Genomic DNA, 52,781 nt, shown 5'->3' with positions numbered 1-52,781 from the left:
CCCTCCTGAAACCATTCGATCGACCCTGCGTTGACGCCATGGCCAGACACGAGGAGACATCCCATGACCGTCAACTGCCGCATATCCATCGACAACCGGCCGGACGCCACGGACGTCGTTTTCCAAGCCGTGCCGCGGATCGGGGAGAGCGTTTCCCTGTCGGTTTACGGAAGCGCACAGGATCTGCGGGTCTCGCGCGTCGTGCATGTGCCGGATGGCACGTTGGAAGGCGCCGCGATCATCGTCGAGGTGACGACCAATATCCTCTAGTCCACATGATTGGCTCGCTGGCGATGGCGCCCCGCGGCCTCACGCGACAGTGATCGGCCGCGATGAAACCTCACGCCGCCGCCGGGCGTTTAGCGGCTGGAGAATTGTCGAGGTTTCAATGCAGACTGCGTGGTTTTCCAGGCCCGTGGTGGTTTCGGTCGGCGTCACAGGCGCCACCCGCAACTTGTCCAACACCCAGCAGGCCATCGAATTGCTGACGACACATTGGCGCGACGCCGGCAGCCTGAAACATCAGTCGGCGCTGCGCGCCTGTCGCCAGGCTGCGAGCGGCGACATGTCTTCCGATGTCGCCAGGGAGGCGTTTGTCGAGGCCGCGCGCGAGGCGCATATCCTGGTCGAATAAGCAGGCTGGCAAGCAGTGTCTAAGTTCCGAAGCCCGTATTGTTGTTGGCCTCGGTACCGGCCTGCGGCACGATGATCGATGCCAGCGGCGCGGATAACCTCCAGCTGAGATGCCCGGGCGACCGCTCCAGAGTGGCGGAGCCGCCCAGCGACTGCGGTGCAACGCGCTGCAGGACGACCGTCCCGAACCCCTTGCGGGTCGTCTCCTCGCGCCTGTCGTCGGCATAGGGCGGCGATGTCTCGTTCCAGAGCAGCTGGAATTCTCGCTCGCCCAAGGCATCGGGGCCTGACGCGCCGGAATCTATCGTCCAGGTGATCTCGATCCGGCCGGCCTCGCTGGCCAGGGCGCCATATTTGGACGAGTTCGTGCCAAGCTCGTGGAACGCCATGCCGAGATTCTGGACCGCGTTCGACTGCAGCGTCAGAACCGGTCCGGAGAGCAGTATCTGCTCCTCGCGGCCGAAGGGCTTGAGATGCTCCTGGATCAGGTCGAACAGGCTCGCTCCCGCCCATTCCGAGATGACGAGCAGATCGTGCGAACGTGACAGCGCCATGATGCGGGCGCGGATCATCTCTTCGAACTCGTGCGGATCGCTCGAGCGCTTGCTGGTCTCCCGGACCATCGACAGGATGACCGCGAACTGGTTCTTGACGCGATGGTTGACCTCCCGCATCAGCAGCCTGATGCGGCGCTCGCTCTCCTTGGCAGTGGAAATATCGCGGGCGATCTTCGAAGCGCCGATGATCTCGCCATGGCTGTTCCTGATTGGCGACACCGTCAGCGACACGGCAATCAGCGTGCCGTCCTTCCGCCTTCGCGTCGTCTCATAGCTTGCCACCCGGTCGCCGCTGCGAACCTTGGCGATGATCTCGGTCTCCTCGCTCTTGAGGTGATCGGGAATGAGCATGAGGATCGACTGGCCGATAGCCTCCTCGGCGCTGTAACCGAACATGCGTTCCGCCGCCTGGTTCCAGCTTTGGATGACGCTGCTCAGATCCTTGCTGATAATGGCGTCGAACGAGGAATCGACGATTGCCGCGAGGCGCGCATCGGCGGTTGCCCCCTGTTTATCACCGCCCAGGACGTCGATCATCACCGCTCGCAATGCAGTTTCCCCCCATCAGATAAGGCGCAAGCGGACCAAGGCAATCGCCGGTGCGAGGATTGCGGCACCGGACCGACGTTCACTCGGCTTGTTCAGGTGATCCCTTGCCGTCTCCGTTGGGTTTGATCACCCCGAACTCCTGCGATTTGGCCCCAAGTTCCGCCGTCAGGAAGCCCTCCGAGGCAAGACCGCGGCGCAACAGTTCCCGCACCGCGGCCGAGCGGCTGGGCATGCGCTTGTCGAAACGCCAGTTTTCCAGCGCCGCGAGTTCATCATGGGTGAGCATGATCTGCAGTCGTTCCGGACGTTCCAGTTCAGCCATGTCCGCCTCCTTGCGCAGGACCAAAATGCGCTGAGTTAGCATCTATCTCATTTGTCTCATAGTTAGGAATAGCTTCATAGCACGTCAAGTGCCGCCAAAGAGTGGAGTCCCTAATCGTCGTGCCTCACATATGATGACAATGATACATAGGTAGAGCGCTTGTATAGCTATGCTAACTGCCTGATTTCAATACGATTTTTGAACATTTATGCTTGCCTCGCGCCGGCAGTCGGCGCATAGTGGGGTCTTGACGGAAACCACATCCCCTTGGGAGGTTTCGATGCGGTATGACTATTCCACCCGGTTGCGCGATGACGTCAGTTCGCTGGTCCGCACCGCAGTTAAGACGGCAGGCATCGTCAACGTCACTCTGGTGGCGGAAAGGATCAGGGTCAGGAACCTGACCGAGAATGTCGCCCTCGAGGACGTCGAATATCTGGTGCTGCAGGCAGCCCTGCTGCTCGGCGCGGCGCTCGAATTCGACACATTGAGCAATTGGCCGGCTTTATCAGAAAGCGGCGTTGCTGATGGCGAAGAGCCCGCGATCAGCACACCCGCGTTTTCGCAACTGGCCTCGATGCAATAACGTCGCCTCGCTGCAGCGCCCGGTGCGATCAGTGCAAGCGCCCCAGTCAAACGCTGGAACGGAGCTTTTTGCTCCCGAACGGTATCACCGGCTGCGCGCGGACAGAGCCGGGGTCACCGCACCCCCATGCCTGGCCAGCGCGTGCTCGATCAGCACGTCGATGACCTGGCTGTAGCCGATGCCGATCGCGGCGAGCGCCTTGGCGTACATCGAGATGTCGGTGAAGCCGGGCAGCGTGTTGACCTCGTTGACCAGCAGCGAACCGTCGGCGCGCAGGAAGAAATCGACGCGCGCCATCGCCTCGCAGCCGAGCGCACGGAAAGCCTGAGCGGCCATTTCCTTCGCCTTGCCGGCGACACCTGCCGGGACATCGGCTGGTACTTTCACCACCGCGCCGTCGGCGTCGAAATATTTGGCCTCGTAGGTGTAGAAGCCATGCTTGCCGGCCGGGATGATTTCCCCGGGCAGCGACACCGTCAGCGAGCCGTCGGCCCGCTGCAGCACCGAGCACTCGATCTCGCGGCCTTCGACGAACTCCTCGATCAGCACCTTGCTGTCATAGCGCAAAGCCGTCTCGACGGCCTGCTCGAAGCCATCCCTGTCCTTCACCTTGCTCACCCCGAAGGACGAGCCCTGGCGCGCAGGCTTGGCGAAGAAAGGCAGCCCGAGCGCCCCGGCGATCTCCTGGAAGGAACCGACATCGCCTCCAAGCACGGTCACGGAACGGGCAACGGCAAGCCCGGCCTCGCGCAACAGCCGCTTGGCGACATCCTTGTCCATGGCAGCCGCCGAAGCGAGGATGCCGCAGCCGACGTAGGCGACATCGGCGACTTCCGCATAGCCCTGCACCGAGCCGTCCTCGCCGAACGGCCCATGCAGCACCGGAAAGACGACATCGACCGGCGACAAGTCAGGCCGCACGCCAGCTTCGGGCACGGCCACCAGCCGGCCCTTGCCGCCGGGCAGCAGGGCAACCTCCACGCCGTCCCCGGACACCGGAGCGCCTGCTCCGTCGACGCCGGCTTCGGACGATGGCTGCAGCAGCCATCTGCCATCCCTGGAAATGGCGATTGGGACCACCTCGTAGCGCGCCCGGTCGATCGCCTTCAGCACATTGGCGGCCGACAGCCGCGACACGTCATGTTCGGCCGAGCGCCCGCCATAGAGGATGGCAACCCTGATCCTATCCTTCATTGAAAATCCCCTGGAAATCAAAAGCTGACGGCAATGCCGCGATTGGCAAAGAAGCGGTCGAAATCGGACGGCGCCAACACTGCATTTGACTGTGTGGCGGTGGTATGGCCGGAAGGATTGTGAAAGCGGAAAAGCTGATCCGACGCGGACGTGACCAGCACAAGATGCCCGCCCTTCGACGGGGGCTCGCGCTCGGGCCAGCGGATCGAACTGCTGACCGAAGCAATGAAAAACCGTGACCGCTGCAGGATCTCTGGAACGTCCGACGTCGCGACATTGGTCATCACCTGCGCCTCCAGGCCAAATTCCGCCTGCACGAAGGTGACGAACGGCGCGTAGATCAGGCCCTTGATCGATCCCGCGCTGACGACATAGCCGCCATATCCAGTGCATCGCCTGGCCAGTTCGATCGTCGGCACGATCTCGCCGCGCACCGCCAGTATCATCTTGAGACACGCCATGCCGCAGATGTTGGCGGCCCAGACCGCGTATTCGTCGAGTGTTGCCGCGCCCGAGCCCTGCCACAGCGGATCGCGCCTGAGCGCTGCCTCCGCGCCATCGGCGAGCACGGCCAGCGTCATGTCGGGCGTTTCCCACTGGCTGAAAAACGGCACGGTTTCAGGCAGTGGACGCATGCGGACTCCCGGGAGTAGCTGGCTCCATCTCGTATACGAGGATACGAGATGGATGAAAAGCTGCTTGGTGCCCGTTTCGAAACTCCAGTAGCCCCGGCGCCGCCTACTCGACCTTCGTCCAGCCGAAAACCAGCCAGGCGTATTTCGATTTTTCGTCGGGCTCGGCCGTGTAGGTCATCTGTATGTCGCCGTCCTTGGCGTAGATATCAAGCCTGGGCGCGGTGTCGAGCTTGAGCCACAGCGAACTCTTGCTGAAGGACCAGGCTCCGCACCAGACGCAAGGCCCTGATGCCGGGTCGCCGGGCTGATGAAAATTGTAGCGGCCGTCCGCCGTGATCTCCAGATAGTCGAACGCGGTGTAAAAATTGGTCACCGTCTGCTGGAATTCATTGGCGGCCGCCTCCTGCTCTGGCGTGGGCGCATCCGTCATGTCGCGCGGCGGCCGGATGGTTGCGCCGCTGAGTTTCCACTTGCCGACAAAGTCCTTTTGGGTCGGAAGATATTCCTCCTGGGCTTGCGCCGAAGAAATATGAGCAACGGATAATGTACCGGCCAGGCCCATGGTCGCGACCGCAAGTAGAAGTGCTGTGGAACAGACGGCCTTGGTCGCGTTTTGCATAAAATTATTCCTCGATAGCGGGGTAAGGGATGTCAGTTTGAGCGTTTTATTGAAAAATCCGCGGCACGCGTTGCATCGATGCTGATTCCCGCCCGCCATCGGCACGGTTAGCATCGAGGCTGGCAATCTGGCAACGCAGGGGATGCCGTCAATGTGCACGACCTCGGGTCAGGGGAAAACGCCACCGGAGTGGAATGTCCCTGGCCGGACGGTCTTCTCTAGAATGTCCTAGAAGGTGATCCTCACCGAGGCAGCGCTGCGCGTGTGCGGTCCGTGATGGACGGCCTCGATGTTGTTGCCGTCAGGGTCGAGCAGGAAGGCGGCGTAATAGCCGGGATGATAGGGCCGCTCGCCCGGCGCGCCATTGTCCGTGCCGCCCGCCGCCAGCCCGGCCGCGTAGAAAGCATCGACCATGGCGTGATCCCTGGCCTGGAAGGCCAGATGATGACGGCCGGTGAGCTTTCCCAGTGCCGCGCGGCTGTCGGCACTGGAGACGAACAGTTCATCTGCCCAGAAATAATCCTCTGCGCTGCCGCCGATCGGCACGCCGAGCACGCCGAAGAGCGCTTCGTAGAAGCGCCGGCTGGCTGGCAGATCCCTGACCACCAGCTGGATGTGGTCGATGAGCCGGCCGCGATGCAGTTCCTGGGTCGCCATGCAAAACTCCTCCTCGCAAGACCTCGAATTTAGGCCCGGCGGGAGCGCCGTCAATGCGCGCAGACCAGGCCTTAGCCCTTGAGCAGGACCGCCAGCCGGGGAATGCCCTCGCTCACCGCGCGGCGGTCGGCCAGCGTGAAGGATAGCCGCAGCGTGTTGCGCCCGGTGCCGTCGGCATGGAACGCGTTGCCGGGCACGAAGGCGACGCGCGCCTCCTTCACCGACCGCGCCAAAAGCTCAGTGGCGTCTGAGCCTTCCGGCAGCGTCGCCCAGACGAACATGCCACCTTCCGGGCGGCTCCAGCTCACGCCCTTTGGCATGTTGGCCTCGAGTGCCGCGAGCAAGCCGTCGCGGCGCTCGCGATAGGCGCCGATCAGCTTTTCCACCTGGGCGTCGAAGACGGCTTCGGCGACGCGGTGCATGACGAGCTGGTTGATCGACGGGCTGTGCAGGTCGGAAGCCTGCTTCATCAGCACCAGTTTCTCCACCACGTGGCGCGGCGCGCACACCCAGCCGACGCGCATGCCCGGCGACAGGATTTTCGAGAACGAGCCGCAATAGAGCGTGCGCGCCTTGTCGATGCCGCCGGAGCGCGCGCAGTCCAAAGCCAGGATCGGCGGCACGCCCTCGCCGTCATAGCGCAGCGCCCGGTAGGCGGCGTCCTCGATGACGGCGATGTCGAGCTCGCCGGCAAGATCGAGCACCGCTTCGCGCTGCTTTTGGTCCAGCGTGTTGCCGGTCGGGTTGGCGAAGTCCGGCACCAGATAGGCGAATTTCACCCGGCCGCCATTCGCTGCGGCGGCGGTGTGATAGGCCGCCGGCGTCATGTTGCCGCCTTCCGGCCGCAGCCGGTCGTAACGCGGTTCGTAGGCGTTGAAGGCCTGCAGGGCGCCGAGATAGGTCGGCCATGTCACCAGCGCGGTATCGCCGGGCGACAAGAACAGCTTGCCAAGATAATCCAGCGCCTGCTGCGAGCCGGAGGTGATGAAGACGTTGCCCTCGTCGCAGGCGACGCCGAGCTTGCCCATCTGCCCGGCGATCCAGCGCCGCAGCGGCAGGTAGCCCTCCGAGACCTGGTACTGCAGCGCCGCCCCCGCCTCCGCACCGCCCAGCACGTCGGCATAGGCGTCGCGGATCGCCTCGGCCGGGAACAGCGACGGATCGGGAATGCCGCCGGCAAACGAGATGATGTCCGGCTGGTCGAGCAGCTTCAGCAGCTCGCGGATTTCGGAGGCTTTCATGCGCGACGAGCGCGAAGCCAAAAGGTTCATAAGGGTCAAGTCACGCCTCCCCGGACGTTTCGAATATAGGTCAACTTGACTGACCTATATCCGCTTTGTCAGGCAATTTGAATAGTGCCTGAATGCCTTCCGCTATGCGCCAGGGAGCGAAGCGACGCGGTTCAATCCCCATCGGCGGGCTTGGCCTTGCCGCATTGCGCCAGCACTTTGCCGATGGCTCCGCTGGAGCCCTTCAGCGGAAAACTAGTCGCGCCATATTTGGTTGAACCGACCGATACCTCGCCCTTGGAGCGCAGCAGGTCCAGCAGCGGATCGGCCTTGGTCAGGTCGACCACGAAATAATTGTACATCTCCTCCAGTTGCAGCGTCTTGGTCACTGTCTTGCCGTCGGCCTTGAAATCGAACGAGCCGCTGACGCCCGGTTCAAGCTGCTGGCCGGAGGCGCCGAGGTCCAAGCTCAGCATCGGATTGTCGAAACAGGTCAGCATCAGCTGCGCGTCGCCCTTTGGCCCGCCGCAGACCGAGGCGGTCAGCACGCTGCCGCCCTCATCTTCCTCCATCTTGGCGCTCCAGCCGCCGCCGCACGACGCGGCAAACGCCGGCTGCGCGGCCTGCAGTGCGGCCAAGGCACCGGCAACAACGAGATATCCAGCTCTCATGACTTTCCCCCGAATTGGCTCCTCTGGAGCATTTGCAGCACCCGCCGGCAGCATATAGGAAAAGCCATCCGGTGGCATTGGCTGTTCAGCACCGGTCCTGGTTTGGAGAGAGCGGTGTTGGGAGCCTGTGTTCGTCTGTGCCTTTTCATGGCCGCCCTGGTGGCCATGCCGCTCACCGCCCATGCGCAGTGGAAGCCGGTCGAGAAGGTCGAGACCTATGCCATCTCGGGCCAGTCCGGACCGGAACTCTATCGTTCGATCGGCGAGAACGGGCCGAATGTCGGCGTTGCCCGGGCCATCGCCCACACCAATTTCAAACTGACCTGGACCCGGGACTATCAGGCGCGGGCCGGTGCCTGCGTGCTGGCATCGGCCAAGCCGAAGCTCATCATCACCTACACCTTGCCCAGCCCCTCCTCGCCGCTGCCGTCAGCCGTCCAGAAGAACTGGGAGGTTTTCCTCGCCGGCGTCAGCGCCCACGAAAAGGTCCATGGCGCGACCATCGTGGACATGGTGCGCAAGATCGAGACAGCGACCGTTGGCCTGACGGTCGCCGATGATCCCAAATGCAGCAAGATCCGCACCGAAATGACCAAGCGCCTCTCGGCACTCTCGCTGGCGCAGCGCCAGGCGAGCCGCGACTTCGACCGGATCGAACTCGGCCAGGGCGGCAATCTGCAGAAGCTGATCCTCGCCCTGGTCACTGGCGGCTGAGCGCTCTCACCTTCAAGCTTCGGACATGAGGCTGTCGAGCAGCTCGAGGCCCTCGGGCCAGTCGCCCAGGCCGCTGTCGGCATTGATGTGACCGAACGGCCCGATGACGACGATGCGGCTGCCCCATTGCTTCGCCCGCGCCCGGGCATATTCCTGCGAGCCATAGGGATCGTCGGTGCTGGCCACCACCAGCGAGGGGAAACGCAGCCGGCCCGCGGGAATTCTGGCGAAAGCCATGCCATGTCCGGGAAAGACTGCCGACGCCGGGTCGGGAACGCCGACCAGCAACGCCGCCTTGACCGGCCTTAGCGAAATTTTCTGCCAATGCGCGACCAGCAGGCAGGACAGGCTGTGCGCGACCAGCACCGGCGGCCCGGGCGCCGCGCCAACCGCAGCCTCCAGCGCCGCCAGCCAGTCGGTGAAATCAGGCAGGTCCCAGCTTGACGGCTGGAAGCGCTGCATCGCGCGATTGGCGCTTTCCCAGCGCGATTGCCAGTGCTCCGGGCCGGAACCGCCACTTCCCGGCAGGATGATGAAATGCGTCATGTCGCCTTGCTCCAATCGATTGTTCGGGCATGATGGCGTCTTGCGGTGGCGTCGGGTATGGGAAACCATCGGGAAAATCGTTCTCCTGCCGATGGATTCAAGGTGACCATGAAGATCAGCGATGAACGCGCACCGCTCGACTCGACCGACATCGCCATTGTCGAGGTCATGCAGGAGAACGGCCGCATCGCCATATCGGAGCTCGGCCGCCGGGTCGGCCTGTCGCAGCCGGCCACCTCCGAGCGGGTCAAGCGGCTGGAAGAGCGCGGCGTCATCGCCGGCTACACCGCGGTGATAAATCCGGCCTCCCTCGGTCTCGGCATGATGGCGATCATCCGCGTGCGCACCACGCATGAGCACATCCGGCCCTGCCTGAAGCAGTTCGCCGAAATGCCCGAGATCACCGAGGTGCACCGGCTGACCGGCGAGGATTGCTTCATCCTGAAAGTGGTCGTGCCCTCGCCCGCCCACCTTGAAACCATCGTCGACGCCGTGGCGCGCCACGGTGCGGTCACCACGGCATTGGTGCTGCGCAGCGAGACGCCGAAGCCGATCGGCCGCGAGCTGATCCGGAGGTCGGCCGGTTAGACCAAGGCTTTTTCGCCGCGCAATGCGCGGGCTTTAAGCCCGCCAGGCTTGCAGATCGGCTAGGATCCGCGCCTTCAGCGCAGGGTCCGCGTAGCTCGCATGCACCGATGTCGCGGCAAGATGCCGGATGGTCTCGTCGTCCCAGGCGAAGGCTACGCGCAGGCGGCATAGGATGCTTCGAGCGTGGTGTCGAGCAGCGACGGGTCGTCGGTGTTGATCGAAACCGGGACACCGGCCTTGCGCAGGGCATCGAGCGGATGCCCGGCAAGCGAAGGATAGACACCGAGCGCCACATTGGAGATCGGACATGTGCCCAGCGGAATCTGCCTTCGCACCAGCAACTCCACCAGTTCAGGGTCTTCGATCGCCCGCACGCCGTGGTCGATGCGGTCGGCGCCAAGCACTTCGATCGCATCACGCACTCCTTCGGGGGCCGCTCGACTCGCCCGCATGAACGGTGCGCCGCAAACCCGCGGCGCCGGCGCGGCGGAACGCCTCGGCGAAACGTGGTCCGGTGCGGCCGGCAGCCGCTTCATTTCCATCGATGGACAATGCAACGACGCGCTTGTGCCTGATCGTGCTCAGCAGTTCCACCAGTTCGATCGCTTCCGCCGCCGACTGGGTGCGGAGCAGGCTGACGCCAAGCCCGACCGGCGGGTGCCCGTCCTGCTCGGCGGCCGCGAAACCCGCGTCGAACGCGTCGATCATCCCGGCGATGTTGCTGTGCCAATGTGGCCAGTGCGTCGGGTTGAAGATGACGTCGGCATAACGCACGCCGCTTCGGCTCATGCGCTGCGCGAATTTGTAGGCAGTGGTTGCGAGTTGCTCGCGTGTCCGGAATGTCCCGCACAGCCAGTCGAGCATCTCGAGGAAGCTCTTCAAATCATGCGCCTCGAAGAGCCTGTCGCGCGGCGCGCGCAGCAGAATGCCGGCTTCCTCGCAATTGCTGATCACATCGTCGGCCTCGAAGCAGCCTTCGATGTGGATGTGCACTTCGGCTTTCGGCAACCCGATGAAGTCGGTCAATGACGCCTCCCATGTTCTCCGGCGCCATCAGACCATGAAATGGCCAGCCTCCATTTCAAGAAATGATTGAAAGAATTGCGCGTCTGGGACCGAGAGATTGGCGGCGCCTCACGGAACCCGGGCCTACCGCGTGCCCGCGCGTGCTGCGAGCTCCGCCCGCCTCTCGTCCGACACCACCGCCAGATCCAGCACCTTCTGCAATTCGGCGGCATGGCGGAAGGAAGGTTCGCTCTGCACGCCGCCCCGTACCGCATCGGCGAAACGCTGGTAGTTGGTCGGCACGGTGCCGGCGTCGAGCTCTTCCCATATGGCGTTCTCGACATTGTTGCCGACGCAGGCCTTCAGCGCCGAGCCGTCGAGATTATGCACCACCTCGATGCCGCCTCTGTCGCCATAGATGCGCAGGCGAAGCTCGTTGAGATGGCCGGTCGCCCAGCGGCTGGCATGCACCACGCCGAAGGCGCCGTTGGAGAAGTCCACCGTCATGGCGAAGCTGTCATTGGCGTCGAGCCCATAGTCGCCGATCCGGTTGCCGGGCGCCTTGTCGAAGGCGCGCAGCCGGCAGAACACATGGTCGATGTCGAGCGCCGCACCATAACTGGCGAAATCGAGGATGTGGATGCCGACATCGCCGAGCACGCCATTCGAGCCGTGGCCGCGCGACAGGCGCCACAGCCATTTCGGATCGGTGCGCCAGTCGCCCCAGAATTTCGACACCAGCCAGCTTTGCAGATAGGACGCCTCGACATGCCGGACGGTGCCGATCTCGCCTGACTGCACCATCTGGCGCGCCTTCTGGAGTGCCGCGACATTGCGGTAGGTGAGGTTCACCATGTTGACGATGCCGGCGGCTTCCGCGGCGTCGGCCATCTCGGTCGCCTTGCCGAAATTTTCGGCCAGCGGCTTCTCGCACAGCACCGGCTTGCCGGCGGCGATCAGCGCCATGGTGGTCGGATGATGGATGCGGTCCGGCGTGACATTGGCGACCGCGTCGAAGGCGCCCCATCGCAGCGCTTCCTCCAGCGAGGTGAACCGGTTTGGGATATTGAACTCGTCGGCGAATTCGCCGACGCGCGCCGGATCGACATCGGCGGCGCCGACGATGTCGACACCCTCGACGACGCTGAAGCGCCTTGCATGTTCCTGCGCCATCCAGCCGGTGCCAAGTATCAAAAGCCGCATTTTTTCCCTCGTCGTCTCAGGGTGTTGCCGGCGAGTGTCGAGATACCCCCTCCTCCCGGCCCTCTCTCGTCCCAGCCAGCGCCTCAGATAGCGCGGAAAATGCCGCCGTCGACACGGATGTTCTGTCCGTAGCCGGCGAGGCAGGCCCTACCCTTCCACCGTCTCCAGCACGCTCAGCAGCGTGCCTTCCATGTCGGGCTCCTCGCCGGAGCAGACGCACAGTACCTCGGCGTCGCCCTCGCCCACCGACAGATAGGCGTGGCCCATGGTGGAATCGATGTAGACGCTTTCGCCCTGTTTCAGCCGCACCGGCGCGTATTGGTCGGTGTGCAGTTCGATTTCGCCCTTGAGCACGATCAGGAATTCCTCGCCGGCATGTTTTGTCAGCGGGCCGAACTCCTCCGGCGTGCGGGCGCGCGCATAGGCATGGATCGGCACCATGCGCTTGCGCACCAGATCGGTGGCGAGATAGCGGTAGTCGTAGTTGCGGGTCAGCTGGCGCAGTGTGTTGGACTGCGATGTCACCGAGCGACGGGTGCGCGCCGAAGGCTGCTTGCGGTCGCCGCTGAGCAGTTCCGTCACATGGATGCCGAGCCCCTCGCAGATCTGTAAGAGCTTGTCGTAGCTCAGCGACATCTGGTCGTTCTCGACCTTGGACAGCGTCGACACCGCGACGCCGGTAAGCGTGCTGACCTCCTGCAGGGTCCAGCCATGCGTTTTTCTCAGGGCGCGAAGACAGTCACCGAGGTTCGGTTGCTCCGACATTGTCAGCTCCGTTGCGCGGCCATCGAGCCGCTTGCCCACCCTAGGTAGTCGAACTCCCCGTCGCCATCAACAACATCAACAATTTTCTTATACGCTAAATATTGACTGGATATGAAATTATTTTTACGACTGACGGATGCAGTCGAACCCCTCCAAAAAAATCATTGTCATCGGTGGCGGCATTGCCGGCCTGTCGCTGGCGGCCGCCATGCGGGACTGGGCCGAGGTCACTGTCATCGAGCGCGAGCCGCATCTCGGCTACCACGCCAGCGGCCGCTCCGCCGCTTTGTTCACCGAGACCTATGGCAACCGGCTGGTACGAGCGCTGACGCTGGCCAGCCGCCAGGCCATCGTCGAGGGCGGCTTCGTCGCGCATCAGCGCGGCGCGCTGCATGTCGGCTGGAAAGGCGACGACGCGGCGATCGACAGGCTGGCCGGCGAATTGCAGGCGCTGGTGCCCAGCGTGCGCCGCCTGTCGGCCGCCGAACTCCACGCGCTGGTTCCGGTCATTGCCATCGAAGCCACCTGCGGCGGGGTCTATGAGCCGGACGCAGTGGATGTCGACACCGGCAAGATGCTGGCAGCCTGCGCCTCGGCGCTGAAGGCCAGCGGCGGCACCATCCGCACCGGCGAGGAGGTCCGCGCCATCTCGGCCCTCGGCGATGGCCTGCGGGTGGAAACCAGCGCCGGCGCCCATACGGCCGACATCGTCGTCAACGCCGCCGGCGCCTGGGTCGATGTTGTCGCCGGCATGGCGGGGCTCCCCGGCCTCGGCTTGCGGCCGAAACGGCGCACCGCCTTCCTGTTCGATCCGCCCGCCGCCACCGATATTGCCGGCTGGCCCCTGGTCGTCGACCTGCACGAACAATTCTACTTCAAGCCCGATGCCGGCAGGCTTATCGGCTCGCTCGCCGACGAAACCGATTCCGAGCCGTGCGACGCGTATCCGGAAGATATCGACGTCGCCATCGCGGTCGACCGCATCGAGCAGGCGACGTCGATGCGCATCGGCCGTCCGTCAACGCCGTGGGCGGGCCTGCGCACCTTCGCGCCTGATCGCACGCCGGTCGCCGGCTTCGATCCGCGCCTGCCCGGCTTCTTCTGGCTCGGCGGCCAGGGCGGCTACGGCTTCCAGGTGTCGCTGACTTTGGCCAGGCTGAGCTCGGCGCTGATGCGCGGCGAGCCCGTGCCCGAAGATGTCGCCGCACTCGGCGTCACCGCCGCCGCGCTGGCGCCAGATCGTTTCCTCACCCGGTCGGCGACGCCATGAGTTTCATGCCCACCCCCGTAAAGTGTCATCAGGAGCGTTTGCGATGAAATCCACCGTTCTGCGCGCAGTCCTAACCAGATCCCTTCTGGCCTCGTCCGTCCTGGCCGCGTCGATGCTTGGCGGCCAGGCCTATGCCAAAACCCTGGTCTATTGTTCGGAAGCCAATCCCGAGACCTTCAACCCGGCGATCGGCATTGCCGATTCGACCATGGACGCCGCCGCCAAGACGATCTTCAACCGGCTGGTCGAGTTCAAGCCGGGCACGACCGAGGTCGGACCGGCGCTGGCCGAAAGCTGGGACGTCTCGCCGGATGGCAAGACCTATACCTTCCACCTCAGGCGCGGCGTGAAATTCCAGTCTAACGAGCATTTCACGCCGACGCGCGACTTCGTCGCAGACGACGTGCTCTACACCTTCAACCGCCAGCGCGACGCCAACAATCCCTATCACAAGCTCGGCGGCGGCGCTTACGAGTACTTCAATGCGCTGGGCATGGGCGGGCTGATCGACAAGATAGACAAGGTCGACGACCACACGGTGCGTTTCACGCTGACGGCGGCCAACGTCACCTTCCTGGCCGGGTTGGCACTCGACTATCTCTCGATCCTGTCGCTGGAACAGACTGAGAAGATGGTGGCCGCCGACACGCCTGAGCTGATCGACAGCCAGCCGGTCGGCACTGGGCCGTTCGTGCTTCAAGCCTATGTGCCCGACAGCCAGGTCCGCTACGCCGCCAACAAGGATTACTGGCGCGGCGCGCCGAAGATCGACACGCTGGTCTTCGCCATCACGCCCGAGCCGACCACCCGCGTCGAGCGCATCAAGGCCAATGAGTGCCAGGTCGCCGCCCCGCCGCCGCCAAGTGCCGTCGCCGACCTACGCGCCGATCCCGACATCTCGGTGCTCGACCTCAAGGGCCAGAACATCGGCATCCTCGGCTTCAACGTCGAACACCCGCCGCTGGGCGATGTGCACGTGCGCACAGCGCTGGCCAAGGCGATCGACCGCAAGGCGATCGTCGAGGCGGTCTATGCCGGCGCCGGCACGGTCGCCGGCAGCGTCGTGCCGCCGGCGCAGCTCGGCGCCGTCACCGATGCCGGCATCGACTACGATCCCGCCGGCGCGAAGAAATTGCTGAAGGAGGCCGGCCACGAAAGCGGCCTCAAGATCAGCCTGTGGGCGATGCCGGTGTCGCGCCCCTACAACCCCAACGCCAAGCGCATGGCCGAGATGATCCAGGCCGACTGGGCCAAGGTCGGCGTCCACACAGAAATCGTCAGCTTCGAATGGGGCGAATATCTCAAGCGTACCGCCGCGGGCGAACAGGATGCCTTCCTGCTCGGCGGCAGCAGCGACAATGGCGATCCCGACAACATGCTGAGCTATCTCTTGTCCTGCGACGGTGTGAAGGGCGGCTCCAACCGCTCGCGCTGGTGCGACAAGGATTTCGAGAAATTGCTGGACGAAGGTCGCGTCGCCGCCGACCAGAAAGAGCGCGCCGCCATCTACGGCAAGGCGCAGGCCATCCTGAAGGCCGAGGTGCCGGTGGCGCCGATCGCCCATTCGATGGTGGCGATCCCGATCCGCAAGAGCGTGCTCAACTACGTGCTCGACCCCTTCGGCCGGCAGAATTTCGCCGCCGTCGATATGGCGGAGTGAGGGCTGGTGCCTTCCCTTCTCCCCTTTGTGGGAGAAGGTGTCGCCGAAGGCGACGGATGAGGGGTGCTCCAGGGAACGCCAACGTCTCACTCCGCTGGANCTGGAACACCCCTCATCCGACCTCGCTTCGCGAGGCCACCTTCTCCCGCAAGGGGAGAAGGGAAAAAGAAAGCGAGACATCCATGCCAAAAGACCTGACCGCCCTCCTAGACACCTATCTCGCCGATGGCGCGGTTGGCGCCTCGCTCGCCTATTCGACAGGCGCCGCACCAACCGCCCTCACCGCCGGCCTCTCCGACCGGCGGCACGTCACCCCTGTCACTCCGGATCAGCTGTTCAAGATCGGCAGTTGCACCAAGACCTTCGTTGCCGCGGCCCTGGTCAAGCTCGCCGAGACAGGCAAGCTCGATCTCGGTGCGCCGATCTCCCTCTGGTTTCCCGACCTGCCGGGCGCCAAAGACATTTCGGTGCGGCAGCTGATCAACCACCGCAGCGGCCTGCCGGAATTCGAGTACTACATCCCGATGGACCCGAGCCGGCAGTGGAGGCCCCGGCAGCTGGTCGATATCGCCTTTGCCTCCGACAAGCAGAAGGCGCCGGGCGGTCCCGCCGTCTACAACAACACTGGCTATGTGCTGGCCGGCTTGGTGATCGAGGCCGTCACCGGCCAGTCGCTGGGCGCCTATGTCAGGAGGGCGATCCTCGAGCCGCTTGGCCTGGAAAACACCTGGTCGCCGGCGACCGAAGCCTTCCCGGAAAAGGCGATGGTGCGCGGCTATTACCACCGGCCGCCGCCGGCGCCGAATGCGCCCACCGACATCGCCTCGGGCGGCGAGATGTGGCGCATGGACGGCGTGCTGCCCTACGCCGACGACCTGCAGGACTCTTCCGATTCCTTCCCGTTCGGCGCCGCCTATGGCTGCGGCGACATCGTGTCGACGCCATCCGACATGGTGACGTTCATGCGCGGCCTGTTCTCCGGCAAGCTGTTGTCGCCGCCCTTCTTCGCCGAGATGTTCGAACACCGCGTGCCGGCGAGTTTTCCAGGCACCCGCATGCGCGAGACCGGTGCCGGCATGTTCCAGAGCGCCTACGCCGACCGCGCCTTCTACGGCCATCAGGGCAGCATTCCGGGTTATGTCGCCGTCATGCTGCACGATCCGCTCTCAGGATTGACCATCGCCATGACCAGCAATGTCGGTTCCGGCAACCGCCTGTCCTTCCAGGCTAGCGGCTTGCATCCGGTTGTCGACCAAGCGATCCGGATTATCCTGGGAGACTGACTTTACCCACTCAAGGGCGCCGGCCGGAAGACAGCGACGGCCGCCGCGACAATCTCCGCGTTGTCTTTTACCGTCCTGCCATCGGCAAGCGTCCTGCCATCCTCCAGCCCGACCCGCGTCGACCAGCGCTTCCGATGCGCAAGCTCCACGAACGACCAGACCGTGGCGTCGACGCCATGCAGTAGGATCGGCCGCCGCAGTCCGGCGCGTTCGAGCACGGCGGCGATGCCGTGCGCCTCGTTAAGTGCTGCATTCAGATCCCGTATGTCGATCTCGATCAGGATGCGCAGCACCCGGTTGTGATCGGCAAGCGTCACGAGGCGCTCGGCATCTTCCGTCGTGGCAAGCCCGGCCTCGATACCGACGGCATTTGAATAAAAAGCGCCTGTGGATATTTACCTCGCGTTCCGCCAAGCCGGCCAAGATAAATTAGGGCGGGATCATGGAGGGACCATTGACCAGCGATTTTTCAGCCGCCCGCGTCCACCTCGAACGTGCCTATCACTATCTGCGTGGCAATGACGAGACGAGCCGTGCGGCGTGTGACGCCCTCGATCTGTTGATCGAAACGGTGGCGGAAGCACAACACAGGCGACCCGAAATTGGGGTAGTGGAATTTCCACGATCGACGGCGCGGCAAAACCGTTAGAGAGCAATTCCAGGAAAAGTGTGAAACGGTTTTCCCGGGAAAAGCGCCTAGCGCCTTCCCTTGGGATTGCGTCAAAACCTAGTGTCGAGTTTCAGGTAAGGTCATCCTCACCTGAAACTCGATACCCTGATTTCACGATGCCTTGCGGGCCGGCACCTCGCTCGCACGTGCGACGATCTGCTCAAGCGGCTCCGGCCGGTGCAGCAGGAAGCCCTGGCCGAAGGCGACGCCCATGTCGCCAAGCATGGCCAGCGTGTCCTGGCGCTCGATTTTCTCGCCCACCACGTCGCAGCCGAGGCTGCGGGCAATGCTGGTGATGGCCAGTACGATCTCGCGGTCGAAGCGGCTTTCCGTGATGTGTTCGATGAAGGAACCGTCGATCTTGATCGTGTCGACGGGGAAACGCCTGAGATATTCGAACGAACTCATGCCGGCGCCGAAATCGTCGAGGCTGACCCGGCAGCGCCGCTCGCGCGCCTTGCGCACGAACTGTTCGGCGGCGTCGAAATTGGTGACGGCTGCGGTCTCGGTGATCTCGAAGCCGATGCCCGAATGCGGCACTCCGGTCTCGTCTATGACACTGTCGACGAACGCCCACAGTTGCGGATCGCTCAGCGTCTGTGCCGACAGGTTGAAGCCGAGCGTCAGCGAGCCAGAGCGCAAGGCGGCGCCGTACCGCGACAGCGCGGTGCGGATGATCCAGCGGTCGAGCCTTGAAGCGATGCCGAACCGCTCGGCCACCGGAATGAATTCGCCCGGCGGCACCAGCCGGCCATTGCGCCCGGCGAGCCTGGCCAGCACTTCGACATGACGGCTTTCCTGCCAGGGCTTGCCGAGCAGGTGGATTTCCTGGCCGAACAGTTTCAGCCGTCCGTCTTCCAAGGCGTCGACCGTATCGGCGGCGACACGCGCGGCATTGAGCCCGCCAGACCCGGCTTCGACCATCGTGGAGAACACCGCGAAACGATTGCGCCCGGCAGCCTTGGCCGCATAGCAGGCGTCGTCGGCGCAAGCCAGCGCATCGGCCACCGTGGTGCTGGCGTCGTCGATGAAGGCGATGCCGATCGAGGCCGCCAGTTTGCGTGACAACGCGGCCGTGCCGAGGTCGGCCTCGCGCACCGCGCCGAGCACGGCAGTGGCGATCCGCTCGGCCTGCGAGGCATCGCAATGCGGCACCAGCAGCGCGAATTCGTCACCACCCAGCCGCGCCGCGTGCGCCGCCTGCGGCAGGCAGCCACGGATGCCGGCGGAAACGCTCTTCAGCGCCAGGTCGCCGGCGGCGTGGCCGGCAAAGTCGTTGAGCGCCTTGAAGTAGTCGAGATCGACATAGAACACCGCCAGCGGCACACCCGCGGCGATGTGGTCGGCGAGCAGCCTGTCGAAGGCGGCGCGATTGCACAGGCCGGTCAGCGCGTCGTGGCGGGCCGCGTAGGCAAGCTCCTGCTGGCGCAGCTTTTCCTCGGTGATGTCGCGCACCGTGCCGAGGATCTGGCCGGCAGCACCCGCGGCGGCGACGAAGCGCACCAGCGACTCGACATGGCGGATCTCGCCGTCGCGCCTGATGATGCGGTATTGCGAGGCGGTGACGCCGTCAGAGCCCGGTGGCGGCAGATGCGCCCGCTCGGTGGCTTCCTTGTCGTCGGGGTGCAGATAGCTGTGCCAGAGGTCTGCTGTCACCTCGTCGGTGCCGGCGACCAAGCCGAATATGTCCCTGGTGCGAGCATCCCAATAGCTCTTGTTGGTGGCAATGTCGTAGTGCCAGATGCCGGTGCCGCTGGCGGCGAGCGCCAGGCGGAAGCGCACATTGACCTGTTCAAGCTCGGCCTCGGCGGCCTTCTGCTTGGAAATGTCGGTTTGCACACCCATCAGCCTGGTGGGCTTTCCGGACGTGTCGCGCTCGACGATGCCGCCGCGATCCAGCACCCACACCCAATGGCCCAGCTTGTGCTTGAGCCTGAGTTCGGTCTCGATGGCATCGGTCAGCCCGGCAATATGGCGGTCGCCGCTGGCCAGCGCATGGTCGCGGTCGTCGGGATGGGTGAGTTGCAGCCACATGTCGCTGGTGGCGGCGAGCTCATCCTCGCTATAGCCCAGCATATGCGCCCAGGTCGCCGAATAGAAGCAGTCGCCGGCCCGAATATCCCAGTCCCAGACGCCAAGCTGGGCGCGTTCCAGCGCTTTCGCCCAGAACGTTCCATCGCGACTTTTCTTGTCCTGACGCGCCATCGTCTGTTTCGCCTGCCCCACCCGCGGGCAATCTGCGACAGAACCAGAGAAGAAAGCGTTACTTCTGCCGAAGGGAAGCCGCTCAGCCCGACAGTCGTTCGTTTGTGAACGCGCCTTTCGATTGGCGGGCAAGAACCGGAGTTTTACTGCCCCCGGTTCGTCCTATTGCTTGTCCCAGGCCACCGGCCCATCCGGTGAGCCCAAAGGCAAGGACAAGAGGATCCTCCAATGACCAAGCAAGAAGACAACAAGGCCGTCGTCGTCAGATGGTTCACCGATTTCTGGGGTGAGACCTGCGACCTGTCGGTGGTCGACGAGATCGCGGCGCCCGGCATGCTGCTGCAATATTCGCTGCATGAGCCGCGCCGCGGCCGTGACGACATCAAGGCCTTCATGACCGATTTCCGAGCCGCCTTCCCGGATCTCAACTTCTGGGCCACCGCCGACCTCATTGCCGAGGGCGACTATGTCGTCGGCCAGTGGGAGGGTGGCGGCACGCATACCGGCCCGGCCTTCGGCGATTTCCTGGCCGGCTCGCTGCCCGCCGCCACCGGCCGCACGATGCGCTTCACCGGCACCACGGTGCTCAAGGTGATCGACGGCAGGATCGTCGAGGAGATCGGTCTCGACGACGGCGTTGCCGCCCTCACCCAGCTCGGCCTGATGAAGGCCGCCTGAGGCCGCCAAGCGGGAACGATCGTTTCGGGCCAGGCGGCGTCAATGCCGCCTGGCCTCGTCGACTACTGCCCCGTTGCTTACTGGCTCGGCGCCATCGCATGCTCGCACGACACTTTCGGGTTCATGTCGGCGAAGGTGCCGGTCGGGTTGCCCTTCCAGGCCCAGACATGCAACTCGTAGAACTCACCCAGGCCGTAGCGGTTGGGGGCGCTGTTGAAGTTGAACAGTTGGCCGTCCAATGATGCCGGCCCCTTCGAGGTGATGTATTCGACCGCCACCAGCGTCAGCTTGCCGTCGGCCATCGGCTCGTACATCACCGCTTCGGGACGGGCGATGTCGATCTTGTCGTCCTTCAGATACTGGCCGTTGACGTAATGGATGCCCATGGCGCCGCCGGTGATGCCGCTGGCGCAGGGAATGGGCGCATAGCCCTCGGCTGTCGCTGCCTTGATGTCGAGAAAGCGGCTGTTCGCGGCCCGCACCTTGTCGGCCAGCGGATTGGTGCCCGACGCGGCGTCGGACGCCTCCTGATGCGCCTGTGCGAGGGTGGCGCCGACGGCAAGCATGGCCGCCGCCATGACGAGCCTGTTGCGAAGATTTGATTTCATATCCATTCCATTCTTTTTGAAAAAGCACGGCTCGCCGGCCGCCGGAAATACGGAGGCCCGGCAGGCAAGCGCCGTGGCTGTTGTTGCTTGGCGATCCCGAAATCGATGTATCGTGGAAGGATCATCCCTTCGGCAGATACGGTATCGTTCCAGCCAGATCGGTGTCGTCGATGAGCTGGAAACGGCTGTCGCTGCCGCCCTGACGCGCCGAGACGAAAGGCGCGTAGGCCGGATCGTTGGTGAAGGCGCGCGCCGCGGCTTCCGACGGGAATGCCATCAGAGCGATCATCGTGGTGTCGAGCGGCTTGCCCTCGAGCGTCTTCACATTGCCGCTGCGCGACAGATATTTGCCGCCATGCTTGTGGACGAGGTCGTGCACCGAGGCGGCGTAGGCCGGCACCCATTTCGGGTCCTTCATCTTGATGTCCGCGATAACGTAAGCAGTCATGGTCGTATCCTTGGTTGCGGCGCACAGGGCTATCCCGTGCGACCGGCCAAAGGGCTCGCATGGCAAGGCCTCTGCCAACCAGTCCGCGATCTGTACCGGCCCGGTACAGTTTCTGTACTCGCCGCTTCAATCATGAAGAGCTAATGTTCGGGTACGAAGGGCTAATGTTCAGCCCAACTTCGAGGGAGAGGCACCGATCATGGCCCAGCACGGATACAAGCAGTTCTGCCCGCTATCGATGGCCGCCGAGGTGCTGTGCACCCGCTGGACGATGGTGCTGATGCGCGAGCTGGTGGCCGGTTCGACCCGCTTCAACGACCTGCGCCGCGGCGTCCCCAAAATGTCGCCGACCCTTTTGTCGCAACGGCTGAAGGAGCTCGAACTGGCCGGCATCGTCGAGCGCAAGGCGGTCCAGGGCGAGAAGGGGATTTTCGACTATCAACTGACCGAGGCAGGCCGGGATCTGCGCCCCGTCGTCGAAGCGATGGGGTTCTGGGGGCAGAAATGGGTGGAGTCCCGGCTGTCGCTCAAGAACCTCGATCCGTCGCTGTTGATGTGGGACATGCGGCGCAATCTGAACCCCTCGCCGCTGCCCGACGGGCGCACCGTGATACAATTCCTGTACCAGGAGCTCCCGGCCTCCAAACGGTCGTGGTGGCTGATCGTCGAGAAGCACGGCGAGGTCGATCTGTGCTGGTACGATCCGGGCTTCGAGGTCGACCTCTACGTCTCGACCGACCTGCACACGATGACGGCAATCTGGATGGGTCTGCTCACCGTCGAGAAGGCCGGCGCCAAGGTCGCCCTGACCGGCGACCAGGCCATCGGCAGGAAGATGCAGACCTGGCTCGGCCTCAGCCCGTTCGCGGTCGAGCCCAAGCGCGCGGCGTAGGAGGCGACGCGAGGGCTCGAGGGCGACAAGCGGCACTTTGTCAGGAAACGGGTGGCAAGGCCCGCGTTTGGCGGCTTCAATGCGGCCATGTTCATCACCCTGGCCAAAGATCTGAAACCCGTCCCGCTGCCGGTCGCCGACGATCCGCGTTGGGCGCGCATCGTCGCGCGCGACAAATCGGCGGACGGCGAATTCTGGTATTCGGTGGCGACAACCGGCGTCTACTGCCGCCCCTCCTGCCCGTCGCGGCGGGCCAACCCGAAGAACGTGCAGTTGCACGACACGCCGGATCAGGCCAGGGCGACCGGCTTTCGCCCCTGCCGTCGCTGCAATCCGGATGGGCCCTCGCTTGAAGCCGGCAACGCCACGATGGTCGCCGGTGCCTGCCGCAGGATCGAGCAAAGCGAGGAGGAGCCCTCGCTGGCCGAACTGGCTGGTGCCGCCGGCCGCAGCGCCGGCTATTTCCATCGTGTCTTCAAGGCCATCACCGGGTTGACGCCGAAGGACTACGCCGCCGCACACCGTGCCGCTCGGGTTCGGCAGGGCCTCGAAGACGGCGCCAGCGTGACGGCCGCGATCTATGACGCCGGCTTCAATTCGAGCGGGCGTTTCTACGAAAAATCGACCGGCATACTCGGCATGACGCCGACCCGCTACCGTGCCGGCGGCGCCAACGAGGACATCCGCTTCGCCGTCGGCGAGACCTCGCTCGGCAGCATTCTGGTCGCGTCGAGCCAGAAGGGCGTCGCCTCGATCTTGCTCGGCGACGATCCCGACGCGCTGGTGCGCGACCTGCAGGACCGTTTTCCCAAGGCGCGGCTGATCGGCGGCGACCGCGACTACGAGGCGCTGGTTGCCCGCGTCGTCGGTTTCGTCGAGGCGCCCGCGGTCGGTCTCGACCTGCCGCTCGACGTGCGCGGCACGGCGTTCCAGCAACGCGTCTGGCAGGCATTGCAGGAGATCCCTGTCGGCAAGACGGTGTCCTATGCCGAGATGGCGCGGCGCATCGGTACGCCGAACGCCACGCGCGCCGTCGCCGCCGCCTGCGCGGCCAACGCGCTCGCGGTGGCCATCCCCTGCCACCGCGTCATCCGCAAGGACGGCGCGCTTTCAGGCTACGCCTGGGGCGCGGAGCGCAAGCGTGCGTTGCTCGACCGAGAGGCCGGCGTGTCGAATGCTCCCGACAGCGCCTTTCGATCTGCACGAAGCTGACGGGCACCAGCATGCGCGCAATGGCAAGGTCTTCCACCTCCGGCGCGAACGTCCCGCCATCAGGCAACGTTGCGCAGCAGGAGGACGCGAAATCACATGTGTTGGCCGCCATTGGCGAACTGGTCGATGAAGGTAAAGCTGAGTGGAGTCGCGGCGAGAGCGGCGAGATCGAGCTGCGGCTGGTGTCAGGCGAAGTGTTCGTGCTGGGCGAGGTCGCCGTCACCCGTGTTGGGTGAGCATGTTTGGGGGCAGTGTGGTCCAAGTCAGTACTCTACGGCGCCCCCCTCTGTCCTGCCGGACATCTCCCCCACGAGGGGAGAGATTGGCAGTCTTGGCGCCGGCTCTCTTCTTACAACGTTGGAGATTGGCGAAGGCCGCGATAACAGCCAATCTCCCCACAAGTGGGGGAGATGTCCGGCAGGACAGAGGGGGGCGCCGTAGAGTGCCTACCTTCGCCGCTCATCGTCAAATCCCGAAACTTGAATTTGAAAGCAAGCACCGGAGTGAGAGCCGAGCACCCCGCGGCTAGGGTTCAGGCACACAGAAGGAGTGAAGCAATGAACCTCATAGAAACCCATGTGCCGACAGTCTCCAACGCTGCCGCCACCCTCGACACCATAACCTACGCCATCGGCCAATCCGCGATCGGCAACATTCTGGCGGCGCGCAGCCGGATCGGCGTCTGCGCCATCCTGATCGGCGACGACATCCGAACCTTGGAGCAGGATCTCGCCAACCGCTTCCCCGGCAAGATTCTGATTGAAGACGAACCCGCTCTGAGCGACGACCTCGCCGCGATAGCGCGCTTCGTCGAAACGCCCTCCGCCGACCTCGACCTGCCGCTCGACGTCAGCCATGGCACGCCGTTCCAGCAGCGCGTTTGGGGCGTGCTGCGCACCATCCCCCGCGGCGCCACCATCACCTACACCGCGCTTGCCCAACGCCTTGGCCAGTCCAACGGCGCCCGCGCCGTGGCGACGGCCTGTGCGGCCAACGCCATCGCGCTCGGCATTCCCTGCCACCGCGTTGTCCGCGCCGACGGCACGGTGTCGGGCTACCGCTGGGGCATCGAGCGCAAGCGCGCCTTGCTCGACAGGGAGGCCCGGATATGAACGCCCACGCCAGGGTTGCCGCCTCCGCGGTGGAAGCCGCAGAGACACGCGTCGGATCCTACGACTGGCCGGCATTGACCGCCGAACTCGACGGCTTCGGCTGCGCGGTGCTCGAAAAGCTGCTCTCGCGTGAGGAGTGCCGGCAGATCGCCGGCCTCTATCCCCAGGAGCAGCATTTCCGCAGCCACATCCACATGGCTAGGCACGGTTTCGGCAAGGGCGAATACCGCTATTTCCGCTATCCGTTACCCGATCTCATCGGCGGAATGCGCAGCGCCCTCTATCCCCGGCTGGCCGAGGTCGCCAACCGCTGGAACGAGCGCATGGGACAGGCGATGCGCTATCCCGCGACGCATGCCGAGTTTCTCGACCAGTGCCATGACGCCGGCCAGACGCGGCCGACGCCGCTCTTGCTGCAATATGTGCCCGGCGACTTCAACTGCCTGCACCAGGATCTCTACGGCGACCTCGCCTTCCCGCTGCAGGTGGCGATCCTGCTTTCCGAACCCGGCAAGGATTTCACCGGCGGTGAATTCGCGTTGACCGAGCAGCGGCCGCGTATGCAGAGCCGGGTCGAGGTGGTGCCGCTGCGCCAGGGCGACGCCGTTGTCTTCGCCGTCCACAATCGGCCGGTGCAGGGCACGAAAGGCAATTACCGCGTCAACCTGCGCCACGGCGTCAGCCGCTTGCGCTCAGGCATGCGCCACACCGTCGGCATCATCTTTCATGATGCGAAGTGAGCGCCGGCTCATGCCTCCCAATAGGGCGGATCGCCAAAGGCTTCGCGTAGCCATGCGGTGAGCGCGCGCAGCTTGGCGGATCCCCGCCTATCCTCGGGATAGGCGATATAGATGGTAGCTCCTTCAGGTTCGACACCGACATCGACGACCGTCAATCGCTTGTCGGCGATCTCGGTTCGGATGAAGTAGGCGGGAAGCAACGCCAGGCCGAGGCCGGCAAGCGCGGCGTCGCGCATCAAAATCCCGTTGTTGACGCGCAGCGCGGTTTCAGAGCGGATCGTCACCAGCCGACGCGAAATCTTGAAGCGCCAGTCGGCGGCGCCCCTGATGGAATAGATGATGCCCTTGTGGCGTTTGAGGTCGTCGGTGGTCGCGGGCCATCCGAATCTCTCGATATAATCCGGCGAGGCCACCAGGAAACGGCGGCTCGAAGCCAGCTTCTTGACAATGACAGGTCCGTCATCGACGACCGGCCCGTGACGCACGACGGCATCGTAGCCATTGGCCACCATGCTGATGAAACGATCGTCGAGATCGAGCGTCAGTTCGATCCGCGGGTGCTTGGCCAGGAAGCCATACAACGCCGGGCCGAGATGGAGGATACCGAAGCTGGTCGGCGCCGATATCCTGAGCGGTCCAGCGAGTTCGCCGCGCTGTTCGGCGATTTCGGCGCTGGCCTCGGCCACCTCCTGCATGATGCGCTTGGCGCGCTCGTAAAAACCTCGCCCCGCTTCGGTGATCGAGAGTTTGCGGGTGGTACGGTCCAGCAGCCTTGTACCAAGGCTGCGCTCAAGCTCCGACAGCCGCTCGCTGATGACGGACTTGGACAGGCTCATGCGCCTGGCCGCCTCGCTGATCGAACCGGAATCCGCGACAGCTACAAACGCGGCAACGGATTCAAGCTTCAGCATTGTTCGGTTTTCCCGAATTCACAATCAGGCGACCGACACCTAACGAAATCAACGATATAGTGCAATAGTTGAAAGGACCACGATATCGTGGCGACAGAATAGTACTCGGGGTAATGCTTCATGTTTCGTCCTTTGGTTATCGTACTAGGCCTGCTGTCATTCGCCGCTCCGGCGTCGGCGCGCGTGATCCCATTTCCGACCGGCTTCAAGACGCAGACGATCGAGACCAACGGCAGCAGGCTTTATGTGCGCGTCGGCGGGCAAGGGCCCGCAGTCGTGCTGCTGCACGGCTTCGGCGATACCGGCGACATGTGGGCGCCAGCCGCGATGAAGCTGATGAAAGATCACACGGTGATTGTGCCGGACTTGCGCGGCATGGGCCTCTCGGCGCATCCGGACAGCGGCTACACCAAGAAGAACCAGGCGGTCGACATCGCCGGTGTGATGGATGCGCTGAAGATCGACAAGGCCGACCTGGTGACACACGATATCGGCAACATGGTCGGCTATGCGTTGGCCGCGCAGTATCCGAAGCGCATCACGAAATGGGTTGTCATCGACGCACCGCTGCCGGGCATAGGTGACTGGGACAAGATCAAGCAAAGCCCGTTGCTCTGGCACTTCAACTTCCGGGGCCCCGACATGGAGCGTCTGGTCGCTGGCCGCGAGCGCATCTACCTCGACCGCTTCTACAACGAACTTTCGGCCGACCCGAAGAACATCGACGAGGCAACGCGCGTCCACTATGCAAAACTCTATGCACGGCCGCATGCCATGCATGACGCCTTCGAACAGTTCAAGGCATTCGACCAAGATGCCATCGACAACCAGGCAATGCTTTCCACCACCGGCAAATTGCCCATGCCGGTGCTGGCAGTCGGCGCGGAGAAATCGGCCGGCACGACACAGGCAGACGTCCTGCGGTTTGTCGCGGCTGATGTAACGGGAGCCGTCGTGCCCACATCCGGCCACTGGATCATGGAGGAAAACCCGGACGCCACGGTCAAGCTCATCACCGATTTCCTCTCCAGATAACGACCGCCCGGCGCGACCACTTCGGGCTTGCTGAAACCGATCGCATGAAGCCAAGCCGAGGGGTTGTTCCCGGCAAGGCGGCTGTCATCAAAAGGGAAGCCATTCGATGTCGTTGTCGCATTTTCTTATTTCGGGAACCGCCGTCCTAATGGCGATGGCCGCGCCGGCTTCGGCCGCCGGCGGGCCGAAAAAACCGTCGTACTGGTGCATGGCGCCTTTGCCGACGGCTCGAGCTGGAGCAAGGTCATCCCCTTGCTGGAGGCCAAGGGGCTCAATGTAGTGGCGGTTCAAAATCCGCTGAGCTCGCTTGCCGCCGATGTCGACGCAACCAGGCGCGTCATCGATGCCCAGCCGGGGCCAGTCATCCTCGTCGGCCATTCCTGGGGCGGTGTCGTCATCAGTCAGGCGGGCGTGGACGACAAGGTCAAGGCGCTGGTCTACGTCGCCGCTTTCTCACCGCCAAAGGGCCTGTCTGTGAACGATCTTGGCAAGGGTCAGCCGCCGCTACCCTGGGCAAGCGCCCTGCAACCCGACAGCGGCGGCTATGTCAGGCTAAGCGCCGAAGGCGTCGCCAAATATTTCGCGCAGGACCTGCCACCGCAGGAAATCAGCCTGATCGCAGCCACGCAAGGTCCGCCCTTTGCCGGTATTTTCGACGAGAAGCTCGCTGCCGCCGCCTACGAGAGCAAGCCGAGCTTCTACATTGTCGCCAGCCAAGACGGCATGATACCGCCGGTTGCTGAAGCTGCGATGGCCAAGGCGATTGGCGCTGAGGTGACCGAGCTTGCGACCAGCCACGTTCCCATGCTCTCCAAACCGCGCGAAGTGGCCGATGTCATTCTGGCGGCCGCAGACTCAGTGAAATAGGACAGAGTCAGACAAATCCGTCACCCGTCCTCGAACACCATCTCCAGGATCCACGGACACGCATAATAATCGGCGATGCGGTCGATCACTCCGCCGGCGGCATGGGTCCGCACCAGATGGGCTGGGCGCCAGACATCGCCATACAGCCTGTCGACGACCAGCACGATCTCGGCGCCGATCGCGCCCTGCCCCATGCGCCAGGGAAGTTCCGCGCGCTCATACTCGACGAAATAGGGCGAGTCGGAGAGCAGGCCGTTGTAGCAATCCGAGACGCGGAGGCGCGCATCGGCGCTGGTCAGCGCCCGTACCCCGTCCCAATCCCGGGCATTGAAGAGTTCGACGTAGCGGCCGAGCAGCCGCGCCAAGTCGGGATCATGTGCGGGCGCCGCGACCGGTTGCACCGGCAAGGCAGCGAGCTTGGCGCGGCCGCGGTTGAGCGCCGACTTTACGCCGCCTGTCGTCGAGCCGACGAGCTCGGCGATCTCCTCCAGCGAATGGTCGAAGACATCCTTGAGCAGCACGCAGGCCCGCTCCTTCGGCGGCAGGTGCACGACCAGCCGCTCGATGGCGCGGCCGGCGCCCTGCCCGGCAGGCTCGACCGGCAACACGATATCGTCGCCGGCATAGCCGGCCTCGGCTCGCTGCCGCGCGCGGCGGCCCCTGATGAAATCGATGCACCTGTTATGGGCGATGCGGAACAGCCACGGCCGCAACGCCAGCGTGTCGTCGAGCAACTCGATCTTGCGATAGGCCTCGAACAGCGCCTCCTGCATGACGTCCTCGCCATCGAGCGCCGAGCCGGTCATGCGCGCGCAGTAACGATGCAGCCGCACGCGCAGATGCGAGACGGTCTCGAGGAACGCGGCATAGCGCAGGTCGAACAGGCCTTCGGGATCGAGCCTTGGCCTCATCCCCTGCGCGGTATCACGAGAACTGCGGATCTGCTGGTTCATCGCGGCACATAGGTCAGGGTCACCACGCCATTGTCGAAACGGTGCGTGCCGACGAGATCGAGGTCGATGGACCCGACATCGTCGAAGGCGCGCTTGCCGTGCCCGACGCGCGTTGGCACGATCGACAGATGATACTCATCGACCAGCCCGGCGGAAACCAGTGTTTGGTCGAGCTGCGACACCCCATATTTCAGGATGTCGCCGCCCGGTTGCCGCTTGAGCGCGGCGAGCGCCTGCGCGACGTCGCCCTCAAGCAGCGTGGCATTCCATCCCACCGTCTTGAGCGTGTTCGAGGCGACCAGCTTCTTCAGGCCGTTGATGCGGTCCATATACGGACCCTTGAGATCGGGCCAGCGCGCCGAGAACATCTCGTAGGTGACGCGGCCGAGCAGGAAGAACTCGACGCCGGACAACGCCTGCAAGGCATGCGCCTGGTTCTGCTCGTCGAAGAAGGGCGAGGCCCACCCCATCGGCCCTTCGATGACACCGTCCAGCGAGACGAAGCTGGACACGATCAGCCGGCGCATGATCAGGCCGCCTTCGCGCCGGCGGCAACATCACCGGCATCCGGCAGCCCAAGCTTCGGCCGCGCCCAGGCGGCGAGGCGGGCGATCGCGTCATCGGCTTCGGGCGCCCGGCCCGCCATCATCTGGAACGAGTGCAGCATGCCATCGAAGACTTCGAGGCGCGTCTCGACGCCGGCTCGGCCGGCGCGTTCGGCGAACATGCGGCTTTCGTCGACCAGCGTCTCGTCGGCGCCGGCCTGCAGGTAGACAGGCGGAAAGCCGGAGAGATCGGCATAGAGCGGGCTAACCTCGGGATCGCGCCGGTCGGCATCGCCGATGAAATTTGCCGCCAGCCAGTCGACACCGGCCTTGGCGAAGGCGGGGTCCTTGTCGCGGTTGGTCTCGTAGCTGGCGGCGGTCAGCGCCATGTCGAACCAGCCGGAGATGATCAGGGTGGCGACGGGCAGCGGCCTCCCCTGCGCACGCAGCCGCTGCAGGACGCCATAGCTCAGCACCGCGCCGCAGGAATCGCCGGCGATGACGATCCGTCCGGGGTCGAAGCCCTCGTCGGTGAGCCAGTTCCAGGCAGTCATCGCTGCTTCGAGCTGGGCCGGATGCTTCGCCTGGTGTGCCAACGGATAATCATAGAGCAGCGCGCGGCAGCCGATCGCCTTGGCCAGATGCCCGGCCAATTTGCGGTGCGTATAGATCGAGCCGCCGACGAAGCCGCCGCCATGCGCGTAAAACAGCGCCCGCTCCGCGTCGGCGCCCTTCGGCACGATCCATAGCGCCGGCACGCCGCCGGCATCCACCTCGATATAGTCGACGCCGCCCGGTTCGCCGGTCAGCGCCGGCCAGTGAGTGTCGTTGAAATCGATGATCGCCTGAGGGCTGGTCAGCTTGCCGGCATTGGCGACGAACGCCGCATAATGGTTCCTGTTTGCCTCACTCTCAGTGCTCGCCATAATAGCCTCCGGCTTATGAATCGCGGGTCCCGCGACCCTCCAAAGCCAAGGACGGACGAGCGGGCAAAAAGGATACGTCACAGCGCTCGCTTTTTCGGGAGAGCGCTCAGGCCGCGCCGCCAAACGCCGCCGCGTGGCGCCGGGCGAACTCTACGAACGGCGTCGGCTTGACGCCGAACATCTCATGCGTCGCCAGGTGCACCCGCGATTTCGGCCGCCGCCGCCGCTCGGCCAGTTGCTCGTCCAGCGCATCGGCGAAACCGGCCGGAATGCCGGCGGCCAGCAGGTTGCGCCGCCGCTGTTCCGGGCTCACGTCGACATAGCGGACCGGCTTGCCGGTCGCCTGCGATATTCGCGCGGCGATGTCGGTCATGGTCAGCGCCTCGGGTCCGGTCATGTCGAGGCTCTCGCCTGCATGGCCGCCATCGCGCAGCAGCCGGAAGGCCACCTTGGCGATGTCCTCGACATCGACCGGCGACAGCTCGGTTTCGCCGAGCGCGAGATAGAATGCCCCCTCGGCGGCGATGGTCGGCGCGTCGCGCAGATAGACTTGCATGAACTGACTGGGACGCAGATGCGTCCACGCCATGCCGGCCGCTTCAAGATAGCGCTCGACCTCCTCATGCATGCGCGTGAAGCGGAACTTCGTCGCGTCGTAGCCGATGTTGGACTCCCTGCCGGAGAACTTCACCACATGCGCGACGCCGGCCGTTCTGCAGGCGTCGATGAAACGGCACTGGGTCTCGGTCATATCGTCGCCCGCGGTCGAAATCATCAGCACGCGATCGACGCCGTCGAGCGCAGCGCCAAGCGTTTCCGCCCGGCGCATGTCGCCCTCGACCAGGTCGACGCCGGCCAGATCGCCCAGTCCTGAAGCCGATGCCCGGTTCAGATCGCGGACCAGCGCCCGCACCACATGCTTCTGCCGCGCGAACTCGCGCACGATCGCTTTTCCGTTCAGGCCCGTGGCACCCGTCACCAGGATCATCAGCTTTTCTCCGTCTTGATTGCCGCGGCGCCATCCCGGCAACCGCAGCTTGAAGACGAAGAGACCCGGGCAAAGGATTCTGCCCAAACGTCTTTTTATCGATGCGAGGCTCAGCCGCTCGGCGCGTAGCGGTTGACCACCATGCCGCAGGCATAGGCCTTCGAACCGAGCAGCCGAAGGTTCCGGAAGCCGCCCTGGTCGAAAATGCGGCGGCCGGCGCCCAGCGCCGCCGGATTGACGAACAGCTGGAACTCGTCGACCAGTCCCGCCGCGATCAGCGCGGAGGCGAAGCCGGCGCCGCCGAAGACGGCGATGTCGCCGCCCTCCCCCGCCTTCAGCGCCTTGACTTCGCGCGGCAGGTCGCCGCTCACCACCGTCGTGCGCTCCCACCGCGAGGTCTTCAGCCTGTCGGTGGGCACCACCTTGCGTGGCTCGACGATACTCTGGGCGAAGGCGTAGAACGGATCGGCCGGATATTTCTTCGCCGCATTGCCCCAGTGGGTCAGGTACCCCTCCTCGGCCATCTTGCGGCTGAGCAGGATGGTGTCGATACCGGCAAAGACGGTGTTGAAATCGCGCTTCAGCTCTTCGTCCCAGCCATTGTCGGCGCCCCACTCCCAGAGTTGCCAGCGATGATCCGCATTGGCGCCGACAAAACCATCGACCGAGATTTGCATCTGAAGGATCAGCTTTTTCATCATCGTCTCCGGTTGTGCCGATCGCGGCCGCCGCGTGCTCGGCCAGCCTTCGGCATTGATTGGTTTACATTTGGAACTATTGACGTTCTAGAAAAATGATGTCAATAGTAAAGTGATTTAAAAATGGAACCATAGAGATGTCGACGCGTGAAAGATCCGGGTGCCCGATCAACCTGTCGCTGGAACTGCTCGGCGACCGCTGGACGCTGCTCATCATCCGCGATCTGATCTTCGCCGGGAAAAAGCACTTTCGCGAGTTCCTGCAATCCGACGAAGGCATCTCCTCACGCACGCTGGCCGAGCGGTTGCAGACGCTGCAGGAGGAAGGCATCCTCACCCGCAGCGACGACCCGAGCCATGGGCTGAAGGCGATCTACCGGCTGACCGAGGCCGGCATCGATCTTTTGCCGGTGCTGGCCACGCTCGGCGCCTGGGGCAGCAAGCATCGCAAGGCCGACGATCATCTCGCCCGCATTGCCAACGAGTTGGCGGCGGGCGGCGAGCCGGCGCTGGAACGGATGAAGGCGGCGCTGCGGGTGGAGCATATCGTTTCCCAGTCTTCCCATGGGAAATGAGTTGCCAGCCTCGGCTGCGGCCAGGGATGTTGATTAAGCTACGCCGCGGCTTGACAGCCGTACATGATTTGTTCTCTATGTGTTCGCATCTATCAGCAACTGCGGATGAGCGGTCGGGATGGAAACGACAGCCACCATCCTGCATGCCGATCTCGATGCCTTCTATGCCTCGGTCGAGCAGTTGCTCGACCCGTTGCTGCGCGGCAAGCCGATCGCGGTCGGCGGCGGCGTCGTGCTCGCCGCCTCCTATGAGGCGCGTGCCTTCGGCGTGCGCGGCGGCATGCCGGGGCGCAAGGCGCGCGAGCTCTGCCCGCAGCTGATCTTCGTCGGCGGCAATTTCAGCCACTACCAGCGGCTTGGCGACGCGGCGATCAAGGTGCTCGACGATTTCACGCCGCTGGTCGAGCGCATCTCCATCGACGAGGCCTTCGCCGATGTCGCCGGCTGCACGCACCTGTTCGGGCAACCGCAAGAGATCGCCGCGACCATCCGCCGCCGCGTGCGGGCCGAACTCGGCCTGCCGATCTCGATCGGCGTGGCGCGCACCAAGCATCTGGCCAAGATCGCCTCGCAGGTCGCCAAGCCCGATGGGCTGGTGGTGGTCGATCCCGGCACCGAGCTTGCCTTCCTGCACGATTTGCCGGTCGGCCTGATGTGGGGCGTCGGCCCGGCGACCAGGGCGCGGCTGGCCGAAATCGGCGTCGAGACCATAGGCCAGCTGGCCAGGACGCACAGCGGCGCGCTGACGCGGCTACTCGGTCCCGCCGCCGGCGAAAAGCTCTCGGCCTTGTCGTGGAACCGCGACCCGAGAAAGCTGGAGACGAAGCGCCGCGCGCACTCGGCCGGCGCGCAGTCGGCACTTGGCCGCAAGCCAGCCGTGGCGCAGGTCATCGTGCCCACTTTGCTGCACCTGGCCGACCGCGTCGCCAGCCGGCTGCGCGCCAAGGCGCGGCCCGGCCGCACGGTGACCGTGCGTGTGCGCTTTGCCGATCTCAGCGCCGTCACCCGCTCGATCACGCTCGGCCAGCCGATCTCGGCGACCACGATGCTGGCCGAAATCGCAGGCGATCTGGTGCGCGGCGTGCTCGCCGACAATCCGCACGAAAGAACGATCTCGCTGCTGGCGATCTCGGTCTCGCACCTCTGGGAAAGTTCCGAGCTGCAGCTCGAACTGCCGCTCGGCCTTGCCGACGAAAAGCATCGGCCGGGCACGGCGAAAGGCCTGGCGCGCTTCGGCGCCGACCGCGCCATCGACAAGATCCGCGAGCGCTTCGGCAAACAGGCCGTCGGCTACGGCACGGTGGCGCTCGAAGCGGCGCGCTCGGTGCCCGACGAATTCAGGGAACTGGCGGAAAAGGAACTGTGAGAACTACCTGCCGCTGCGCCAATAGCGATGCACCTTGACGCCGCTGGCGCTTTCCCCGTGCCAAGGCTCGCAAGCGATGCCGTCCTTGTCGGCATCATGCGTCGGCCAATAGCCGGGCTGCCCCTTGCGCGCGGGGGCAAGACCGACGGCGCGAGCCGCTGCACAGTTCGGGAACGCGGCAAAGTGCCTGAGGGCGGAGACCGGTGAGTCGAGCTGGATGCCGACAAAGCCGTAGGCGATGTAGCCGGACAACAGGATGAACGGCGCGAAAAGAGCAACCCATTTCAGCCTGCCAAGGCGATGAGATGCAGGCCAGTACAAGAATGGCAGAAGCATTCCCGGCATGCCCCCCGGTCCCAGCACATCGATGCAGGCTATCTCGGGGCAGGCTATCTCGGGCCGGCTGCGATGACAATGATGCCCGATCTGCCGGGATCGAGATACGCCCGGGCCCTCAGAGCTGCGCCGTGCCGAAAACCCGATCCCAGAATATCGACGTCACGCCGAAATTGGCGGTATCGTCGATGTGATGATGCACTGCGTGGCGGCGCTTGAGCGTGTAGAGATAACTGGGATGTCTGGGATGCCAGTGATGGATCATGTGGTGGACGCTGATGTACCAGAGATAGCCCAGCATCAGGCCGCAACTGACCGCGCTCGCGGTCGCGAAACCGAAGGCCATCCACACCGGCAGGAAGGCGACCAGCGCATGCACACCCAGACTGAGCCAGGTCGGCGTACCCACCGAACTGCGCTCCTCGACATGATGACGGTCGTGCAGGTCCCTGATGTAGGGAATGTGATGAAGGACAAAGCGATGCAGGACGTATTCGATCAGCGTCCACAGGCCGAGACAGAAGATGACCATGCCGATCCACTCCGGCGCACTCTCCTCGCCGGCCTCGATCAACCCGGCTATTCCCAATATGGCGATCACCAGCGGATAGACCACGAAATCGCTGTAGTAGCCGATCAGACCCAGTTGCATTCGGACGCCTTACCTGACCTTCGACGCCGCCCCAAAGTGATACTTCAGATTGCCGGACTCGCACATGAGGTGCAATGCGGGCGTGTTTGACATAGCGTCGCAATTCGCCGATGCAAGGGTCGGCATCCATGATCGGCTGGCATTGGCCACCTCGTATCAGCGCCACGAATGGACACGCAAAATGGCAAAACGCAGTGCCGGCCTGCTGATCTATCGTCGAAGCGATGGCGATGTCCGCGTGCTGCTGGTTCATCCCGGCGGCCCGTTCTGGGCGAAGAAGGACGATGGCGCCTGGTCGATCCCGAAAGGCCTTGTCGACGAGAATGAGGACGAGCTTGTGGCGGCACAACGCGAGACCGAGGAAGAAATCGGTATCAAAGTCGACGGCCTTTTCACGCGCCTCGGCGATTACAAGCAACCGGGCGGCAAGATCGTCAGCGCCTGGTCGGTGGAGGTCAGGGCGGAGATCGACGTGGCGGCGATCAAGAGCAACAGCTTCACCATGGAATGGCCGCCGCGGTCGGGATCGATGAAGGAATTCCCGGAGGTCGACAGAGCGGGCTGGTTCAGCCTGCCTGAGGCGGCGGTCAAGATCCTTGCTGGCCAGCGCCCGATGCTGTCGGATTTGGGGCAGCGGCTGGGAATCCAGTGATCTCCCTTGTGGGGAAGATCGGCTGCTACTCTTGAAACCGCGCCGCCGTCCACGCTCCACCCGCCGCATTGGACTCCACCGCTGCGGCGACGAACTTCACCCCGCGTGCGCCATCGACCACGTCAGGCACCTGCGCCGCGCGTGCCGCATCGACCACCCCACCCGACCGATGCGCGCGGATGATGTCGGCGGCATCGCGGTAGAAATTGGCGAAGGCCTCGATATAGCCTTCCGGGTGCGCCGCCGGCATGCGCGAAACGCGCCGGCTTTCCTCGGTCGAGCCATGGCCGCCGCGCACCAGCGTCCGGGTTTCCTCGCCATATCTGGAGAAGCGCAATTCCTCCGGCCGGCTTCCAGACCATTCGAGCCCGGCTCTGTCGCCATAGATGCGCACGGAGAGGTCATTGTAGTGGCCTGGTGATGTCTGGCTGGCCAGGATCGTGCCGCGCGCCCCGCCGGTCCAGCGCACCAGCACATGCGCATTGTCGTCGAGCCGGCGCCCCGGCACGGCGGTGAACAGATCGGCCGACACCGTCTCGGCCTCGCAACCCGAGATATAGCTCGCCAGATTGAAGGCATGCACGCCGATGTCCGCCAGCACCGCCGACTGCCCTGCCCGCGCCGGATCGGTGCGCCATTCCGCCTGCTTCTGGCCCTCGGCGTCGATCGGCTTCGTCAGCCAGTCCTGGATATAGGCGCCGTGCACCGACACGATCCGGCCAAGCTCGCCCGCCGCCACCATCTCGCGCGCCTGGCGCACCATGGCGTAGCCGGTGTTGTTGAGCGTGACGACGAAGCGGCGCTTCTTCGCCTTCGCCAACGCCACCAGCGCCTCGGCGTCGTCAAGCGTCGTCGACAGCGGCTTGTCGCAGATCACGTCGATGCCGGCTTCGAGGAAGGCGGTGGCGATCGGCGCGTGCAGATGGTTGGGCGTGACGATGACGACGGCCTCTATGCCATCCGGCCGCGCCGCCTCGGCCTTGGCCATGGCATGGTAGTCGGCATAGCTACGCTCCGGCGCGATGCCGATCTCGGCGGCAGAGGCGGCGGCGTTTTCCGGATCGGAAGACAGCGCGCCGGCGACCAGCGCGATCTGGTCGTCGAGGCGCATGGCGAGCCGGTGCACCGCGCCGATGAAGGCGTTGCGGCCGCCGCCGACCATGCCAACCCGCAGGCGCTTGCCCGCCGACCCGTCCGATGTTGCGTAGACCATGTTTGTCTCCTCCGAGCAGACTGATTCAAGGGCTGAGGCCCGATATCGAGCCGGCACCCACCGTCGAGTTCTGTGGCGCCCCCTCTGTCCTGCCGGACATCTCCCCCTCCAGGGGGAGATTGGCAGCGTCGACTGCGGCGCCTTTCTTGCAACGCTGGCGATTGGCGAAAGCAGAGGTACGTCCAATCTCCCCACTTGAGGGGGAGATGTCCGGCAGGACAGAGGGGGGCGCCGTAGAGCGCCACCTTTGACCGCTAGCATCATTCTCCTGACTCACCGTCGAACGCCATTTCCAATTTCCATATTGTAAAACGATCGTATCGCGCTAGCCTGAAAACATGAGCGGGGCGCGCAAATCATCGGGACGGTCCATTGCCGACGAGGCGGCGACGCGCAAGCGGGGGCGCTCGCTGGCAGCACTGGGCTACATCCAACCTCGGACCTATGAGGAACTGCGTGCGGTGCTGTCGTCGGGCACGGTGCATTTTCCCAAACGGCTGCGCCAGGTGGCGATCTTCCTGTGGCAGCATCCGAGCGACGTCGCGCTCGGCACCATCGCGCAGGTGGCCGCCCAGGCAGGCGTGCAGCCCTCGACGCTGGTCCGCTTTGCCCAGATCTTCGGTTACTCCGGCTTTTCCGATTTCCAGGGCCTGTTCAAGGACCACGTCAAGGGATCGTGGCCGGAAGGGCGTGGCCAGGAAAAGACAGAGGCCAATGCCAATCTGCATTTCCTGCATGGCATGGTGGGCGCCTCGCAGGCCTCGCTTGGCCGAGTCGAGGCCGGCTTCGACGTCGAAAGCTTCGAAAAGATGGTGGCGCTGCTGGCTGGCGCCGACCTCATCTACGTCATCGGCTCCAAGCGCGCCTTCCCTGTCACCACCTATCTGTCGCTGACCTTGTCGCAACAGGGTGTGCGCAATGTGCTGGTCGACAATGTCGGCTCCTCGGCACTCGACCAGGTCGGCTGCATCGGCGCGCGCGACGCAGTGCTGGCCGTCTCCTTCAGCCCCTACAATTCGATCACCCCGGACCTCGTCGCGGTGGCGCATGAGCGCAAGGCCCGCATCGTCACCATCACCGACAGCACCTTCAGCCCGTTGATCCGGCTGTCGGACAGTTGGCTGGAAGTGGTGGAATCCGACTTCGCCGGCTTTCGCTCGCTGGCGGCCTCGTTGGCGGTCGGCATGGCACTGGTCCAAGGGGTCGCCGCGCGCCGCGGAACATGAGGCCCCGCTGGCACAATTGACTATCGGGAATTGTCGTTCCATATTTCAGAAAATAGAAACTTTGTTCCGGGAGGAGGAATGGAGCTTCATCTTCAAGGTAAGGTCGTGCTGGTCACCGGCGCGACGCAAGGCATCGGCCGTGCGATCGCTCAGGCGCTGGCGCGCGCCGGCGCCGGCGGGCTGCTGATCACCGGGCGCGATGGCAAACGCGGCGACGCCGTGGCGGCGGAACTGTCGGCCACCGGCACGCCGACCATCTTCGTCGCCGCAGACCTCGGAGACCCGGCAACCCCCGCCCTTCTGGCGCGGGCATGTATCGAGCGCTTCGGCCGCATCGATGGCCTGGTCAACGCCGCCGGCCTGACCGACCGTGCCTCCTTCCTCAATGCCAGCCTCGACGACTGGGCCTCGCTGTTCGCCGTCAACGCGCGGGCACCATTCTTCCTGATGCAGGCTGCCATCGCCGACATGAAGAAACGCGGCCAAGGTGGCTCGATCGTCAATATTCTCTCGATCAACGCCCATTGCGGCTCGCCCGAGCTCGCGGTCTATTCCGCCACCAAGGGCGCGCTGGCGACGCTGACCAAGAACGCCGCCAACGCCCACCGTTTCGACCGCATCCGCGTCAACGGCATCAATGTCGGATGGACCGACACGCCGGCCGAACGCGTCATGCAATCCGAAATTTTGGGCAACGGCCCGGGCTGGCTCGACGCCGCCAACGCCGCACAGCCTTTCGGCAGGCTGTTGACGCCGAACGACATCGCCAACCTCGCAGTTTTCCTGCTGTCCGACGCGGCCGGACCGATGACCGGCGCCGTGATCGACCAGGAACAGTCCGTGATCGGGGCGAACCGGTGAACGCTTCACCCGAGACATTGGGTCCGGCGCTGCTCGACCGCTTGCCTGTGTCGGTCCAGACACCGGCCTATGACCGTGCGGCCCTCGCCCCGGGGATGGCGCATCTCGGTGTCGGTGCGTTCCACCGCTGCCACCAGGCCGAATATACCGATGACCTACTGTCGCTGCAGTTCGACCGCTGGGGCGTGGTCGGTATCAACATCCGCCCGCCCGGCCTCGCCGCCACGCTCGGCCGGCAGAGCGGCCTCTATACCAGGCTGATCCGCGAGAATAGCCATGTCGAGGCGCGCGTCATCGGCAGCATCGTCAAGGTGGTCGACAGCCAGGAGAGTGCAGAACCGGCGCTCGACGTGCTCGCCTCGCCCGACATCGAACTGGTGACGATGACGGTGACCGAAAAGGGCTACTGCCACATTCCGTCGAGCGGCGAACTCGATCTCGGCCATCCCGACATCGTTCATGACCTCGCCAACCCCGAGACACCGAGGAGCGTGCCCGGCATCATCGCACGGACGCTTGAGTTACGCCGGGCGACCCATGGCCGGTCGCTGACGCTGCTGTCTTGCGACAACATCCCGACCAACGGCGTCATCCTCGAAAAGGTCGTGCGGACTTTCGCCGAGCGGCGCGGCAAAGGGCTGGCCGACTGGATAGCGGCCAACGCCGCCTTCCCCTGCGCCATGGTCGACCGCATCGCACCGGCGGTGACGCGCGATGACCTCGACAACGTCGAGCAATGGTTCGGCTACCGCGACGCCGCGGTCGCTGTCGGCGAGCCATTTCGGCAATGGGTGATCGAACAAAAATTCGCCGGCCGCGTGCCGCGCTGGGACCTGGTCGGCGCCACCTTCGTCGACGATGTCACTCCCTTCGAGCATCTCAAGATGCGGGTGCTGAACGGCGCCCAGACGACGCTCGCCACTCTCGGCGTGCTGGCCGGGCTGGAACACACATTCGATGCCGTCGCCGACCCGCTGCTGTTGGCCTTTGTGCGACGCATGCTGGTGGAAGAAACGCTGCCGACGTTGACGCCGGTGCCCGGCGTCCTGCCCCTCGCCTATGTCGAGCAAAGTCTCGGCCGGCTGCAGAACACCGCGATCCGCCACCGCAACCACCAGATCGCCACCGATGGCTCGCAGAAAATCGTCCAGCGCCTGCTCAACCCGATCCGCGACCGCTTGCGCCAGGGCGCCGGCATCGGCCTGCTGTCGGTGCCGGTCGCCGGCTGGATGGCTTATCTGATCCAGGCCTCAACCCGGTTCGGCAAACGCTGGCCGGTGTCGGACCCCTATGCCGGCAAGGTCGCTGGGATCGCCGACACGGTCGGCCGAGATGCACCAGCGCTGGCTTCAGGCATTCTGGCCATCGACACGATTTTCGCCCCCGGCCTTGCCGCGAACGAGACGTTTCGCGCGGCCGTTACGTCAGCGCTTGATGATCTGCTTTCGGACGATCCGATGGCCGCTGTCAGGCACAGTCTTGAACAAGATGAGGTCGCGAGGTTGAAGCGATCCAAACAATCGGCATTATAGGGTTGGGAGGCACTATGAAACTTGGACTGCTCACCGCACCGTTTGCGCAGACGCCGCTCGGCGAGGTCGCCGGCTGGGCAAATCAGGCCGGCTTCGAGGCGCTGGAAATCGCCTGCTGGCCGAAAACGTCCGGCGCGACCCGCCGCTATGCCGGCACCAGCCATATCGACGCGGCTTCCACCTCGCCCGCGCAGGCCAAGGAGATCGTCGCCTCGCTGGCCGAAAAGAACCTCACGGTCTCCGGCCTCGGCTACTATCCCAACCCGCTGCATCCGGATGCCGCGCATCGCGAGGCGGTCATTGGCCATCTCAAGAAGGTGATCGTGCTGGCCGCCAATATGGGCGTTCCCGTGGTCAACACCTTCTGCGGCGGCGATGCCTCGAAGACCGTCGACGTCAACTGGCAGGATGCGCTGAAAGTCTGGCCCGAAATCGTCGCGTTTGCGCGCGGCCACGGCGTCAAGCTTGCCTTCGAGAACTGCCCGATGATCTTCAGCTATGACGAATGGCCGGGCGGGCACAACATCGCCTATTCGCCACAGGTCTGGCGCCGCATCCTGGAAGCCTGGGGCGGCGAGGTCGGCATGAATTTCGACCCCTCGCATCTCGTCTGGCAAATGATCGATCAGGCCCGCTTCATCAGGGAATTCGGCCCCTACATGCTGCATGTCCACGCCAAGGACTTGATGATTGATCGTGATGGTTTGTACGAGCGCGGAATTCTCTCCGCCGGCATAGGCTGGCAGGTGCCGCGCATGCCGGGGCTGGGCGATGTCGATTGGAGCGGCTTCTTCTCCGGCCTCTACCGCGCCGGCTATGACGGATCCGTCATCATCGAACATGAGGACAGGCGATTTGAAGGCAGCGACGACCAGGTGAAGCGGGGCTTTCTGCTCGCCCGCGACGTGCTGCGTCCTTTCGTCAAGTGAATTGGAGTGCTCCGCATGACTCACTTTGTCAGCGGCGTGCTTCAACGGATTGAACTGGAACTGAAAAACAATGTGGAGGAAGTCTGAAATGAAAAAAATCCTGACCATGGTCCCGCTCCTTGCGGGTGCCGCCTTGCTGGCCTCGGTGGGCGTCTCTGCCGCCGCCGGCAAATACACGATCGGCATCTCCAACACCGTGCAGGGCAATGGCTGGCGCGAGGAGATGGTCTGCGCCATGAAGGCGCAGGCACTCGCGTCCGGCGAGGTCGCCAAGCTCAACATCGCCCACCGCAACACCGATGCCGCCGGTCAGTTGGAAGACATCCGCAACCTGATCAGCGCCAAGGTCGACGCCATCGTCGTCAACCCCGCCGATCCGGCCGGCATCAAGGCGGGCCTCGAGGAAGCCACCAAGGCCGGCATCGTCGTCGTCGCCGTCGACCAGGCGGTCACCGAACCGTCGGCCTACATCATCTCCAACAACCAGGAACAATACGCCTATCTCGGCGCCAAGTGGCTGTTCGGCCAGATGGGCGGCAAGGGCGAGGTGTTCTACATGCGCGGCGCCGCCGGCGCTTCGGCCGACTCCGATCGCGATAAAGGCTTCAAGAAGGCGCTGGCCGAATTCCCCGACGTGAAGGTCGCGCAGGAAGTCTTCACCGGCTGGCAGCAGGACCAGGCCAAGCAGCAGATGCTGTCGTTCCTGGCCACCGGCACGCCGTTCAACGGCGTGTGGACCTCCGGCATCGACAACGTCATCGTCGACGCGCTGGTTGAATCGCAGGCCCCGCTGGTGCCGGTGGTCGGCGCCGACAATGCCGGCTTCGTCGGCCAGTTGAGCTCGGTCAAGGACCTCGTCGGCGCTGCCGTCACCAACCCCGGCTCGATCGGCGGTGCTGGTGTCACGCTGGCGCTGCAGATCCTCGACGGCAAGAAGCCGGCACAGCAAACCGTGCTGGTCGACCCGCAACTGTGGGACAACGCGACCGATGAAGGCAAGGCCAAGCTCAAGGCCGCCGCCGACCCGTCGCTCAGCCCCGAATGGCCAGTCTCGATCTCGATCCCGGACTGGACGACGTACACGAAGGAGCAGATCGTGGCTTGCAAGGGCCCGGGGGAGTAAGCAGACGAAACGCGTTTCTGCCTTCTCCCCTTGTGGGAGAAGGTGGATCGGCGCGCAGCGCCGAGACGGATGAGGGGTGTTCCAGCGGAGTGAGNCACCCCTCATCCGACCTCGCTTCGCGAGGCCACCTTCTCCCACAAGGGGAGAAGGGAAGGTCACCGTTGCGGCCAATCGGTTCCACAAATACCTGAACAGCTTGACCCGAGACCCAGCCATTTGACCACCAGCCCTCTCCTCGACGCCACCGGCGTCGCCAAGAATTACGGCGCGGTTGCAGCGCTTCGCAACGCGTCGCTGTCCGTGCTGCCGGGCGAGGTGCATGCGTTGATGGGCGCCAACGGCGCCGGCAAGTCGACGCTGGTGAAGATCCTGACGGGAGCGATCCAGGCCAATGCCGGGCGCATCCTGATCCGCGGCGAGGCGCGCGACATCCGTTCGCCGGCCGCCGGACGCCGCGCCGGCCTGTTGCCGGTCTACCAGGAACCGTCGCTGATCCCAGATCTCGATGTGCTGTCCAATCTGCGGCTGACCGGCACGCCGGTCGAGCCGTTCCGCGCCTGGGTGCGCGAACTCGGCATTCCCGACCTCGACCTGCGCGACACCGCGCGCGACATCCCGCTGGCCGTGCTGCGCGTGCTCGACCTGGCCCGCGCGCTGGCCGTCGAGCCCGACGTGCTGCTGCTCGACGAGATGACGGCGGCGCTGCCCGCCAACCTCGCCGAGAAGGTGCTGGAAGTCGTGCGCCGCCAAGGCGACTCGGGCCGCGCCGTGATCTTCATCTCGCATCGCTTCGTCGAAATCTCCGCATTGTGCGACCGCGCCACCGTGCTGCGCGATGGCGAGACCGTCGGCGTTGTCGATATCGTGCCGGGCGTCGAGGAAAAGATTGTCGAACTGATGCTCGGCACACGCATCGTCAAGACCCACGTCGCCGCCCGCAGCGCTGCTGAAAAGGCGGCGCCCATCGCCGCCCGGCCGCGCATAACCGTGCGCAACCTGCGCGTCGGCACCAAGCTCAGCGATGTCTCCTTCGACCTTGGAGATGGCGAGGTCGCCGGCGTCGTGGCGCTCGAAGGCCAGGGCCAGGACGAACTGTTCTCAGCCCTTGCCGGCTCGATCCGCCCATCCGGCGGCACCATCGAGGTCGACGGCCAGCCGGCAAAGTTCTCGCACCCGATCGACGCCATTCGCGCCGGCATCGCCTATGTGCCGGGCGACCGCGCCGAGGCGCTCGCCATGCAGCGCTCGGTGCGCGAGAACATCGCGCTGCCCTTCAGCGCTGCGTTCCGCAACTGGGGGCCGATCAACATGCGCAGGGAGCGTGCGAAGGTGGCCAGCGCCATCGAGCGGCTGCAGATCGACACCCGCGCGCAGGGCGAAGTGCAGCGCCTTTCCGGCGGCAACCAGCAGAAGGTGACCATCGCCCGCTGGATCGCTGCCGATGCCCGAACCATCCTGTGTTTCGACCCGACGCGCGGCATCGATGTCGGCACCAAGCAGGAGATCTATAAATTGCTGCGCCAGCTTGCCGGCAACGGCAAGTCGGTGCTGTTCTACACTTCGGAACTCGAAGAGGTGCAGCGCGTCTGCGACCGCGTCATCGTCATCTTCGGCGGCCGCCTGGTCGACATCTTCCCGGTCGAGGAAGCCGACGAGCCGGCATTGATGCGCGCCGCCTACGGCCTGCCGCGCGGCGTCAAAGCCGATGTCGGCATTTTGGCCGACCCCACCGCGAACGCTTCCGATGCGCCGGAGGCGGCGTCATGAGCCATTTCCTGCGCCGCCAGGGCTGGGTCACCGGCCTGTTCGCTCTCCTCATCGTGCTGTTCATCGTCACCAAGCTGATCCAGCCGGGCTATGGCAGCGGCGACTTCGGCTCGCTCGCGCGGGCGGTTCTGCCCTATGCCTTCGCTGTCGCCGCGCAGACGGTGGTCGTGATCGCCGGCGGCATCGACCTGTCGGTCGCCGCGATGATGGCGCTGACCAGCGTCACCGCCGCCTCGATGATGGCGGGCGCAAGCGAGGAATACGCGCTGTTCGTGGTGCCCTTCGTGCTCGCCATGGGCCTCGTGCTCGGCGCCGTCAACGGCATGCTGATCGTCATCACCCGCGTGCCCGACATCGTGGTGACGCTCGCCATGCTGTTCGTGCTGCAAGGTGCCGCCCTTCTGGTGCTCGGCGCGCCGGGCGGAAGCGCCGCCGAATGGCTGAAGGCGCTGATCTCGGGCACCGTGCCGATACCGGGCGTGCCCGACGCCATCGACGCCTGGCTGCCCAAGGCGCTGCTGGTGCTCATCGTCTGCCTCTGCATCGTCTGGATACCGCTCAGGCGCTCGCGCCTCGGCCTCTCCATCTACGCCATCGGCTCGAGCGAACTGGCGGCGTTCCGCTCAGGCGTGCCGGTCGCCCGTACCCGCATCGTCGCCTATGCGCTGTCGGGCCTGTTCGCAGCTTTTGGAGGGCTGGCGCTGACCATGAGCACCGGCATCGGCGCTCCCATTCCCGGCCCCTATCTCTTGGCCAGCGTCGCCGCCGTGGTGCTGGGTGGCGTGGCGCTCGGCGGCGGCAAGGGCGGCCTGCTCGGCCCCATCGTCGCCGTCTTCGTGCTGCGCCTGGTGCGCACGGATCTCACCCTGCTCGCCATCGACCCCAACGTCACCGCCATCATCGAAGGCGCCATCATGGTCGCCGTGGTTATGTTCGGCGCGTTTATTACCATGCGGGGGCGGCAATGATGAGGGTGCATCGGCATGCGCTTCTTCCTTCCCCCCTTGTGGGGGAAGGTGGATTGCCGCGCAGCGGCAAGACGGATGAGGGGTGTTCCAGGGAACGCCAACGTCTCACTCCGCTGGAGCACCCCTCATCCGTCTCGGCGCTCCGCGGCAATCCACCTTCCCCCACAAGGGGGGAAGNGAAGGTGGATCGGCGCGCAGCGCCGAGACGGATGAGGGGTGTTCCAGGGAACGCCAACGTCTCACTCCGCTGGAGCACCCCTCATCCGTCTCGGCGCTATCGCGCCGATCCACCTTCTCCCACAAGGGGAGAAGGGAAAGATGCGTCGTGCCAACTCTATCGCGAGCCACCCCATGAGCACCACCGCGATCACCCCCGTCCCTTTCGGCCGCCGCCTAAAACGCTTCATGGCCGATCGGCCGCTGATCCCGCTGATTATCCTGCTCGTCATCCTGGTGGTGATCCTGCAGATCCTGCGCCCCGGCATCGTCAACGAGCGCTGGATCGCCAACACCATCAAATTCGCCATTCCGCTGGCGATCCTCGCCGGCTGCCAGACCATGACCATGCTGACCGGCGGCATCGACCTGTCGGTCGGCACGGTGGCGACGATGAGCGCCTTCATCATGGCGACGCAAGTCGTCAACCAGGACCCGGCGGTGGCTTTCCTGCTAGCGATGATGCCGGCGGTGCTGATCGGCTTGGTCAACGGCATCGGCGTCGGCGTCTTCCGCGTCCACCCGCTGATCATGACGCTGGGCACCAGCCTGATCGGCACCGGCTGTCTGCAGGTCTACCAGCGCACGGTGATCGCCTCTGGCGCCAAGATCCCCGACTTCCTCGCCTGGCTCGGCACCGGCGTCACCTCAGGCTTCCCCAACGCGCTGCTGCTGTTCGTGCCGCTGGCCGCGCTGATCGTCTTCACGCTGGCCCGCACCGGCTTCGGCCGCCTGCTCTACGCCGTCGGCGACAATGAGCGCGCGACGCGGCTGTCGGGCGTGCAATACTGGCAGGTGATCACCGCGCTCTACGTCATATCCAGCGTGCTCGCCGGCATCACCGGCCTGCTCTATATCGGCCTGATCAAAGCCCCATCGCTCTCCCTCGCCGAACCCCTGGTGCTGCCCTCCGTCGCCGCCGCCGTCATCGGCGGCACCTCCATCTTCGGCGGTCGCGGCGGCTATACCGGCACCATCATCGGCGCGCTCATCCTGACCGTGCTGACGACGCTCTTGACCATCCTGCAGATGCCCGAGGGAGCGAGAAGGATCCTGTTCGGGCTGATCGTGCTGTTCGTGACGGCGGCTTATTTGAGGATAGTCGAGGAGCGGTAGTTCCCGACCAAAGGGACAAATAGTGCCCGCCTGGCCTTCGCTGGAACCGCCTCAGTCTTTCTTCCAGGCCGTCAGCAATGGCCCCTCGCTTCCATAGACGGGGTCCTTTCGCGGACGGCCTACCCTCGGGATCGTCACGACCGCCTTGGCGTGGTCGGCGGCGGTCGTGCATTCGTCGTAGGTGCCGGATGCGGGATAGGCGCCAACCACGAGGAAGTCCTCGGACGCCGAAATCCGCTGGTGTCCGGTGCCGGCCGGGAGAACCGCGACATCGCCGGCCTTCAGCGCCAGTGTTCGTCCCTTCTCGCCGCCGAACTGGACCTTGGCCGTGCCGCGCGCGACGCCGAGCACTTCGTGGATGCGCGAATGGTAATGAACGTAGTCGTAGATGCCGTCGCGCCAGCTGTCGCCCCAGCCATTGGCGCCGAAAAGCTCCTCCATGACCGCCGCGGGATCGAAGTCTTGCGGCAGCCGCACGGCGCTGCGATAGACGACAAGCGGCCAGGACGGGTGGTTGGGCACCAGGCCATCATCCCTGAACCTGAATTCATTCGGTTTTCGCGGCCTGACGAGATCGGCGGCCTGTCGCCTGCCGGGCCTTGCAACGCCGGTAACCTGTTCGGCTGCTTTCTTCATGCTTTGCAGGATGCTCATGACGTGGCCTCGCATCAGGGAACCAACGCCGGTTCAACCTGCGTGCCGTCGCTTGGTTCCATCAAGGCTGTGCCCGCCGCCTGGCGCGAAAGCCGGGGTGGCCGTATGGTCAACCCGCGAGTTCGCCCGCGCGCGGCGCATCGCCCAGCGCTGCGGCCGGCGCAACCATGTCCTGCACCAATATGTCGTTGCGCCTTGCGAAGGTGACCAGCGTCGCCCGCACGGTTTCGGGGTCGATCTCGCCGGCAATGCCGGCCTTGCAGGCGTTGAGCGCAATGGCGTGCGCGCCGTTGCGGCCGGCGGCCGGCCAATCCTGCAACAGGGCGTAGGCTTCCATCACATTCTCGATCGCAACCGGAAAGCCCATTCCGACCAGAACGGTGACCGGTTCTTCAAACTGCCCACGATTCATGGCTTTTGCCTCCTCTCGATTATGCGGCACCTGCAGCGGACCGGGCACAGGAGAGCGCGGCCCGCCGCCGACACGGTGCATGGACATCTTGTATGGAAGATTGAGCCGCCGGTTGGGCACCGCCGATCGCGCACGGTTCGACCTGGACACTTCGATCGTGGCAGGACCGGTCTTGGTCGGCCCGAGGTTGGCCGGCCCGATGTTGGCTGGCTCGACCTTGCCTGGCTCGATCTTGGCTGAGTCCAGCGCCGGCATGCTCCGGCCTGGCGCCGGCAACATCCTATGTGCCTTCACCAGAGCCTCGAGCCAGGCGGCGACGGCAAATGGAGATCGGCTGCGGCCGTCAAGCCAGGCCGCAATCTCTCCTTGCGGCCGGCCGAGTTCGGCGGCGAGGTCGGCCGCTTCCCACCTCAGTATTTTCAGGCATTCACGCAACCGGCCCGCGATCACGTCTCCACCTCCAAACAACAACGCCCTTCATCTTCTGTGCGGCGAACATCGCTCGCCGGTTCCAGCCGGCGGCTTCGGCCATGTCGAGCAGTCCTGCCAGTCGCGGCTGCAGCACGCTGCGGCATTCTTTTTCGTAGGCCAGGAACTCCTTTGCCTCATGTGTCGGCGCCGGCAGGGGTCCAAGGCCAGCCATCGCATCCATGTTTACCTCCGCTCGATTTCATCCTGATGCCCGCTCCCCAGCCGGGGAGCGGGCCGTCATGCATGGGCTCAGAAATCCATGCCGGCGCCGGCGGGCATCGCCGGGGTGGCGGCTTCCTTCTTCGGTTTCTCGGCCACCATCGCCTCGGTGGTCACCAGCAGGCCGGCGACGGAGGCTGCGTCCTGCAGCGCCGTGCGCACCACCTTGGCCGGGTCGATCACGCCCTGGCCATAGAGATCGCCGAACTCGTTGGTCTGGGCATTCCAGCCCCAGCCGAACTCGCTCTTCTCGCGCAGCTTGCCGACGATGATCGAGCCTTCGGCGCCGGCATTCTCGGCGATCTGGCGCACCGGCGTTTCGATCGCGCGGCGCACGATCTCGACACCGGTCTTCTGGTCGGGATTGTCGGTCTGGACGGCATCGAGCGCCCTGGCGGCTCGAAGCAACGCGACACCGCCACCGGGCAGCACGCCTTCCTCGACTGCCGCGCGCGTGGCGTGGAGCGCATCGTCGACGCGGTCCTTGCGCTCCTTGACCTCGACCTCGGTCGAGCCGCCGACGCGGATCACCGCGACGCCGCCGGCAAGCTTGGCTAGCCGCTCCTGCAGCTTCTCGCGGTCATAGTCCGAGGTGGTCTCCTGGATCTGCGCCTTGATCTGCGCGACACGGCCCTGGATCTCTTCCTTGCGGCCGACACCGTCGACGATGGTGGTGTTCTCCTTCTCGACCACCACCTTCTTGGCGCGGCCCAGCATCTCCAGCGTCACATTCTCCAGTTTGATGCCGAGATCTTCCGAGATCGCCGTGCCGCCGGTGAGGATGGCGATGTCCTCCAGCATGGCCTTGCGGCGGTCGCCGAAGCCGGGCGCCTTGACGGCAGCAACCTTGAGGCCGCCGCGCAGCTTGTTGACCACCAGCGTGGCGAGCGCCTCGCCCTCGACATCCTCGGCGATGATCAGCAGCGGCTTGCCCGACTGCACCACCGCCTCCAGCGCCGGAAGCAGCGCCTGCAGGTTGGAGAGCTTCTTCTCGTGGATCAACACATAGGGCTCGTCGAGTTCGACGCGCATCTTGTCCTGATTGGTAATGAAATAAGGGCTGAGATAGCCGCGGTCGAACTGCATGCCCTCAACGACTTCGAGTTCGGTCTCGGCGGTCTTGGCCTCCTCGACGGTGATCACGCCTTCATTGCCGACCTTCTCCATCGCCTCGGCGAGGAAGCGGCCGATCTCGGCATCGCCGTTGGCCGAGATGGTGCCGACCTGCGCGATCTCGTCATTCCTGGTCACGTCGCGGGCATTGGCCTTCAGCTCTGCCACCACCGCCTCCACGGCCTTGTCGATGCCGCGCTTCAGGTCCATCGGGTTCATGCCCGAGGCAACCGCCTTGGCGCCTTCCTTGACGATGGCCTGGGCAAGAACGGTCGCGGTCGTAGTGCCGTCGCCGGCGATGTCGTTGGTCTTGGACGCCACTTCGCGCACCATCTGCGCGCCCATGTTCTCGAACTTGTCCTCGAGCTCGATCTCCTTGGCGACGGTGACGCCGTCCTTGGTGATGCGCGGCGCGCCGAACGATTTGTCGATCACCACGTTGCGCCCCTTGGGGCCAAGCGTCACCTTCACCGCATTGGCGAGGATGTCGACGCCGCGCAGCATCTTCTCGCGCGCTTCGGTATGGAATTTAACCTCTTTTGCAGCCATTGGATCACTCCTTCATCTAGGCAGCATTCGTTGACTGGTTGGATTTTCAAGAAGCCGTCAGGCGGCCTTCTTGATCTGCGCGGCCTCTTCGATCACGCCCATCACGTCACTTTCCTTCATGACGAGCAGATCCTGGCCGTCGAGCCGTATCTCGGTGCCGGACCATTTGCCGAACAGGATGCGGTCGCCGACCTTGACGTCGAGCTCGACCAGCTTGCCGCCGTCGTCGCGCGCGCCGGGACCGACAGCGAGTACCTCGCCTTCCTGCGGCTTCTCCTTGGCGGTGTCGGGAATGATGATGCCGCCCGCGGTCTTTTCCTCGGCGTCGATGCGGCGGACCACGATACGGTCATGCAATGGACGGAACGCCATTTCGTTCTCCTTCTGGACAAACATGTTTTTCGCGGTTCCTCCGCAACCGGACCGGCAAAATCGGCCAGTGCGGAACGCAGCGACCCTTGCTCAGGCATCGCGCGCGCATATCGAGCTAGTTTTGCCGTTTTTCGGTTTCAAGAGCCCCGCCAAAAAATTTTGGCACTCCTGCGCCGCGAGTGCCAAGGGCCTGTTATCGCGACCTATCCAGGTCGGATGCCGGCTTGAATCTTCTATCCTTGTTCAACAGATTATACGCGCCCGGCGCATCCCGGGCGCCGGAACCGCGATCCGCTCAAGGAGTTGTTTGCAGACGGAGCACATCGATGGACCGACAGATTTTTTCGCCGCTCAAATCCACCCCTGCCGCCGAAAGCTCCAACCGCGCGCTTGACCGCCTGCTCCAGGATACCAGCGACGGCGGCGTCTCGGCACTACGCCAGCCGAGCGGCGATTCCATCACCACTTTTGACAGGCTGCATGCCTAATACCTGACAGGAAGGAGAAACGAATGATCGCAAGCGTCAGCAAGGAATTCCGTCTCCAGATGGAGGGCTACGGCCTGACCACGGCGGAGATTCACTATCACCTGCCCGATCATCCGAGCCTGCTCCAACTCTATGTCTGGCAGGATTATGACCTTGCGCCCGAGTTCCCCGAGCTTCACGGGTTCCTATCCTATTGGGAGCGCCAACTCGAAGGCCCGCTGCACTCGGTTCGCGTCGCCCACCACCGGCTGATCCAGCCTTCGGAATGGCGGGCCATCGACGGCATCATCGCTATCCAGTAGCGCGAGCAACCCGCTCCAAACCCGCCAAATCCATGGAGCTGGTCGGAAGTCGAAGCAGACATTTGAAGGCGACGCGCGGCACCACCTCACCAGAAGCCGATCAACGACCTCAATATCGCCGTGGGGCCGATCGCTTCCCGGCAGGTCCTGCGAAACCCGGCTCGGCCCGTTGCGGCAAGCACGTCGCCGTCGATGTCGCCTAGGATAAGGCGTGCATTGCGCCAGCCGATCCTGGCGAGCGCCGATGCCAGATCCGCGCGCGCCGGATCGAACGGACCCTGGTTGGCGGCCGGGTCCGCTGGCCGGTCAATGTCATTGCTCGCACCGATCGCGTGCCGAGGGATAGTCACGGTGGTGCCGGTGTCGAAAGGCGGGGAAAGATCGAGAAACCTGGAAATCGAACCGAGGCAAAGGGCCGGCGCGGAAACGAGTTGCTCATAGGCTACGAAATGCACGGGTGCGCCGGTGCGGCGCAGGGCTTCCATGGCAAAGTAAAACTGGTTCCAATAATCGGCAGGTGTGCGGAACCTGTAGGCCATCTTTGGGTGCGTAAAATCCTGCTTGAGTTCGAATGGCCTGTTCAGGAATGGACCGAGATGTTTGGCCGGCCGGAAAATGCTGTCGTTTCGGCTGAAGCGGAACCATGACAGGAGCTGGGTGATGGGATCCTTGCTCATCACGATGATGGGCAAGTCTCCATATCCAAGGTCGCGTCCGTTCATCAGGGCCGGAAAGATTCCATGCTTCCAAAAGCCCTGGTCGAAGACGACAGACACCCCGAGATGAGTTTCCATTAGGTGCTTCGCGAGATTCGTGCCGGACCTCGGTGTCCCCATGATACGCACCCGCGCAACCTTGCCCTCAGACTGCTTATGCGATCCGTCGGGTGTTGAACGCGTCATGGCCCCCTCACAGCGCCAGGCTCCCTTGCTCCGCCTCCTCGGCGTTGGGGTCGCCGGGCGCCGTGGCCCAGGCGAGCTCGACCAGCGTCACGGTGCGCCGGCCGGTGCCGTCGAGTTGGCACACGATGAGCCCCTGCTCCTCGATATAGGTGAGGAGGCGCCGGGCCCGGCGCAGCGAGTGCGAGCCATAGGCGCGCGCGATCGCGGCGTCGCTCGGGCACGGCCAGCCCTCCTTCGCCGCGCGAGCGATCATCATGAACACGCCCTGCATGTCGTCGGGCAGCAGCGAGGCCCGCACTGAAACGTCCCGCCATGCGTCATCCTGCGTCGTTTCCGAGCCGAGGCCGGCGCGGGCTCGCGTCAGCATGCGGCGGAATGCGGGCAGGTCCGGCACGACCGAGGCGAGGCCCTCGATGCGGCAGCGAACCACGAACTCCTGGTAGAGCACGCCGATGACGCGGAACCCCGCATCGGGCTCGGCCAGCACGGCGCGCAGCACGCGGTCGACACGCTCGCGCCGCTCCGCCAGATCCTCCGCGCTGATCAGCGGCTCGGCTGGTTCGGGGCGGATTTCCAGGGCCGCCGACTTCGCC

Annotated in this window: 61 protein-coding genes and 2 pseudogenes; 30 read left to right on the top strand and 33 right to left on the bottom strand. The window is 64.6% G+C overall.

All coding sequences use genetic code 11. The annotated features are described in order from the left end of the window. Positions 1 to 63 precede the first annotated feature (63 nt). The gene (locus tag X741_RS142800; protein ID WP_023779770.1) at positions 64 to 270 is read left to right on the top strand and encodes a hypothetical protein; all 207 of its coding nucleotides are present in this window, start codon (positions 64 to 66) and stop codon (positions 268 to 270) included. Between the two features lie 118 nt (positions 271 to 388). Further along, positions 389 to 634 carry a DUF982 domain-containing protein gene (locus X741_RS142805; protein WP_023779769.1) on the top strand — a complete coding sequence of 82 codons (246 nt, stop codon included), beginning with the start codon at positions 389 to 391 and terminating at the stop codon, positions 632 to 634. 19 nt (positions 635 to 653) lie between these two features. On the opposite strand, the gene X741_RS142810 is transcribed toward X741_RS142805, so the two are convergent. Beyond that, entirely contained in the window at positions 654 to 1,727 is a 1,074-nt protein-coding gene (locus X741_RS142810; protein WP_023779768.1) for a PAS domain S-box protein, read from the bottom strand. 91 nt (positions 1,728 to 1,818) lie between these two features. Then, the gene (locus X741_RS142815) at positions 1,819 to 2,061 is read right to left on the bottom strand and encodes a hypothetical protein (protein ID WP_023779767.1); all 243 of its coding nucleotides are present in this window, start codon (positions 2,059 to 2,061) and stop codon (positions 1,819 to 1,821) included. 280 nt (positions 2,062 to 2,341) lie between these two features. Between X741_RS142815 and X741_RS142820 the strand changes: the two genes are divergently transcribed. Next, the gene (locus tag X741_RS142820; RefSeq protein WP_023779766.1) at positions 2,342 to 2,647 is read left to right on the top strand and encodes a hypothetical protein; all 306 of its coding nucleotides are present in this window, start codon (positions 2,342 to 2,344) and stop codon (positions 2,645 to 2,647) included. 84 nt (positions 2,648 to 2,731) lie between these two features. Here the strand turns inward: X741_RS142820 and X741_RS142825 are convergent, their stop codons facing one another. The 6 genes from X741_RS142825 to X741_RS06525 form a co-directional block, all read right to left on the bottom strand. Continuing rightward, complete coding sequence (locus X741_RS142825) at positions 2,732 to 3,841, bottom strand: D-alanine--D-alanine ligase family protein (RefSeq protein WP_023779765.1); 1,110 nt, start codon at positions 3,839 to 3,841, stop codon at positions 2,732 to 2,734. A gap of 17 nt (positions 3,842 to 3,858) precedes the next feature. Then, positions 3,859 to 4,476: a C39 family peptidase gene (locus X741_RS142830; protein ID WP_023779764.1), complete on the bottom strand. Its 618-nt coding sequence runs from the start codon at positions 4,474 to 4,476 to the stop codon at positions 3,859 to 3,861. 103 nt (positions 4,477 to 4,579) lie between these two features. Further along, positions 4,580 to 5,095, bottom strand: a complete 516-nt coding sequence (locus X741_RS142835; protein WP_023779763.1) for a hypothetical protein — start codon at positions 5,093 to 5,095, stop codon at positions 4,580 to 4,582. A gap of 228 nt (positions 5,096 to 5,323) precedes the next feature. Beyond that, positions 5,324 to 5,752: a VOC family protein gene (locus X741_RS142840; RefSeq protein ID WP_023779762.1), complete on the bottom strand. Its 429-nt coding sequence runs from the start codon at positions 5,750 to 5,752 to the stop codon at positions 5,324 to 5,326. A 71-nt stretch (positions 5,753 to 5,823) separates the two neighbouring features. After that, positions 5,824 to 7,023, bottom strand: a complete 1,200-nt coding sequence (locus X741_RS142845) for a PLP-dependent aminotransferase family protein (protein WP_031250392.1) — start codon at positions 7,021 to 7,023, stop codon at positions 5,824 to 5,826. 131 nt (positions 7,024 to 7,154) lie between these two features. Continuing rightward, entirely contained in the window at positions 7,155 to 7,652 is a 498-nt protein-coding gene (locus tag X741_RS06525) for a hypothetical protein (RefSeq protein ID WP_031250391.1), read from the bottom strand. 147 nt (positions 7,653 to 7,799) lie between these two features. Here X741_RS06525 and X741_RS142850 point away from each other — a divergent pair, with 147 nt between their 5' ends. Then, on the top strand, positions 7,800 to 8,366 hold the full coding sequence (locus X741_RS142850; RefSeq protein ID WP_049802371.1) for a DUF922 domain-containing protein: 567 nt from the start codon (positions 7,800 to 7,802) through the stop codon (positions 8,364 to 8,366). A gap of 12 nt (positions 8,367 to 8,378) precedes the next feature. On the opposite strand, the gene X741_RS142855 is transcribed toward X741_RS142850, so the two are convergent. Continuing rightward, positions 8,379 to 8,912: an alpha/beta hydrolase gene (locus X741_RS142855; RefSeq protein ID WP_023779758.1), complete on the bottom strand. Its 534-nt coding sequence runs from the start codon at positions 8,910 to 8,912 to the stop codon at positions 8,379 to 8,381. A 108-nt stretch (positions 8,913 to 9,020) separates the two neighbouring features. On the opposite strand from X741_RS142855, the gene X741_RS142860 reads away from it, so the two are divergent. Beyond that, entirely contained in the window at positions 9,021 to 9,500 is a 480-nt protein-coding gene (locus X741_RS142860; RefSeq protein ID WP_023779757.1) for an Lrp/AsnC family transcriptional regulator, read from the top strand. 152 nt (positions 9,501 to 9,652) lie between these two features. Here X741_RS142860 and X741_RS1000000171565 read toward each other — a convergent pair whose 3' ends face one another. The 4 genes from X741_RS1000000171565 to X741_RS142870 all read right to left on the bottom strand — a co-directional run bounded on the left by X741_RS1000000171565 (position 9,653) and on the right by X741_RS142870 (position 12,473). Next, positions 9,653 to 9,922 carry a hypothetical protein gene (locus X741_RS1000000171565; protein WP_280940354.1) on the bottom strand — a complete coding sequence of 90 codons (270 nt, stop codon included), beginning with the start codon at positions 9,920 to 9,922 and terminating at the stop codon, positions 9,653 to 9,655. Beyond that, positions 9,915 to 10,526 (bottom strand): hypothetical protein, encoded by a 612-nt coding sequence (locus X741_RS1000000171560; protein ID WP_280940353.1) that lies wholly within the window; start codon positions 10,524 to 10,526, stop codon positions 9,915 to 9,917. Before X741_RS1000000171560 ends, X741_RS1000000171565 begins: the two co-directional genes overlap by 8 nt. A gap of 123 nt (positions 10,527 to 10,649) precedes the next feature. Continuing rightward, a complete protein-coding gene (locus tag X741_RS142865) occupies positions 10,650 to 11,708 on the bottom strand; it encodes a Gfo/Idh/MocA family oxidoreductase (RefSeq protein WP_023779756.1) in 1,059 nt (352 codons plus the stop codon). A 147-nt stretch (positions 11,709 to 11,855) separates the two neighbouring features. Beyond that, positions 11,856 to 12,473, bottom strand: coding sequence for an XRE family transcriptional regulator (locus X741_RS142870; RefSeq protein ID WP_023779755.1), 618 nt, complete (start codon positions 12,471 to 12,473; stop codon positions 11,856 to 11,858). A gap of 136 nt (positions 12,474 to 12,609) precedes the next feature. Here X741_RS142870 and X741_RS142875 point away from each other — a divergent pair, with 136 nt between their 5' ends. The 3 genes from X741_RS142875 (at position 12,610) to X741_RS142885 (ending at position 16,686) form a co-directional block, all read left to right on the top strand. Further along, positions 12,610 to 13,743, top strand: a complete 1,134-nt coding sequence (locus tag X741_RS142875) for an FAD-binding oxidoreductase (RefSeq protein ID WP_023779754.1) — start codon at positions 12,610 to 12,612, stop codon at positions 13,741 to 13,743. Between the two features lie 43 nt (positions 13,744 to 13,786). Further along, positions 13,787 to 15,403, top strand: coding sequence for an ABC transporter substrate-binding protein (locus tag X741_RS142880; RefSeq protein ID WP_023779753.1), 1,617 nt, complete (start codon positions 13,787 to 13,789; stop codon positions 15,401 to 15,403). 182 nt (positions 15,404 to 15,585) lie between these two features. Next, positions 15,586 to 16,686: a serine hydrolase domain-containing protein gene (locus X741_RS142885; protein ID WP_023779752.1), complete on the top strand. Its 1,101-nt coding sequence runs from the start codon at positions 15,586 to 15,588 to the stop codon at positions 16,684 to 16,686. A gap of 2 nt (positions 16,687 to 16,688) precedes the next feature. On the opposite strand, the pseudogene X741_RS142890 reads toward X741_RS142885, so the two are convergent. Then, positions 16,689 to 17,051 (bottom strand): annotated as a pseudogene (locus X741_RS142890) (3-keto-5-aminohexanoate cleavage protein); the annotation flags it as partial. 89 nt (positions 17,052 to 17,140) lie between these two features. Here X741_RS142890 and X741_RS1000000168990 point away from each other — a divergent pair. Next, entirely contained in the window at positions 17,141 to 17,335 is a 195-nt protein-coding gene (locus tag X741_RS1000000168990; RefSeq protein ID WP_181176884.1) for a hypothetical protein, read from the top strand. A gap of 132 nt (positions 17,336 to 17,467) precedes the next feature. Here X741_RS1000000168990 and X741_RS142895 read toward each other — a convergent pair whose 3' ends face one another. Next, entirely contained in the window at positions 17,468 to 19,561 is a 2,094-nt protein-coding gene (locus tag X741_RS142895) for an EAL domain-containing protein (RefSeq protein WP_023779749.1), read from the bottom strand. 228 nt (positions 19,562 to 19,789) lie between these two features. Between X741_RS142895 and X741_RS142900 the strand changes: the two genes are divergently transcribed. Next, a complete protein-coding gene (locus X741_RS142900) occupies positions 19,790 to 20,239 on the top strand; it encodes an ester cyclase (protein ID WP_023779748.1) in 450 nt (149 codons plus the stop codon). Between the two features lie 77 nt (positions 20,240 to 20,316). Here X741_RS142900 and X741_RS142905 read toward each other — a convergent pair whose 3' ends face one another. Both X741_RS142905 and X741_RS142910 read right to left on the bottom strand, forming a co-directional pair. Next, the gene (locus X741_RS142905; protein WP_198024003.1) at positions 20,317 to 20,853 is read right to left on the bottom strand and encodes a hypothetical protein; all 537 of its coding nucleotides are present in this window, start codon (positions 20,851 to 20,853) and stop codon (positions 20,317 to 20,319) included. A 115-nt stretch (positions 20,854 to 20,968) separates the two neighbouring features. Continuing rightward, positions 20,969 to 21,295, bottom strand: a complete 327-nt coding sequence (locus X741_RS142910) for a DUF1330 domain-containing protein (protein WP_023779746.1) — start codon at positions 21,293 to 21,295, stop codon at positions 20,969 to 20,971. A 199-nt stretch (positions 21,296 to 21,494) separates the two neighbouring features. On the opposite strand from X741_RS142910, the gene X741_RS142915 reads away from it, so the two are divergent. From X741_RS142915 to X741_RS142935, 5 genes are all read left to right on the top strand, one after another. Further along, positions 21,495 to 22,187 (top strand): helix-turn-helix domain-containing protein, encoded by a 693-nt coding sequence (locus tag X741_RS142915; protein ID WP_023779745.1) that lies wholly within the window; start codon positions 21,495 to 21,497, stop codon positions 22,185 to 22,187. Between the two features lie 87 nt (positions 22,188 to 22,274). Further along, positions 22,275 to 23,399 carry a bifunctional DNA-binding transcriptional regulator/O6-methylguanine-DNA methyltransferase Ada gene (ada, locus tag X741_RS142920; RefSeq protein ID WP_032928205.1) on the top strand — a complete coding sequence of 375 codons (1,125 nt, stop codon included), beginning with the start codon at positions 22,275 to 22,277 and terminating at the stop codon, positions 23,397 to 23,399. A gap of 11 nt (positions 23,400 to 23,410) precedes the next feature. Beyond that, complete coding sequence (locus X741_RS142925) at positions 23,411 to 23,635, top strand: hypothetical protein (RefSeq protein ID WP_023768220.1); 225 nt, start codon at positions 23,411 to 23,413, stop codon at positions 23,633 to 23,635. Positions 23,636 to 23,956: 321 nt separating this feature from the next. Next, positions 23,957 to 24,511, top strand: coding sequence for a methylated-DNA--[protein]-cysteine S-methyltransferase (locus X741_RS142930; protein ID WP_023779743.1), 555 nt, complete (start codon positions 23,957 to 23,959; stop codon positions 24,509 to 24,511). Then, complete coding sequence (locus X741_RS142935) at positions 24,508 to 25,251, top strand: 2OG-Fe(II) oxygenase (protein ID WP_023779742.1); 744 nt, start codon at positions 24,508 to 24,510, stop codon at positions 25,249 to 25,251. Before X741_RS142930 ends, X741_RS142935 begins: the two co-directional genes overlap by 4 nt. An 8-nt stretch (positions 25,252 to 25,259) precedes the next feature. Here the strand turns inward: X741_RS142935 and X741_RS142940 are convergent, their stop codons facing one another. Beyond that, entirely contained in the window at positions 25,260 to 26,162 is a 903-nt protein-coding gene (locus tag X741_RS142940; RefSeq protein ID WP_023779741.1) for a LysR family transcriptional regulator, read from the bottom strand. A gap of 120 nt (positions 26,163 to 26,282) precedes the next feature. On the opposite strand from X741_RS142940, the gene X741_RS142945 reads away from it, so the two are divergent. Beyond that, positions 26,283 to 27,197 (top strand): alpha/beta hydrolase, encoded by a 915-nt coding sequence (locus X741_RS142945; protein WP_023779740.1) that lies wholly within the window; start codon positions 26,283 to 26,285, stop codon positions 27,195 to 27,197. Between the two features lie 204 nt (positions 27,198 to 27,401). Continuing rightward, entirely contained in the window at positions 27,402 to 28,064 is a 663-nt protein-coding gene (locus X741_RS142950) for an alpha/beta hydrolase (protein WP_051410504.1), read from the top strand. 20 nt (positions 28,065 to 28,084) lie between these two features. On the opposite strand, the gene X741_RS142955 is transcribed toward X741_RS142950, so the two are convergent. The 5 genes from X741_RS142955 to X741_RS142975 all read right to left on the bottom strand — a co-directional run bounded on the left by X741_RS142955 (position 28,085) and on the right by X741_RS142975 (position 32,174). Beyond that, positions 28,085 to 29,017 carry a sigma-70 family RNA polymerase sigma factor gene (locus tag X741_RS142955; protein WP_023779738.1) on the bottom strand — a complete coding sequence of 311 codons (933 nt, stop codon included), beginning with the start codon at positions 29,015 to 29,017 and terminating at the stop codon, positions 28,085 to 28,087. After that, the gene (locus X741_RS142960; protein WP_023779737.1) at positions 29,014 to 29,544 is read right to left on the bottom strand and encodes a dihydrofolate reductase family protein; all 531 of its coding nucleotides are present in this window, start codon (positions 29,542 to 29,544) and stop codon (positions 29,014 to 29,016) included. Before X741_RS142960 ends, X741_RS142955 begins: the two co-directional genes overlap by 4 nt. A gap of 2 nt (positions 29,545 to 29,546) precedes the next feature. Continuing rightward, the gene (locus tag X741_RS142965; RefSeq protein WP_023779736.1) at positions 29,547 to 30,488 is read right to left on the bottom strand and encodes an alpha/beta hydrolase; all 942 of its coding nucleotides are present in this window, start codon (positions 30,486 to 30,488) and stop codon (positions 29,547 to 29,549) included. 106 nt (positions 30,489 to 30,594) lie between these two features. After that, positions 30,595 to 31,476, bottom strand: coding sequence for an SDR family oxidoreductase (locus X741_RS142970; protein ID WP_023779735.1), 882 nt, complete (start codon positions 31,474 to 31,476; stop codon positions 30,595 to 30,597). Between the two features lie 110 nt (positions 31,477 to 31,586). Continuing rightward, positions 31,587 to 32,174, bottom strand: coding sequence for a dihydrofolate reductase family protein (locus X741_RS142975; RefSeq protein ID WP_023779734.1), 588 nt, complete (start codon positions 32,172 to 32,174; stop codon positions 31,587 to 31,589). 137 nt (positions 32,175 to 32,311) lie between these two features. On the opposite strand from X741_RS142975, the gene X741_RS142980 reads away from it, so the two are divergent. After that, positions 32,312 to 32,749: a helix-turn-helix domain-containing protein gene (locus tag X741_RS142980; protein ID WP_023779733.1), complete on the top strand. Its 438-nt coding sequence runs from the start codon at positions 32,312 to 32,314 to the stop codon at positions 32,747 to 32,749. 118 nt (positions 32,750 to 32,867) lie between these two features. Further along, positions 32,868 to 34,115 carry a DNA polymerase IV gene (gene dinB / locus X741_RS142985; RefSeq protein WP_023779732.1) on the top strand — a complete coding sequence of 416 codons (1,248 nt, stop codon included), beginning with the start codon at positions 32,868 to 32,870 and terminating at the stop codon, positions 34,113 to 34,115. A 3-nt stretch (positions 34,116 to 34,118) separates the two neighbouring features. Here the strand turns inward: dinB and X741_RS1000000167670 are convergent, their stop codons facing one another. Together X741_RS1000000167670 and X741_RS142990 are read right to left on the bottom strand one after the other, a co-directional pair. Beyond that, positions 34,119 to 34,460: an excalibur calcium-binding domain-containing protein gene (locus tag X741_RS1000000167670; RefSeq protein ID WP_245272775.1), complete on the bottom strand. Its 342-nt coding sequence runs from the start codon at positions 34,458 to 34,460 to the stop codon at positions 34,119 to 34,121. 109 nt (positions 34,461 to 34,569) lie between these two features. Continuing rightward, complete coding sequence (locus X741_RS142990; protein ID WP_023768234.1) at positions 34,570 to 35,103, bottom strand: sterol desaturase family protein; 534 nt, start codon at positions 35,101 to 35,103, stop codon at positions 34,570 to 34,572. A gap of 181 nt (positions 35,104 to 35,284) precedes the next feature. Here X741_RS142990 and X741_RS142995 point away from each other — a divergent pair, with 181 nt between their 5' ends. After that, a complete protein-coding gene (locus X741_RS142995; protein ID WP_023779730.1) occupies positions 35,285 to 35,755 on the top strand; it encodes an NUDIX domain-containing protein in 471 nt (156 codons plus the stop codon). 25 nt (positions 35,756 to 35,780) lie between these two features. Here X741_RS142995 and X741_RS143000 read toward each other — a convergent pair whose 3' ends face one another. Further along, a complete protein-coding gene (locus X741_RS143000) occupies positions 35,781 to 36,968 on the bottom strand; it encodes a Gfo/Idh/MocA family oxidoreductase (protein ID WP_023779729.1) in 1,188 nt (395 codons plus the stop codon). A gap of 338 nt (positions 36,969 to 37,306) precedes the next feature. Between X741_RS143000 and X741_RS143005 the strand changes: the two genes are divergently transcribed. The 8 genes from X741_RS143005 (at position 37,307) to X741_RS143040 (ending at position 46,706) form a co-directional block, all read left to right on the top strand. Then, positions 37,307 to 38,194: a MurR/RpiR family transcriptional regulator gene (locus X741_RS143005; RefSeq protein WP_023779728.1), complete on the top strand. Its 888-nt coding sequence runs from the start codon at positions 37,307 to 37,309 to the stop codon at positions 38,192 to 38,194. Between the two features lie 78 nt (positions 38,195 to 38,272). Continuing rightward, positions 38,273 to 39,055, top strand: coding sequence for an SDR family oxidoreductase (locus X741_RS143010; protein ID WP_023779727.1), 783 nt, complete (start codon positions 38,273 to 38,275; stop codon positions 39,053 to 39,055). Next, positions 39,052 to 40,587 (top strand): mannitol dehydrogenase family protein, encoded by a 1,536-nt coding sequence (locus X741_RS143015; RefSeq protein WP_023779726.1) that lies wholly within the window; start codon positions 39,052 to 39,054, stop codon positions 40,585 to 40,587. Before X741_RS143010 ends, X741_RS143015 begins: the two co-directional genes overlap by 4 nt. 14 nt (positions 40,588 to 40,601) lie before the next feature. Next, a complete protein-coding gene (locus tag X741_RS143020) occupies positions 40,602 to 41,516 on the top strand; it encodes a sugar phosphate isomerase/epimerase (RefSeq protein WP_023779725.1) in 915 nt (304 codons plus the stop codon). A gap of 88 nt (positions 41,517 to 41,604) precedes the next feature. Continuing rightward, positions 41,605 to 42,639, top strand: a complete 1,035-nt coding sequence (locus X741_RS143025) for an ABC transporter substrate-binding protein (protein WP_023779724.1) — start codon at positions 41,605 to 41,607, stop codon at positions 42,637 to 42,639. Between the two features lie 216 nt (positions 42,640 to 42,855). After that, a complete protein-coding gene (locus X741_RS143030; protein WP_023779723.1) occupies positions 42,856 to 44,406 on the top strand; it encodes a sugar ABC transporter ATP-binding protein in 1,551 nt (516 codons plus the stop codon). Then, a complete protein-coding gene (locus tag X741_RS143035) occupies positions 44,403 to 45,374 on the top strand; it encodes an ABC transporter permease (RefSeq protein ID WP_023779722.1) in 972 nt (323 codons plus the stop codon). The genes X741_RS143030 and X741_RS143035 overlap by 4 nt, the downstream gene beginning before the upstream one ends. Before the next feature lie 351 nt (positions 45,375 to 45,725). Then, on the top strand, positions 45,726 to 46,706 hold the full coding sequence (locus tag X741_RS143040) for an ABC transporter permease (protein WP_023779721.1): 981 nt from the start codon (positions 45,726 to 45,728) through the stop codon (positions 46,704 to 46,706). Positions 46,707 to 46,757: 51 nt separating this feature from the next. Here X741_RS143040 and X741_RS143045 read toward each other — a convergent pair whose 3' ends face one another. From X741_RS143045 to X741_RS143060, 5 genes are all read right to left on the bottom strand, one after another. Next, entirely contained in the window at positions 46,758 to 47,360 is a 603-nt protein-coding gene (locus X741_RS143045) for a cupin domain-containing protein (RefSeq protein ID WP_023779720.1), read from the bottom strand. 109 nt (positions 47,361 to 47,469) lie between these two features. After that, positions 47,470 to 48,222 (bottom strand): DUF982 domain-containing protein, encoded by a 753-nt coding sequence (locus X741_RS1000000171695; protein ID WP_348625699.1) that lies wholly within the window; start codon positions 48,220 to 48,222, stop codon positions 47,470 to 47,472. Further along, positions 48,200 to 48,424, bottom strand: a complete 225-nt coding sequence (locus X741_RS06735; RefSeq protein ID WP_023779719.1) for a hypothetical protein — start codon at positions 48,422 to 48,424, stop codon at positions 48,200 to 48,202. Before X741_RS06735 ends, X741_RS1000000171695 begins: the two co-directional genes overlap by 23 nt. A 68-nt stretch (positions 48,425 to 48,492) precedes the next feature. Beyond that, complete coding sequence (gene groL / locus X741_RS143055; RefSeq protein ID WP_023779718.1) at positions 48,493 to 50,124, bottom strand: chaperonin GroEL; 1,632 nt, start codon at positions 50,122 to 50,124, stop codon at positions 48,493 to 48,495. A gap of 57 nt (positions 50,125 to 50,181) precedes the next feature. After that, positions 50,182 to 50,496 carry a co-chaperone GroES gene (locus X741_RS143060; protein WP_023779717.1) on the bottom strand — a complete coding sequence of 105 codons (315 nt, stop codon included), beginning with the start codon at positions 50,494 to 50,496 and terminating at the stop codon, positions 50,182 to 50,184. Positions 50,497 to 50,822: 326 nt separating this feature from the next. Between X741_RS143060 and X741_RS1000000170010 the strand changes: the two genes are divergently transcribed. Together X741_RS1000000170010 and X741_RS143065 are read left to right on the top strand one after the other, a co-directional pair. Next, positions 50,823 to 50,984 (top strand): hypothetical protein, encoded by a 162-nt coding sequence (locus X741_RS1000000170010; RefSeq protein ID WP_023779716.1) that lies wholly within the window; start codon positions 50,823 to 50,825, stop codon positions 50,982 to 50,984. A gap of 23 nt (positions 50,985 to 51,007) precedes the next feature. Then, complete coding sequence (locus tag X741_RS143065; protein ID WP_023779715.1) at positions 51,008 to 51,286, top strand: usg protein; 279 nt, start codon at positions 51,008 to 51,010, stop codon at positions 51,284 to 51,286. A gap of 86 nt (positions 51,287 to 51,372) precedes the next feature. Here X741_RS143065 and X741_RS143070 read toward each other — a convergent pair whose 3' ends face one another. After that, positions 51,373 to 51,978, bottom strand: coding sequence for a hypothetical protein (locus X741_RS143070; protein WP_198024002.1), 606 nt, complete (start codon positions 51,976 to 51,978; stop codon positions 51,373 to 51,375). A gap of 217 nt (positions 51,979 to 52,195) precedes the next feature. Continuing rightward, positions 52,196 to 52,781: pseudogene (locus X741_RS143075) on the bottom strand (ATP-binding protein); the annotation flags it as partial.

It is taken from the genome of Mesorhizobium sp. LNHC221B00 (genome assembly GCF_000502935.1).
Classification (GTDB): domain Bacteria; phylum Pseudomonadota; class Alphaproteobacteria; order Rhizobiales; family Rhizobiaceae; genus Mesorhizobium; species Mesorhizobium opportunistum.
The sequence above is the reverse complement of the archived record's forward strand: the minus strand, read 5'-3'. Positions and strand labels throughout refer to the sequence as shown.

What these genes read in the sequence shown, in the direction of transcription:
- X741_RS142800 (WP_023779770.1), top strand. Translation starts at nt 64, where the DNA reads ATGACCGTCAACTGCCGCATATCCATCGACAACCGGCCGGACGCCACG.
- X741_RS142805 (WP_023779769.1), top strand. Translation starts at nt 389, where the DNA reads ATGCAGACTGCGTGGTTTTCCAGGCCCGTGGTGGTTTCGGTCGGCGTC.
- X741_RS142810 (WP_023779768.1), bottom strand. Translation starts at nt 1,727, where the DNA reads ATGATCGACGTCCTGGGCGGTGATAAACAGGGGGCAACCGCCGATGCG.
- X741_RS142815 (WP_023779767.1), bottom strand. Translation starts at nt 2,061, where the DNA reads ATGGCTGAACTGGAACGTCCGGAACGACTGCAGATCATGCTCACCCAT.
- X741_RS142820 (WP_023779766.1), top strand. Translation starts at nt 2,342, where the DNA reads ATGCGGTATGACTATTCCACCCGGTTGCGCGATGACGTCAGTTCGCTG.
- X741_RS142825 (WP_023779765.1), bottom strand. Translation starts at nt 3,841, where the DNA reads ATGAAGGATAGGATCAGGGTTGCCATCCTCTATGGCGGGCGCTCGGCC.
- X741_RS142830 (WP_023779764.1), bottom strand. Translation starts at nt 4,476, where the DNA reads ATGCGTCCACTGCCTGAAACCGTGCCGTTTTTCAGCCAGTGGGAAACG.
- X741_RS142835 (WP_023779763.1), bottom strand. Translation starts at nt 5,095, where the DNA reads ATGCAAAACGCGACCAAGGCCGTCTGTTCCACAGCACTTCTACTTGCG.
- X741_RS142840 (WP_023779762.1), bottom strand. Translation starts at nt 5,752, where the DNA reads ATGGCGACCCAGGAACTGCATCGCGGCCGGCTCATCGACCACATCCAG.
- X741_RS142845 (WP_031250392.1), bottom strand. Translation starts at nt 7,023, where the DNA reads ATGAACCTTTTGGCTTCGCGCTCGTCGCGCATGAAAGCCTCCGAAATC.
- X741_RS06525 (WP_031250391.1), bottom strand. Translation starts at nt 7,652, where the DNA reads ATGAGAGCTGGATATCTCGTTGTTGCCGGTGCCTTGGCCGCACTGCAG.
- X741_RS142850 (WP_049802371.1), top strand. Translation starts at nt 7,800, where the DNA reads ATGGCCGCCCTGGTGGCCATGCCGCTCACCGCCCATGCGCAGTGGAAG.
- X741_RS142855 (WP_023779758.1), bottom strand. Translation starts at nt 8,912, where the DNA reads ATGACGCATTTCATCATCCTGCCGGGAAGTGGCGGTTCCGGCCCGGAG.
- X741_RS142860 (WP_023779757.1), top strand. Translation starts at nt 9,021, where the DNA reads ATGAAGATCAGCGATGAACGCGCACCGCTCGACTCGACCGACATCGCC.
- X741_RS142865 (WP_023779756.1), bottom strand. Translation starts at nt 11,708, where the DNA reads ATGCGGCTTTTGATACTTGGCACCGGCTGGATGGCGCAGGAACATGCA.
- X741_RS142870 (WP_023779755.1), bottom strand. Translation starts at nt 12,473, where the DNA reads ATGTCGGAGCAACCGAACCTCGGTGACTGTCTTCGCGCCCTGAGAAAA.
- X741_RS142875 (WP_023779754.1), top strand. Translation starts at nt 12,610, where the DNA reads ATGCAGTCGAACCCCTCCAAAAAAATCATTGTCATCGGTGGCGGCATT.
- X741_RS142880 (WP_023779753.1), top strand. Translation starts at nt 13,787, where the DNA reads ATGAAATCCACCGTTCTGCGCGCAGTCCTAACCAGATCCCTTCTGGCC.
- X741_RS142885 (WP_023779752.1), top strand. Translation starts at nt 15,586, where the DNA reads ATGCCAAAAGACCTGACCGCCCTCCTAGACACCTATCTCGCCGATGGC.
- X741_RS142895 (WP_023779749.1), bottom strand. Translation starts at nt 19,561, where the DNA reads ATGGCGCGTCAGGACAAGAAAAGTCGCGATGGAACGTTCTGGGCGAAA.
- X741_RS142900 (WP_023779748.1), top strand. Translation starts at nt 19,790, where the DNA reads ATGACCAAGCAAGAAGACAACAAGGCCGTCGTCGTCAGATGGTTCACC.
- X741_RS142905 (WP_198024003.1), bottom strand. Translation starts at nt 20,853, where the DNA reads ATGGATATGAAATCAAATCTTCGCAACAGGCTCGTCATGGCGGCGGCC.
- X741_RS142910 (WP_023779746.1), bottom strand. Translation starts at nt 21,295, where the DNA reads ATGACTGCTTACGTTATCGCGGACATCAAGATGAAGGACCCGAAATGG.
- X741_RS142915 (WP_023779745.1), top strand. Translation starts at nt 21,495, where the DNA reads ATGGCCCAGCACGGATACAAGCAGTTCTGCCCGCTATCGATGGCCGCC.
- ada (WP_032928205.1), top strand. Translation starts at nt 22,275, where the DNA reads ATGTTCATCACCCTGGCCAAAGATCTGAAACCCGTCCCGCTGCCGGTC.
- X741_RS142925 (WP_023768220.1), top strand. Translation starts at nt 23,411, where the DNA reads ATGCGCGCAATGGCAAGGTCTTCCACCTCCGGCGCGAACGTCCCGCCA.
- X741_RS142930 (WP_023779743.1), top strand. Translation starts at nt 23,957, where the DNA reads ATGAACCTCATAGAAACCCATGTGCCGACAGTCTCCAACGCTGCCGCC.
- X741_RS142935 (WP_023779742.1), top strand. Translation starts at nt 24,508, where the DNA reads ATGAACGCCCACGCCAGGGTTGCCGCCTCCGCGGTGGAAGCCGCAGAG.
- X741_RS142940 (WP_023779741.1), bottom strand. Translation starts at nt 26,162, where the DNA reads ATGCTGAAGCTTGAATCCGTTGCCGCGTTTGTAGCTGTCGCGGATTCC.
- X741_RS142945 (WP_023779740.1), top strand. Translation starts at nt 26,283, where the DNA reads ATGTTTCGTCCTTTGGTTATCGTACTAGGCCTGCTGTCATTCGCCGCT.
- X741_RS142955 (WP_023779738.1), bottom strand. Translation starts at nt 29,017, where the DNA reads ATGAACCAGCAGATCCGCAGTTCTCGTGATACCGCGCAGGGGATGAGG.
- X741_RS142960 (WP_023779737.1), bottom strand. Translation starts at nt 29,544, where the DNA reads ATGCGCCGGCTGATCGTGTCCAGCTTCGTCTCGCTGGACGGTGTCATC.
- X741_RS142965 (WP_023779736.1), bottom strand. Translation starts at nt 30,488, where the DNA reads ATGGCGAGCACTGAGAGTGAGGCAAACAGGAACCATTATGCGGCGTTC.
- X741_RS142970 (WP_023779735.1), bottom strand. Translation starts at nt 31,476, where the DNA reads ATGATCCTGGTGACGGGTGCCACGGGCCTGAACGGAAAAGCGATCGTG.
- X741_RS142975 (WP_023779734.1), bottom strand. Translation starts at nt 32,174, where the DNA reads ATGAAAAAGCTGATCCTTCAGATGCAAATCTCGGTCGATGGTTTTGTC.
- X741_RS142980 (WP_023779733.1), top strand. Translation starts at nt 32,312, where the DNA reads ATGTCGACGCGTGAAAGATCCGGGTGCCCGATCAACCTGTCGCTGGAA.
- dinB (WP_023779732.1), top strand. Translation starts at nt 32,868, where the DNA reads ATGGAAACGACAGCCACCATCCTGCATGCCGATCTCGATGCCTTCTAT.
- X741_RS1000000167670 (WP_245272775.1), bottom strand. Translation starts at nt 34,460, where the DNA reads ATGCCGGGAATGCTTCTGCCATTCTTGTACTGGCCTGCATCTCATCGC.
- X741_RS142990 (WP_023768234.1), bottom strand. Translation starts at nt 35,103, where the DNA reads ATGCAACTGGGTCTGATCGGCTACTACAGCGATTTCGTGGTCTATCCG.
- X741_RS142995 (WP_023779730.1), top strand. Translation starts at nt 35,285, where the DNA reads ATGGCAAAACGCAGTGCCGGCCTGCTGATCTATCGTCGAAGCGATGGC.
- X741_RS143000 (WP_023779729.1), bottom strand. Translation starts at nt 36,968, where the DNA reads ATGGTCTACGCAACATCGGACGGGTCGGCGGGCAAGCGCCTGCGGGTT.
- X741_RS143005 (WP_023779728.1), top strand. Translation starts at nt 37,307, where the DNA reads ATGAGCGGGGCGCGCAAATCATCGGGACGGTCCATTGCCGACGAGGCG.
- X741_RS143010 (WP_023779727.1), top strand. Translation starts at nt 38,273, where the DNA reads ATGGAGCTTCATCTTCAAGGTAAGGTCGTGCTGGTCACCGGCGCGACG.
- X741_RS143020 (WP_023779725.1), top strand. Translation starts at nt 40,602, where the DNA reads ATGAAACTTGGACTGCTCACCGCACCGTTTGCGCAGACGCCGCTCGGC.
- X741_RS143025 (WP_023779724.1), top strand. Translation starts at nt 41,605, where the DNA reads ATGAAAAAAATCCTGACCATGGTCCCGCTCCTTGCGGGTGCCGCCTTG.
- X741_RS143035 (WP_023779722.1), top strand. Translation starts at nt 44,403, where the DNA reads ATGAGCCATTTCCTGCGCCGCCAGGGCTGGGTCACCGGCCTGTTCGCT.
- X741_RS143040 (WP_023779721.1), top strand. Translation starts at nt 45,726, where the DNA reads ATGAGCACCACCGCGATCACCCCCGTCCCTTTCGGCCGCCGCCTAAAA.
- X741_RS143045 (WP_023779720.1), bottom strand. Translation starts at nt 47,360, where the DNA reads ATGAGCATCCTGCAAAGCATGAAGAAAGCAGCCGAACAGGTTACCGGC.
- X741_RS06735 (WP_023779719.1), bottom strand. Translation starts at nt 48,424, where the DNA reads ATGGATGCGATGGCTGGCCTTGGACCCCTGCCGGCGCCGACACATGAG.
- groL (WP_023779718.1), bottom strand. Translation starts at nt 50,124, where the DNA reads ATGGCTGCAAAAGAGGTTAAATTCCATACCGAAGCGCGCGAGAAGATG.
- X741_RS143060 (WP_023779717.1), bottom strand. Translation starts at nt 50,496, where the DNA reads ATGGCGTTCCGTCCATTGCATGACCGTATCGTGGTCCGCCGCATCGAC.
- X741_RS1000000170010 (WP_023779716.1), top strand. Translation starts at nt 50,823, where the DNA reads ATGGACCGACAGATTTTTTCGCCGCTCAAATCCACCCCTGCCGCCGAA.
- X741_RS143065 (WP_023779715.1), top strand. Translation starts at nt 51,008, where the DNA reads ATGATCGCAAGCGTCAGCAAGGAATTCCGTCTCCAGATGGAGGGCTAC.